Below are 55,940 nucleotides of genomic sequence, written 5' to 3' on the forward strand. Positions count from 1 at the left end.
GTGGGGACATGGCGGACCAGCTCAACCTCTTGAAGGCGCCGGTCGAAAGGATCGGCGGCGCCGGTTCCTTCCTGCTCGAGCACCGCAAGACCTTCCTCGCCGGCGCCGGTGTCGCTTTGGGATTGCTGATTGCGCGGCCGAAGCGCACGCTGGCCCTGGCGGCTGCCGGAGCCTCGGTGTGGAAGATGGCGCAGGCCGCGCTACCGAGCGTGATGCCGGTGGTGCAGCGGGTGTGGCCGATTCTGCAGGCGCGCATGGGTGGGCCGTTTCGCTGATCGGCTTCGGTTGGCGTTAGCGGGCGATTGATCGTCTTGCGCTGGCCTGGCTTCATGTGCGTACCGCGTGGGCACGGGGTGCCCACCCTACTGGACACGCATCAGCGATCAAAACGTATTCGCTTCGCTTAACACCGCTGCTGTCGAGTAAGAGTCCGCACTACAGGAATTGCAGGCGCTGGCCGTAGGGTGGGCACCTGTGCCCACGCGGTACAGCGCCAATGACGGCCAGCGGCTGCGAATCAGTCGCCCCGAAACGCCGACACTTTCCGCCCGAGCGGATCAATCCTTACCCAGCTCATCCCCCAGCTCGCGCCCACGCGCCGCCGCCGCCTTCATCGCTTCGATAATCGCCGGCTTCACCCCGCTTGCCTCCATGCTGGTGATCGCCGCATACGTGGTGCCGCCCTTCGAGGTCACGCGCTGGCGCAGCACCTCGAGCGACTCGGACGACTGCGCCGCCAGTTCGGCCGCGCCGGCAAAGGTGGCCAGCGCCAGTTCCTTGCCCTGCTCCGGGTTCAAACCCATCTCCACGGCCGCGGCCTGCATCGCTTCCAGGAAGTAGAACACATAGGCCGGCCCGCTGCCCGACACCGCCGTCACCGGATCGATCAGGTCTTCTTCTTCGAGCCACACGGTCTTGCCGACCGCGCGCATCACGCTGTCGGCGGCCGCGCGTTGCGCCTCGCTCACGCAGCTGGTGGCCACCATGCCGGTAATGCCCATGCCGATCAGGGCCGGCGTGTTCGGCATGGTGCGCACGATGGAACGGTAGCCGCCCAGCCAGCGCGACAGGTCGGCGCTGCGGATGCCTGCGGCGATCGACAGCACCAGCGGCGCGCCGCCCAGGTGCGGCGCCAGCGCGGCGGCCACGTCGCGCATCTGCTGCGGCTTCACGGCCAGCACGATGACCTCGCAGCTTGCTACGGCCGCGTCGATGGCGTGTGTGGTCGTCGCGCCGTATTGCGCGGCAAGCTTCGCCAGCGCCTCCGCATTCGGGTCGACCACGTGCACCTGCACGCCCGCGCCCAGTTCCTTCGCCAGCCCGGCGATCAGCGCCGTGGCCATGTTCCCGCCGCCGATGAAAGCGATCTTCATTCAGATTCCTTGTCGTAGTTACGTGCGCCAAAAATCGCACTGCCGACGCGCACGATGGTCGCGCCTTCGAGAATCGCCGCGGCCATGTCGCCCGACATGCCCATCGACAGGGTGTCGACCAGGATGCCGTCCGCGCGCAGGGCTTCGCCGAGCTTGCGCAGCTTCGCGAAGGCCGCGCGCTGCAGCGCCGGGTCGGTCTGCGGCTCGGGGATCGCCATCAGGCCGCGCAGGCGCAAATTCGGCAGGGCCGCGACCTGGCGCGCCAGCTCGGGCAATTCGGCTGACGTGGCGCCGCTCTTGGTCGCCTCGCCGCTGATGTTCACCTGCAGGCAGATGTGCAGGGGCCCCAGCTCGGGCGGGCGCTGCTCCGACAGGCGCTGCGCGATCTTCAGGCGGTCCACGGTGTGCACCCAGGCGAAGTTGGTCGCGATCGGCCGCGTCTTGTTGCTCTGGATCGGGCCAATGAAATGCCATTCGACCGGCACATCCGGTTGCGCGCGCGCCACGGCCGCGATTTTTTCGACGCCTTCCTGCAGGTAGTTTTCGCCAAAGGCGCGCTGTCCGGCGGCGATGGCTTCGAGCACCGCTTCCGCTGGAAAGGTCTTCGAAACGGCCAGCAACTGGACCATCGAACGCGCCCTTCCCGCCTGCTGGACGGCGGCGGCGATTGTCGCTTCAACAGCTTGCAAGTTGTCGGCGATTGTGGACATAATTGTTTTCTATGGGCAATATTCGAGTCGATGCGAGAGCGCAGGCCGAAGCCGCGCCCTTCACGGCACAGGGATTATAAATGGACATCTCCGAATTACTCGCCTTCTCGGTCAAGAACAAGGCCTCCGACCTTCACCTCTCCGCCGGCCTGCCACCGATGATCCGCGTCCATGGCGACGTGCGCCGCATTAACCTGCCGCCGCTCGAACACAAGGACGTGCACGCCATGATCTATGACATCATGAACGACGGCCAGCGCAAGCAGTACGAAGAGGTGCTCGAATGCGACTTCTCCTTCGCCATTCCCGGCCTGGCGCGCTTTCGTGTCAACGCCTTCAACCAGGAGCGCGGCGCATCGGCCGTGCTGCGCACGATTCCCTCGAAGATCCTGACGCTGGAAGAACTCAACGCCCCGCGCATCTTCGGCGAGCTGGCCCTGAAGCCGCGCGGCCTGGTGCTGGTGACCGGTCCGACCGGTTCGGGCAAGTCGACCACGCTGGCCGCGATGGTGAACCACCTGAACGAGAACGAGTACGGTCACATCCTCACCATCGAGGACCCGATCGAATTCGTGCACGAGTCGAAGAAGTGCCTGATCAACCAGCGCGAAGTCGGCCCGCACACCCTGTCCTTCAACAACGCGCTGCGCTCGGCCCTGCGCGAAGACCCGGACGCCATCCTGGTCGGTGAGCTGCGCGACCTGGAGACCATCCGCCTGGCGCTGTCGGCCGCCGAAACCGGCCACCTCGTGTTCGGCACCCTGCACACCTCGTCGGCGGCGAAGACCATCGACCGTATCGTCGACGTGTTCCCGGCCGAAGAGAAGGAGATGGTGCGCGCGATGCTGTCGGAGTCGCTGCAGGCCGTGATCTCCCAGACCCTGCTCAAGACCAAGGACGGCTCGGGCCGCGTGGCGGCGCACGAGATCATGCTCGGCACGCCGGCGATCCGCAACCTGATCCGCGAAGCGAAGATCGCCCAGATGTATTCGGCGATCCAGACCGGCAGCAACGTCGGCATGCAGACCCTGGACCAGAACCTGACGGACCTGGTGCGCCGCAACGTCATCTCGAGCAGCACCGCCCGGGCCGCCGCGAAAATTCCAGAAAACTTCCCAGGTTAAGGAAAGCCATGGAACGCGACCAGGCTTCAAAATTCATGTTCGACCTGCTGCGCCTGATGGTCAGCAAGGGCGGCTCGGACCTCTTCATCACCGCCGGCTTCCCTCCGGCGATCAAGATCGACGGCAGGATGACGCCGGTCTCGAGCCAGCCGCTGACCGCGGCCCACACGGCGGACTTGGCGCGGGCCATCATGAACGACAAGCAGACCGCCGGCTTCGAGCTGACGAAGGAAGCCAACTTCGCGATCAGCCCGGGCGACCTGGGGCGCTTCCGCGTCTCCGCTTTTGTGCAGATGAGCAGCGTCGGCATGGTGCTGCGTACCATCACGACGCAAATCCCGAAGTTCGAGGATCTGGCCCTGCCCGAGGTGCTGAAGGACGTGATCATGTCCAAGCGCGGCCTCGTGATCATGGTCGGCGCCACCGGCTCCGGTAAATCGACGACGCTGGCGGCGATGGTCGGCTACCGCAACGAGAACAGCTACGGCCACATCATCACCATCGAGGACCCGGTCGAATTCGTTCATCCGCACAAGAACTGCGTGATCACGCAGCGCGAAGTGGGTGTGGACACCGACAGCTTCGAAGCGGCCCTGAAGAACTCCTTGCGCCAGGCACCGGACGTGATCCAGATTGGCGAAATCCGCGACCGCGAAACGATGGAACACGCGATCGCCTTTGCCGAGACCGGCCACCTGTGCCTGGCCACCCTGCACGCCAACAGCGCCAACCAGGCGCTGGACCGCATCATCAACTTCTTCCCGGAAGAGCGCCGCCAGCAACTGCTGATGGACTTGTCGCTGAACCTGCGTGGCCTGATCTCGCAGCGCCTGATTCCGAAGAAGGAGGAAAAGGGCCGCGTGGTGGCGATGGAGATCATGCTGAATTCGCCGCTGATCTCGGACCTGATCTTCAAGGGCGAAGTCCACGAGATCAAGGAAATCATGAAGAAGTCGCGCGAACTGGGCATGCAGACTTTCGACCAGGCGCTGTCCGATTTGTACGAGGCGGACAAGATCTCGTACGAAGACGCGCTGCGCAATGCGGACTCGGTGAACGACCTGCGCCTGACCATCAAGCTCAACAGCAAACACGCGAAGAACCGCGATTTTTCGGCCGGGACCGAGCACCTGGGGCTGGTCTGAACCACGCCGGCGTGCTGACCCTACGCCCTCCGGCATTTTGCGCAGTGATGCCAGCGGTCTTGGTATCATCCCCACATGAACGTTTTCGACTTCTCCGCCAATGCCATCGACGGCACGCCCGTGGACCTGTCGCGCTACCGCGGCAAGGTGCTCCTCATCGTCAACACGGCGAGCCAGTGCGGCTTCACGCCGCAGTACAAGGGGCTGGAGCAGCTCTACCGCGAATACCATGAACGCGGCCTCGAGGTACTCGGCTTTCCCTGCAATCAGTTCCGCCAGCAGGAACCGGGCAGCGAAGCCGAGATCGGCGCGTTCTGCGAAAAGAACTTCGGCGTTTCCTTTCCGCTGTTCGCCAAGATCGACGTCAACGGCGACGGGGCCCATCCCCTGTACCGCCACCTGAAGCAGGAAGCGCCGGGTGTGCTCGGCACGCAGTCGGTCAAGTGGAACTTCACCAAATTCCTGGTCGGCCGCGACGGCCGCGTTGTGAAGCGCTACGCGCCGACCACCAAGCCGGCGGACATCGCCGCCGATATCGCGCGCCTGCTGGGTACGTAAGCGCCGAAGGGCGTCAGGGCCGCTCGAACCAGGCCATGAAGGCGTCGTATTCCTTCTGGGTTTCCGGCATCGGCCTGCCCTCCGGCACCAGGCTGTGGCCCGCCAGCGGCACGCGGCTGAACGTCACGTCGCGGCCCTGGGCGCGCAGCTGGGCGTACATCGCCTCGGTCGACAGGATGGGCGAACTCTTGTCCTGCATGCCGCTCGCGAGGTAGACCCGCGCCTTCGCACGCGCCAGCTTGTCGAGCGTGGACTGGGCGAAGAAGCTGCTCTAGCGCAGGTAGGTGTGGCCCCAGGCGTATTTACTGGTGCTCTTCGGATCGGCGCGCCGTGCGCCGTACAGACGCAAAAAAGCCTGCGGCAAGCGCGTAATGCCGTTCAGTTAAGCCGTAGTCGTAGGGTGGGCGCCCCGTGCCTACGCGTTACGCACGTGACCGGCAGCCACATGCGGCGACATTTCGCCCGCAAAGTGTGCAATGGAAGCGGGCCAGGAGTGGCCTGAGCGGGCGAGAAGTTCCTGCCGGCAGACGAAGGAGGCGCACGTAACGCGTGGGCACGGAGTGCCCACCCTACGATGCCTGCACGAACCAAGCTATTTCCAGCTTAACTGAACGGCATGAGCGGCAAGCGCAGGCTGTTGCTCCTGCCTGGCAGGTTTTACTTGGTCTTGGCGGTGGCCGAGACGGCGGCGCCGTGGTTGTCGGCTTTCACATCGGTCGATGCCTTGGCATCCTTGGTTTCGGCCTTGGCTGCATTCCTGGCTTCCTTGGCGTCGGCCTTCACTTCCTTGTTTTCCACCAGCACGGCGGTTTTCGCGTCCTTGCCGTCGGCTTGCGCGACAGGCGAAGCCGGGGTGGCCGGGGTTTGTGCGAATGCGGCGGTGGCGAACAGACCGGCGATCAGGGTAGCGGTGACTTTTTTCATGCTGCAGCTCCTTGTTAGTTGATGGTGTCAGTGCACATTTCGCATGTCACTAAGCTAACAACGAAGCTCATCCGGGAACTGTTGACGGATTTAACAATTGCTTACATCGCTGGCATTTACTTACAAGCTCGGCAATAGCTGTTGTCGCGCCATGCAAGGGTTCGTGCCTCCTGATCGATTGGATCTTGTTGGCCAGAATGGAAAAAAGCCCGCGAGCAGCGGGCTTCGTTTGCAGCAAGCCTGGGCTTACTTGATGCTGCCCGTGGCCGGGGTCGGGGCTGCCTGCGAATCGATCGGCGTCGGGGTCGGAGCCGGGTTCTGGGCGGGCGCCGGGGTCAGGCCGGTATCCGATTGCATCGTGGTCGGGCTTGCCGGGCTAGCCGGGGTGGCAGGCGTTGCCGGGCTTGCCGACGTGCCGGCGTCACCTTGCGCCGTGGCCGACACCGCGCTCGAGCCGGTGCTGGTACTCGTGCCGGTCGAGGAGCCGGCGGCGCTGTCCGCGGTATCGGTCTTCGCCGCCGCCTTCGTTTCCTTGTGCTTGGACTTGGCGCTCTTCTCGGTCTTCGCGACTTTCTTGCTATCCGACTTGGCGCCGGCCTTGGCATCCTGGCCATCGCTCTTCAGCGTGGTTTTCACATCCTTGTTATCCACCAGCACGGCAGTTTTCGCGTCCATCTTCTCGGTATTGGCCTTGGCGACAGGCGTGGCCGGACCTTGTGCGAATGCGGCGCTTGCGAACAGACCTGCGATCAGGGTAGCGATGGTTTTTTTCATGGTGCGGCTCCTATTGGTTGTCAGCGTAGGTTTCGATGTCACCTGCTTCCAACGGGGGAGCGCTTCAGCTCGTTGACGAATTTAACATTCTCTTACAAGCCTGGCATTTGCTTACACCTACGGTAACGACTGTTGCCGCGAGGCCGCGCCGAACCTCAGCCCACGTTCAATCCCATCGCCCGCACCAGCTCGGCCGCCTGGCGCGGCGAGATCGTGGCGCCCGCAAACAGTTTGGCGTTGACGAGCTTCAGCCCGCCCAGGTCGACCTCGCGCAGGTCGGCGCCGTCGAAACGGGTGTCCTTGATGTGGGCGTCGCGCAGGCTGCCGCCTTCGAACACGGCTTCGCGGAAGTCGCAGCCGGACAGGTCGGCGTCGGCGAAGTCCAGCCCGACAAGCGTCATCTTGCGGAAGGACATGCGGCGCAGGTCGGCGCCGACGAGCAGCGTGTCCTCGAAGGACAGGCCGAGGTAGCTCACCTCCTCGAAACCCGCGCCGGTCAGCTTGCAACTGCGGTAGGTGCAGGAAGCCAGTTTCGCACGGCGCCAGCTTGTGTTGTTCAGGTCGCAGGATTCGAAGCGCGCATCGACCAGGTCGCTCGATTCGAAATCGGCGTGTCCCGCGCGGCAGCGCTGCCAGCGCGTGCGCGCCAAGTTGGCGGCATAAAAGGACGTCTCGGCCAGGCTGCAGTTGCGAAAGCCCGCGTCCTGCAGGTGCAGGCGCGACAGGTCCGCGCCCGAGAAATCGCATTCCTCGAAGACGAGGATCGCATCCTCCAGCAGGAGCTGTTCGACGCGGGTGCGTTCCAGCGTTTCGCCGGTGATGGTGATGGTTGGTCGCGGCATGGCGGCTCCACATGATGAGGCGAGCAGCATACACGCTGGCGCGCGCCGGCGATACGGTGCTTGAAGCGGTGCCCTGCAGCGGTCAGCGCGTCTCGATCTGGGCCGTGCCGTGGGTGACGCAGGCGCGGTTCACGTCCTCGAGGAAGCGGATCGCCTCTCCCATCGGCAGGCTGGGCGGCAACAGGCGGCCGAGCGCGGCCTCCTCGCTGATGCGGTCAAGGCCATAGGCGATGCTGCGCGAGACTTCGCGCGCCGGCTTGCCATCGCTGTTGTACAGCGCGTCGTAGACGCCGACTTCTTCCCACAAGGGAACATAACCCGGGCTGGTCGAATCCTCGAACACGACGACAGGGGCGGCGCCGCCCTCTTCGCGCACGAGGCGAAATACAAAACTCATGACTGATTCTGGTGGTTCACGGATGGGACGGATGCTAACACGGCCCCAGCACACGCGCTTTCCGCCTGCCGCGGCGCAAGGCTGGCCGAACCGCTCAGCCTGCCGACCTGCCCTTGACCAGCATCCTGTCCACCAGTTCGATCCAGTGCGTCACCGGCGTGTCGGTCCCCGACTGCAGGTGGGTCACGCAGCCGATGTTGGCCGAGACGATCTCGTTCGCCCCGGTCGCCTCCAGGTTGGCCAGCTTGCGGTCGCGCAGCTCGTGCGCGATCTCCGGGTGCAGCACGGAATAGGTGCCGGCCGAGCCGCAGCACAGGTGGCTGTCGGCGCACAGGACCACGTCGACGCCGACCGCGCGCAGCACGTGCTCGACCTTGCCGCGGATCTGCTGGCCGTGCTGCAGCGTGCAGGGCGGGTGGAAGGCCACGCGTTGCGTGTTCTTTCCTTCCAGGCGCAGGGCCAGCTGGGCCTCGAACTCGGGCAGGATCTCGGACAGGTCGCGCGTGAGCATCGAGATGCGCGCCGCCCTGGCCGCGTACTGGGGATCGTGGGCCAGCAGGTGGCCGTAGTCCTTGACCGTGACGCCGCAGCCGGACGCCGTCATCACGATCGCCTCCACCTGTTCCACATAGGGCCACCAGGCGTCGACGTTGCGGCGCATGTCATCAAGCCCGCCGTCCTGGTCGTTCATGTGGAAGCGCACGGCGCCGCAGCAGCCCGCCTTCGGCGCAACCAGGAGCTGGACGCCGGCAGCGTCGAGCACGCGCGCGGTGGCGGCGTTGATGTTGGGCGCCATCGCCGGCTGCACGCAGCCCTCCAGCACCAGCATCTTGCGCGCATGGGTGCGCGTCGGCCAGTGGCCAGGATCGCGCGCCGGCTGCAGCTTTTCCCGCAGGCCCTTCGGCAGCAGCCCACGCATCGCGGTGCCCGCGCGGAAGGCCGGCTTGAACAGGCTGGTCCGCGGCAGGAATTCCTTGAGCGTGCTGCGCTTGATCCGGTTCTTCAGGGTGCGCGGCACGCGCTCCTCGACCACGCGGCGGCCGATGTCGGCCAGGCGGCCGTACTTCACGCCCGAGGGACAGGTCGACTCGCAGTTGCGGCAGGTGAGGCAGCGGTCCAGGTGCAGCTGGGTCTTGCGGGTGGGCTCGACGCCTTCGAGCACCTGCTTGATCAGGTAGATGCGCCCGCGCGGGCCATCGAGCTCGTCGCCCAGCAACTGGTAGGTCGGACAGGTCGCGGTGCAGAAGCCGCAGTGCACGCAGGCGCGCAGGATCGCGTCGGCCTCGGCGCCCTCGGGCGTATCCTTGATGAAATCGGCAAGATTGGTTTGCATGTCAGTCCGTCCGGGTCAAAAGCGCGGAAGCTCGGGGAAAGGCAGCGCGCCGCCGCTCACGTGCATGCGGCCAAATTCGGCGCAGCGGTGCGGGGTCGGAATCGCCTTGTCCGGGTTCAGGAGCATGTGGGGGTCGAAGGCGCGCTTCACCGCGAAAAAGGCATCCAGCTCCGGACGCGAGAACTGCACGCACATCGAATTGATCTTCTCCATACCGACCCCGTGCTCGCCGGTGATGGTGCCGCCGACTTCCACGCACAGGGCCAGGATGGCGGCGCCGAATTCCTCGGCGCGCTCGAATTCGCCCGGCTTGTTCGCATCGAACAGGATCAGCGGATGCATGTTGCCGTCGCCGGCATGGAACACGTTGGCGCAGCGCAGGCCGTAGATGGTTTCCATCTGCTCGATGCTGGTCAGCACATGGGCGAGATGCTTGCGCGGGATGGTGCCGTCCATGCAGTAGTAGTCGGGCGAAATCCGGCCGGCGGCCGGGAAGGCGTTCTTGCGCCCCGACCAGAAGCGCAGGCGCTCGGCCTCGTTCTGCGACACGGCGATGGCGCTGGCGCCGGCCGCCTGCAGCACCTCGGACATGCGCTCGATTTCCTCGGCCACTTCGAGGGCCGTGCCGTCGGCCTCGCACAGCAGGATGGCGGCCGCATCGGTGTCGTAGCCGGCCTTCACGAAAGGCTCGACCATGCGCGAGGAGGTGCGGTCCATCATCTCCAGGCCGGCCGGGATGATGCCGGCCGCGATCACGCTGGCGACTGCGTTGCCGCCGGTGACCACGTCGTCGAAGGAGGCCATGATCACCTGGGCCGCTGCCGGTTTCGGCACCAGCTTGACGGTCACTTCGGTGACCACGCCCAGCATCCCTTCTGAGCCGATGAACAGCGCCAGCAGGTCCAGGCCCGGCGCGTCCGGGGCTTCGCTGCCCAGCTCGACGACATCGCCGTCGATGGTGACGACGCGCACGCGCAGCACGTTATGCACGGTCAGGCCGTATTTGAGGCAGTGCACGCCGCCCGAGTTCTCGGCCACGTTGCCGCCGATGGTGCAGGCGATCTGCGAGGACGGATCGGGCGCGTAGTAGAGGCCGTGGGGCGCGGCCGCCTCGGAGATGGCGAGATTGCGCACGCCCGGCTGCACGACGGCGGTGCGCGCATACGCGTCCAGCTTGAGGATGCGGTTCAGGCGCGCGGTCGAGATCACGACCCCGTCGTGGATCGGCAGCGCCCCGCCCGACAGGCCCGTGCCGGCGCCGCGCGGCACGATCGGCACCGCGAGTTCGCGGCACACGTTCAGGATCGTCAGCACCTCGGCTTCGTTCCGGGGCAGCGTGACGATCATCGGCAACTGGCGGTAGGCTGCCAGGCCGTCGCATTCGTAGGGACGGGTGTCCTCGGGATCGTGCAGGACCACGCCGTGCGGCAATTGCGCGCTCAGGGCGGCAGCCACCTGCTGGCGGCGCTCGGCGGGAACGCCGACGGGAGCTTGGAGGGAGGCGGACATGCGGACGATTGTAAGCACAATTGCATCGTTTTGTCGTATCCTCGGGCTATCTTTTTTTATGGGCTGGACATCATCATGGGCAATCGACTTTCAAAAATCGCCACACGTACCGGCGACGACGGCAGCACCGGTCTCGGCGACGGCAGCCGCACCGGCAAGGACAGCGCGCGCATCCATGCGCTGGGCGAGGTCGACGAGCTCAACTCCTTCGTGGGCCTGCTGCTGTGCGAGGACATGCCGCCCGAGATGCGCGAGGAACTGGTTTCGATCCAGCATGACCTGTTCGACCTGGGCGGCGAGCTGTGCATCCCGGGCTACCAGATGATCAAGGACGAGCACGTGGCGCGCCTGGACGGCCTGCTCGAAAAATACAACGCCGACCTGCCGATCCTGAAGGAGTTCATCCTGCCTGCCGGCTCGCGCGCGGCCTCCACCGCCCACGTCTGCCGCACCGTATGCCGCCGCGCCGAGCGCGCCATCGTCGCGCTGTCGAAGGAAGACACGATCCACCCGCAGCCGCGCCAGTACGTGAACCGCCTGTCGGACCTGATGTTCGTGCTCGCACGCGTGCTGAACCGCTTTGCCGGCGGCAGCGACGTGCTGTGGAACCACGAACGCAAGCGCGGCTGAGGACCTTGCATGGCGGGTGCCCACGTTTTTGGAGTTCGCTTCTACATGGCCGGTTCCAACTGGCCGACCAATCCCTTCCAGTTCCGCGGCAAAGGCACGATCGAGATCGGCGCCGACTTCCTGACCCTGCGCGGCAGCCGCCACCGCTCGTTCCGGCTGCCCCAGCGCCAGGAACAGCGCCTGCGCATGGTCGACATCGTCAACGCCTACGCCAGCGGCAGCGATGTCTGGTTCGAGGTACTCGGCGTGAAGGAAGACCTGACGATCGGCTTCAGCGCGATCGATGCCGCCGCCGCCGACGCGATCGTCGCCCTGCTGCCCAGGCGCCAGACCGCAGCCTTCGCCCAGGCGCATGCCGAGAACGAGGTCTTCCACGACCGGATCGATTACTGGAGCCCGTCCACGCCGGTGATCTGGGGCCTGCTGGCGGCAAACATCGGCATCTTCTTCCTGATGTGGCTGGCGCGCGAGCGCTACCAGGCGGCCCTCGAGGGCCCGCTGCGCCAGCTGTTCGACATGCGCCCGAACGCGGCCTCGATCCTGCAGTCGCAGCAGCTGGTGGAATGGGGCTCGAACTTCGGCCGGCGCACCCTGCGCGGCGAATGGTGGCGCCTGTTCACCTCGATGTTCCTGCACGGCGGCATCCTGCACCTGGGCTTCAACATGCTGGCGCTGTGGCAGGTCGGGCGCCTGACCGAACGCATCTTCGGCAGCGTGCGCTTCGCCGGCCTGTACCTGCTGTCGGGCCTGGCCGGCAGCCTGGCCAGCGTGCTGTGGAACCCGCAGGTGAACAGCGTCGGCGCCTCGGGCGCGATCTTCGGCATCATCGGCGGCCTGCTGGCCTTCCTCGGCCGCGAGAACACCGGCGTGCCGCCCACGGTGGTGAAGGAACTACGCGCCTCGCTGCTGCCCTTCCTGCTGTTCAGCCTGTGGATGGGTTTTATTTATCCGCACACCGACAACGCGGCCCACATCGGCGGCCTGGTCGGCGGCTGGCTGGCGGGGCACCTGCTGGCGCGCTCGATCCACGTGCCGGAACAGCGCCCGGGCTGAGGAAGCTAGCCTTGCCTACGACAGGCTCCTGACGTTCCTCTTCAGGAAGAACCAGGCCGCGGCGACCGAGGTCAGGAACAGGGCGACGCCGGCCGGGTCAACGCGTACGTCGACGGTCACTTTCACGTCTACATTCTTCATGGCTTCCTCGTCGATATGATTTTAGAAATTAGTAAAATTATATCGAAGTCGGCGTGTCGCTATCCTGCTCATGCGTGCGCATGCCGCAGCCGGCCGCATCCGGGACGCCATCAGGCGCCCAGCGTCTCGAGCAGATAACCGATGAACACCCTCACCTTTGGCGGCAGGAAGCGGTGTTCACCCGTTCGCGCTAGCGTCTATCAAGGGTCTCGCCGGGTTACACTGGCGGGCGCATACCGACTCGACGGAAAGGGACTGGCTTGGACGACTTCATCGGCATCTACGACGGCGCGCTGACGCCGCAGCAATGCGACGCGATCCGCGCGCGCTTCGACGCCAGCGACAAGGTGGTGCGCGGTCGCACCGGCCAGGGCGTGGATGTGAAGAAGAAGGACAGCTACGACCTGACGATCGCCCAGCACCGCGAGTGGGACGACGTCAACGCGCTGCTGGCGCGCACCGTCGCGCGCCACCTGTGTGACTACATCGACCGCTACCGGGCGCTGGTCACCGGCTCGCTGGCGCCGACCCTGGCGCACCCGGAAACAGGCGCGCCGACGCCGCTGACGCTGGAGAACTTCGACGAACTCGCCGCCTCGCGCCTCGAGGCCCTGCTGCAGGCGCTCTACCGCTGCGGCCCCATCAACCTGCAGAAGTACCTGCGCGGCAGCGGCGGCTACCACCACTGGCATTCCGAGATCTATCCGCAGAACGCGAGCTGCGAGACCCTGCACCGGGTGCTGCTGTTCCAGTTCTACCTGAACGACGTGGAGGAAGGCGGCGAAACCGAATTCCTCTACCAGGGACGCAGAATCGAGGCGCGCCAGGGACGACTGATCATTGCGCCGGCCGGGTTCACGCACACGCACAAGGGGCATGTGCCGGTCAGCGGGGACAAGTACATCGCCACGTCCTGGATCCTGTTCCAGCGGGCGGAGGCGTTGTTTGGGCAGGGATAGCTGGAGAGGGAGTCCGAAAGGAGCGCGCGGCACGCACAGGCTCCATACAGCGTGGACACAGGTGTCCACCCTACGCCCTTTCCTGAGTCCGTGACTTCGGGTTGTAGGGTGGACGCGGCCGGCGTAGGCACCTGTGTCCACGCTGTCGTACCGATGCGTACCGCACCGTGTACAAAAAAGCGGCGCCCAGGGCGCCGCTTCTTCATCGAGCCTGATCTGCTCAGTTCTTGACCGCCACCAGCCGCGGTTCGTCCGCCACGCCGAAGCGCGCACGGATCGAGGCGGCGATGCCTTTGGCATCCAGGCCGACGGACGCCAGCAGTGCCGCCGGGTCGCCCTGGTCGATGAACTTGTCCGGCAGGCCGAGGATGAGCAGCGGTTTGACGATGCCCGCCTGCGCCATCGCTTCGGCCACGGCCGCGCCGGCGCCGCCCATGACGGCGCCCTCTTCCACCGTCACCAGGTAGTCGTGTTCGGCCGCCAGCTGCTTGACCAGCTCGACGTCGAGCGGCTTCACGAAGCGCATGTTGGCCACCGTGGCATCGAGTTCGGCGGCCGCGCCCAGGCTCGGCGTGACCATCGAGCCGAAGGCCAGGATCGCGATCTTCTCGCCCTTGCGCTTGATCTCGCCCTTGCCGATCGCGATCGAGGTCAGCTCTTCCTGGATCGCGGCGCCGACGCCGGCGCCGCGCGGATAGCGCACCGCGGCCGGGCCCGGGTAGTGGTAGGCCGTGGTCAGCATCTGCCGGCACTCGTTCTCGTCCGACGGCGCCATCACCACCATGTTCGGGATGCAGCGCAGGTAGGACAGGTCGTAGTTGCCGGCGTGGGTCGCGCCATCGGCGCCGACCAGGCCCGCGCGGTCGAGCGCGAAGGTCACGTCCAGGTTCTGCAGGGCCACGTCGTGGATCAGCTGGTCGTAGGCGCGCTGCAGGAAGGTCGAATAAATCGCCACCACCGGCTTCATGCCTTCGGTTGCCAGGCCCGCGCCGAAGGTCACCGAGTGCTGCTCGGCGATGCCGACGTCGAAATAGCGCTCCGGGTACTGCGCGTGGAAGCGCACCATGCCCGAGCCCTCGCGCATCGCCGGCGTGATGCCGACCAGGCGGCTGTCGATCGCGGCCATGTCGCACAGCCAGTTGCCGAACACCTCGGTATAGGTGATCTTGGCCGGCGCGCTGGCGGGTTTGATGCCCTCGGCTGGATTGAACTTGCCGGTGCCGTGGTACAGGATGGGCTCGGCCTCGGCCAGCTTGTAGCCCTGGCCCTTCTTGGTCACCACGTGCAGGAACTGCGGGCCCTTGAGCTTCTTGATGTTTTCCAGCGTCGGGATCAGGGAATCGAGGTCATGGCCGTCGATCGGGCCGATGTAGTTGAAGCCGAATTCCTCGAACATCGTGGCCGGGACCACCATGCCCTTCGCGTGCTCTTCCAGGCGGCTGGCCAGCTCGCGCAGCGGAGCCGGCAGCACGGTCTTGCCGACGTTCTTCGCCGCGGCGTAGAACTGGCCGCTCATCAAACGGGCCAGGTAGCGGTTCAGCGCGCCGACCGGCGGCGAGATCGACATGTCGTTGTCGTTCAGGATCACCAGCAGGTTGCAGTCTTCCTCGACGCCGGCGTTGTTCAGGGCCTCGAAGGCCATGCCGGCGGTCATCGAGCCGTCGCCGATGACGGCGATCGCGTGGCGGTTCTCGCCCTTCAGCTTCGCGGCCGCGGCCATGCCCAGGGCCGCCGAGATCGAGGTCGACGAATGGGCGGTGCCGAAGGTGTCGTAGATGCTTTCGTCGCGCTTCGGGAAGCCCGACAGGCCGTTCAGCTGGCGCAGCGTCGGCATGCGTTCACGGCGGCCGGTCAGGATCTTGTGCGAATAGGTCTGGTGGCCGACATCCCACACGATGCGGTCGTGCGGGGTCTCGAACACGTAGTGCAGCGCGATGGTGAGCTCGACGGTGCCGAGGTTCGACGACAGGTGTCCACCCGTCTTGGCGACCGACTCGAGCAGGAACTGGCGCAGCTCGTGCGCCAGCGGCGTGAGCTGGGTGCGCGGCAGCTTGCGCAGGTCGGACGGGTCGTTGATGGTTTCTAACAGGTTCATTTAGGCCTTCCGCTGCACGATCAGGTCCGCGAGTTCGCGCAGCCGCAGTGCTTGTTCTCCGAATGGCGCCAGCGCGTCATGCGCGTCGCGCCGCAATTGTTCGGCCAGCGCCTTCGAGGGCTCCAGGCCGAGAATCGACACATAAGTCGGCTTGTTGTCGGCGGCATCCTTGCCGGCGGTCTTGCCGAGGGTGGCCGAGTCCGCGGTCGCGTCGAGCACGTCGTCGACGACCTGGAAGGCCAGCCCTACTGCCTTCGAGTAGGCATCCAGGGCGGCGAGTTCCTTCTCATCGAGGTCCTTGCCGCACAGCGCGCCGAGCAGGACCGAGGCGCGTAGCAGTGCGCCGGTCTTCAGCCGGTGCATGCGCTCGAGCTGTTCCAGGGTGAGCGCCAGGCCCACGCTGTCGAGGTCGATGGCCTGGCCGCCGCACATGCCGGCGGAGCCAGCCGCTTCGGCCAGCAGGCGCAGCATGCCGACCAGCCGCGCGGGCGGCAGGGTATCGGCGCCGGCCAGCACTTCGAAGGCGCGGGCCTGCAGGGTGTCGCCGACCAGCAGCGCGGTCGCTTCGTCGTAGGCGACGTGCACGGTCGGCTTGCCGCGGCGCAGGGCGTCGTCGTCCATGCAGGGCATGTCGTCGTGCACCAGCGAATAGACGTGGATCATCTCCAGGGCGCAGGCAGCGCGCGCCAGCGCGGCCGGGTCGGCGCCGAACAGCGCGCCGCTGGCGTAGACCAGCAGCGGACGCACGCGCTTGCCGCCGCCCAGCGCCGTGTAGCGCATGGCCTCGTGCAGCTTGGCCGGCTCGCTGCCGGCGGCCGGCAGGAAGTTCGACAGCGCTTCCTCGATTTCGGCCTGGACGCCACCCATCCAGCAGGCGAAGGGCGCGCTCATTGGCTTGCCTCGCCCGCGCCGTCGACGCTGAAGGGCTTGAGCATGTCGCCTTCGAGTACTTTCACCTGGGATTCCACCTTGTCGAGCTGGGCAGCGCAATACTTTACCAGCTCGGAACCGCGCGCATAGGCGGCGACCGAGGCTTCCAGCGGCAGCTGGCCGGCTTCCATCTGGGAGACGAGCTGGGCTAGTTCGGCCATTGCCGCCTCGAAGGATTCCGGCGCAGTCGCCTGCGCGTTTGAATTGTTTGCCATAGTTACTTGTTGTGTTGGGGCAGCGACCCCGCAGAATGTCGCAACCTGTGCGCCATGGGGGAGTCTAATCGCGTATTTTAGAACAATCCTTACCCTTGGGGTGGCTACGCAAGTGTTGAGCCTCGCGAAGGGCGACTCACGGCCCTTTGATAAAAGCACCACATTTTAGCGCAAGCACCCTTAAACCGATGAAAACGATGCCTTTCCGGCAATTCCTTTGCCTCTGCGCGCCACAGCCGCGCGCCGGTCCGAGACTGTAGAGCTCGTTCCACGGTATAATCTCCGGTTCTGTCCGAAATACCGTATTTCCAAATCCAAAATACTGGTCTTTGGATTCTTTCTCTTCTTTGGGGTCCTCGAAAAGCGGGTTTTTCGGGGTGCCCTTGGCTCGGTGCTTTTATAAAAGGGGGGTTGGGATGTCCGATCTGGCTACCCACGCCAAGCTGGCGCGCTCGTGCGCTCAGCTTCCGGTAAATGTTTACTTTGACAATGCGCTGCTGCAGCGTGAGATCCAGCAATTGTTTCAGAAGGGCCCGCGCTACGTCGGCCATGAGCTGATGGTGCCGGAAGTGGGCGACTTCGCCACGCTGGCATCGGAAAACGAAGGCCGCATGCTCGTGCGCAATGCCACCGGCATCGAGGTGCTCTCCAACGTCTGCCGTCACCGCCAGGCGCTGATGTTCAATGGCCGCGGCAACGCCAAGAACATCGTCTGTCCGTTGCACCGCTGGACCTACGACCTGAAGGGCGAACTGATCGGCGCGCCGCATTTCGCGGAAACGCCCTGCCTGAACCTGTCGAAGTCGCCGCTGCAAAGCTGGAACGGCCTGCTGTTCGAGCAGAACGGCTACAACGTGATGGAAAAGCTCAAGGGGCTCTCGGTCACGAAGGACCTGGACTTCTCGGGCTACCTGTTCGACCACGTCGAGATCCACGACTGCGACTACAACTGGAAGACCTTCATCGAGGTCTACCTCGAGGACTACCACGTCGAGCCCTTCCACCCCGGCCTGGGCAACTTCGTCAGCTGCGACGACCTGAAGTGGGAATTCGGCCGCGACTACAGCGTGCAGACCGTCGGCGTGAACCGCGGCCTGCAGAAGGCCGGCTCGCCCACCTACAAGAAGTGGCAGGAAGCGGTCCTGAAGTTCAACGGCGGCAAGGAGCCGAAGCACGGCGCGATCTGGCTCACGCTCTACCCGAACATCATGGTCGAGTGGTATCCGAACGTGCTGGTGGTCTCGACCCTGTTCCCGCTGGGCCCGCAGAAGACCCGCAACGTGGTCGAGTTCTACTATCCGGAAGAGATTGCCCTGTTCGAACGCGAACTGGTCGAGGCCGAACGCGCGGCCTACATGGAAACCTGCGTCGAGGACGACGAGATCGCCCAGCGCATGGATGCCGGCCGCAAGATTTTGCTGGATCGCGGCGTCAATGAAGTGGGACCCTACCAGTCGCCGATGGAAGACGGCATGCAGCACTTCCATGAGTGGTACCGCAGCAAGATCGAGCTGTAACAAACCAGGAATTTGATGCCTTCACTCTGGATGTTGTTCGCCAGCTTCGCGTTTGCCGCCATGGGCGCGGGCGTGAAGCTGGCTTCCGAGTTCTACACCACCTCCGAACTCCTCTTCTACCGCGGCCTCATCGGCTCCGTGATCCTGCTGGCCATCGTGCGCCAGCAGGGCGGGACCTTCCGCACACCCTTCCCGAAAGCCCACCTGTGGCGCAGCGCGGTCGGTGTGACCTCGCTCTGGCTCTGGTTCTTCGCCATCTCGAAACTGCCGCTGGCAACCGCCATGACCCTGAACTACATGGCGCCGATCTGGATCGCCGCCTGGATGTTCCTGCTCGGCTGGTGGACGAAAACGAAACATGCCGAGTGGCCGCTGGTGCTGGCGGTCGGCGCCAGCTTCTTCGGCGTGACCCTGGTGCTGCAGCCGGCGATCGAATCGAACCAGTGGCTGGGCGGCCTGGCGGGCCTGTGCTCGTCGGTGATCTCGGCCATGGCCTACATGCAGGTGCGAAAGCTCGGCCAGATGGGCGAGCCGGAGTACCGCGTGGTCTTCTATTTTTCGCTGACCACGGCGCTGGCCGGCATGGCGGGCGTGATCGGCGGCGACGGCGCGGAAAGCGGCTTCCCCTTCCACGGCCACACCTTGTACGGCGGCCTGCTGCTGCTCGGGATCGGCTTTGCCGCCCTGATGGCGCAGATGGCGATGACGCGCGCCTACCGCGTCGGCAAGGTGCTGGTGGTGGCGAATCTGCAGTACACCGGCATCGTCTTCTCCAGCCTGTGGGGCCTGATGCTGTGGGGCGACCGCTTCGACTGGCACGTGTGGCTGGGTATCGGCGTGATCCTGGCATCGGGCATCGCGGCGACGTTCTACAATACGAGGAGCACGGCGCGTGGCGCCGTCACCGAGAAAACGGACCCCATCGCCAGCGAACTGTGAGGACGCCATGTACACGACCCTGATTTCCGCCGCCGACCTCGCCGCCAATATCGACAACCCAAACTGGGTCGTCGTCGACTGCCGGCACGACCTCGTCAACCTGTCTTTCGGGCGCGAAGCCTATGCGGCCGGCCACCTGCCGGGCGCGGTATTCGCCGATATGGAAACCGAACTGTCGGGCGCCAAGCGCGGACCGGACGGCGTGTTCCGCGGCCGCCATCCGCTGCCGGAAAAAGAGGCGCTGGTCGAGACCCTGCGTTCCTGGGGCGTGAACGACGGCACCCAGGTCGTCGCCTACGACGCCCATGGCGGCATGTACGCGGCGCGCCTGTGGTGGCTGCTGCGCTGGATTGGCCACGAGGCCTCCGCGGTGCTCGACGGCGGCCTGCCGGCCTGGCAGGCGCTCGGGCAGCCTGTGGTCACCGAGGTTCCCGCCAAGCCGCGCGGGTCGATCGAGGCGCGTGCGCCTTTCGTGCCGACGGTGACGGTGGCCGAAGTGCTGGAAAATATTGAGAGCGCGAAGCGCACCGTGGTCGATGCACGCGCGTCGGATCGTTTTCGCGGCGAGAACGAGACGGTCGATCCGGTCGGCGGCCACATCCCGGGCGCGAAGAACCGCTTCTTCAAGGACAACCTGCAGGGTGACGGACGTTTCAAGGCGCCCGAGCAGCTGCGCGAGGAATTCAGCGCCGTGATTGGCGATCCGAAGGACGCGATCATGCAGTGCGGCTCGGGTGTGACGGCTTGCCACAACCTGCTGGCGCTGGAAGTGGCCGGCATGCCGGGGGCGGCGCTGTATCCGGGCTCGTGGAGCGAGTGGAGCGCGGATCCGTCGCGGCCGGTGGCGATCGGCGCCGATTGATCGTCGTTTCGCCTTCGTAGGGCGGACACCTGTGTCCACGCGGTCGTGCCTTCGCACACCTAACTGCTTCGCGAAGCCTCCGGTCAGGTTTCGAACGATCAGACCTTGTACAGCGTGGACTCGGGAGTCCACCCTACAAAACCCGCTTGAACAGCCCGGGATACTGAAGCACCACTCTCTCGTCATCGACCTGCAGGTCCGCCTGGAAGTCACGCCCCACGCTCTCGAAACGGTAGCTGTCCGCGGCAAGCCGCGTATAGGCCTGCCGCGCCTTCTCCACCTTCAGTTCCGGAATCCACACCCACGCGACGTCGATCTCCTGCCGCAGGTCGAGCACGCCGTGCATGCGCCGGATCGGCAGGGTATTGGTAAAACAGCTCGCGGTAAGGTCGATGTCGATGCAGCCATCGAGCGCCTCGACCGGCGCTCCCTCGCTGTCCTGCCAGTGGCCTTCGCCATCGGCGTAGAGTTCCAGCCGCCCTCCCCCTGCCACCTCGATGCGCGCATGGCGCACGCGCCAGGCGGCGTCGCAGCGGATGCTGTAGAAGGCGCCGTAGTCTTCGCCATGGCGGCCGCCGACCACCGCGCCCTGCGCGAGAACGAGCTCGCCTTCCTGGCGCAGCGCCAGGTGCTCCATTCCCTCACCGTCTTCCGGTGTCCAGCGATAGCTTTTCATGACAGGTTCCCAGCCGATATGGCCGGGCCCGATCAAATCAGCGCCCGGTCAGGAACAGGACGATGATAACGCCAAGGGAAATGAGAAGCACCTGCGGGATCGATTCCTTCACCGTCGCGCGGCGCTGCATCTGCGGCATCAGGTCGCTGACCGCGATGTAGATGAAGCCGGACGAGGCGAACACCAGCACGTAGGGAATCAGGCCGCTGGCGCGGTCCAGGGTGAAGTAGCCGAGCAGGCCGCCCGCCACGGCCAGCAGGCTGCACAGCAGGTTGAAGATGTAGGCGCGCAGGCGCGAGAAGCCGGCGTTGAGCAGTACGATGAAGTCGCCGATCTCGGTCGGGATCTCGTGCGCGACGATCGCCAGCGCGGTGACGATGCCCAGTTCCGGGTTGGCCAGGAAGGCGGCCGCGATCAGGATGCCGTCGGTGAAGTTGTGCATGCCGTCGCCGATCAGGATCATCCAGCCCGATTTACCCGCCGCGTGCCTGTCGTGGCCGTGCGCATGGTGATGACCGTCACCCTCGTGGTGGTGCGAGTGGCGCAGCAGCGCCACTTTCTCGAGCAGGAAGAAGGTCAGCAGGCCGGCCAGCAGGGTCGCGAACAGCTTGTGCGGGCTGGCGCCGGAATCGAAGGCCTCGGGCAGCGCGTGCAGCAGCGAGGTCGACAGCATGATGCCGACGGACAGGCTCACCAGCCGCTCCACCATTTTGGAAAGCAGCGTGAACGAGAATAAAGCCGCGGCCGAGATGCTGACGACGCCGGCGACGATGGTCGCCAGCAGGATGGAGATTAGGATCGGGTCGATTTGAAGCCTCTTGTTCTGGACGTGCTTTGCGTGGCGAGCCGGGCATTGTACCCCTCCCGGCCCCCAAACGTGCAGCTACGCTTGCGCTCAGGCCACGCCGTGCTTGGCGAACCAGTTCAGCGCGCGCTTCCAGCCGTCCTTCGCATCGGCTTCGTTGAAACTCGGGCGGTAGTCCGCGTGGAAGGCGTGGCCCGAATTCGGGTAGACCACGAACTCGGAGCGGCTGTTGCCCTTCCCCAGCTCAAGCTTCATGCGCTCCACCGACTCCAGCGGAATGCCGGTGTCCTTGGCGCCGTACAGGCCGAGCACCGGCACCTTCAGGTTCTGCGCGATGTCGACCGGATGCTTCGGCGAGTTCGCGGTGGTGTCGCCCGTGAGGCGGCCGTACCAGGCCACGCCGGCCTTGACGTTCGGATTGTGGGCGCTGTACAGCCAGGTGATGCGGCCGCCCCAGCAGAAACCGGTGATACCCAGACGCGCGGTATCGCCGCCGCGCTGTTTGGCCCAGCGCACGACCGTGTCGAGGTCGGACATGACCTGGGCGTCCGGGGTCTTGGCCACGATGTCCTTCATCAGGTCGGCGATGTTGGACACTTTGGTGGCGTCGCCCTGGCGCACGAACAGGTCGGGAGCGATGGCCAGGTAGCCGGCCTTGGCGAAACGGCGCGCCACATCCTTGATGTGCTCGTGCACGCCGAAGATTTCGGAGATCACGAGGATGACCGGCAGGTTGGTCCTGCCCTCGGGCTGGGCGCGGTAGACGGGCACGTCCTGGCCGTCGATGACGATGATGTGGTCGCCCGCGGACAGGCCGGCGGTGTCGGTCTGGACGACGGACTGCGCCATGACCGGCAGGGTGGCGGCCGCAAAACCGCTGCCTACTGCCGCTTTCAGGAAAACGCGGCGATCGACGCCGTCTTCGAACGCCGTGCTGGCGACCAGGCTGTCGCCGTCTTGTACGAGATCTTTCATGTGCATCCCTCCGGTCATGTTGAACAGGCTTGCTATCTTAGCAGCGAGTTCGGGACGCGCGCATCCTGCTGTTCAGCATAAATTTTGCTGAGTGGGGTTGATGCAGGAAGAACCGGGGCGAAAAACCTGGGAAGGTTCGGGATGAGGCCGAATGCGCGCCGGCGGGGATGCCGGCGCGCGGGAGTGAGGTCGTCAGGGCGACCCCTGGTACGAGGAAGCGCTGGTGCGCTAGCCTTAGTGGGCTTCCTCCCAGTTGCGCCCCACCCCGGTCTCGGCCACCAGCGGCACCTTCAGCTGGGCCACGCCCGCCATCAGTTCCGGCAGCTTCTGCTTGACCAGCTCCAGTTCGCCTTCCGGCACCTCGAGCACCAGTTCGTCGTGCACCTGCATGACCATGCGCGTGCCCAGCTTCTCGGCTTCCAGCCAGCCCTGCACCGCAATCATCGCCAGCTTGATCAGGTCGGCCGCCGTGCCCTGCATCGGCGCGTTGATCGCCGCGCGTTCGGCGCCGGCGCGGCGCGGGCCGTTGCCGGAATTGATCTCGGGGAGCCAGAGGCGGCGGCCGAACACGGTCTCGACATAGCCGCGCGCCTTGGCGGCCAGGCGGGTCTCGTCCATGTACTGCTTCACGCCCGAGAAGCGCGCAAAATAACGGTCGATGTAGTTGGCCGCCGCCGCGCGTTCGATCTGCAGGTTCTGGGCCAAGCCAAAAGCGCTCATGCCGTAGATCAGGCCGAAGTTGATGACCTTGGCGTAGCGGCGCTGCTCGGACTGCACCTCGTCGGGCGCCACGCCGAAGATCTCGGCGGCGGTCGCGCGGTGGATGTCCTCGCCTTCCGCGAAGGCCTTCAGCATCGCCTCGTCGCCCGAGATGTGGGCCATGATGCGCAGCTCGATCTGCGAGTAGTCGGCCGAGACGATCACGCTGCCCGGCGGCGCAACAAAGGCTTCGCGGATGCGGCGGCCTTCGGCGGTACGGACGGGGATGTTCTGCAGGTTCGGATCATTCGAGGCCAGGCGGCCGGTAATGGCCACGGCCTGGGCGTAGTTGGTGTGCACCCGGCCGGTGTTCGGATTGACCATCTTCGGCAGCTTGTCGGTATAGGTCGACTTCAGCTTGGCCAGGCCGCGGTGCTCGAGCAGCACTTTCGGCAGCGGATAATCCTCGGCCAGCTTCTGCAGCACCTCTTCGTCGGTCGAGGGCGCGCCGGTGGCGGTCTTCTTGATCACCGGGAGCTGAAGCTTGCCGAAGAAGATCTCGCCGATCTGCTTGGGCGAGCCGAGGTTGAACTGGCCGCCGGCGAGTTCATAGGCCTGCGCCTCCAGTTCCATGAGGCGCGCGCCGATCTCGCGCGACTGGGCATCGAGCTTGGCGGTGTCGATCAGCACGCCGTTGCGTTCGATCTTTTGAAGCACGATCTGGGTCGGCAACTCGACCTTCTCGTAGATGTAGGTCAGGCCGGGGTCCTTCAGCACGTGCGGCAGCATGGTCTGGTGCAGGCGCAGGGTGATGTCGGAATCCTCGGCCGCGTATTCCTTGGCGCGCTCGAGCTCCACCTGGTCGAAGCAGATCATGCTGGCGCCCTTGCCGCACACGTCCACAAAGGGAATCGTGGTGTAGCCGAGGTGGCGCATCGCCATCGTGTCCATGTCGTGCGGCTTGTGCGATTCGAAGACATACGACTGCAGCAGCGTGTCGTGGACGATGCCGCGCAGCGTCACGCCATGGTTGTTAAAGATGTGCATGTCGTACTTCAGGTTCTGGCCGAGCTTGGGCTTGTCCGGATTTTCCAGCCACCCGCGCATGCGCTCCAGCACCTCTTCGCGCGGCAACTGCTCCGGCACGCCGGCGTAGCGGTGGGCCACCGGGATGTAGGCGCCCTTGCCCGCTTCCACCGACAGCGAAATGCCGACCATCTGCGCCGTCATCGGATCCAGCGACGTGGTTTCGGTGTCGACCGAGGTCAGCTCGGCCGCATCGGCCAGGGCCAGCCATTTATCAAGCTGTTCCCAGGTGGTGACCAGTTCGTACTCGCCCTTGATGATGGGCATGCCAGGCAGCGTCTCCTGCGCGCCTTCCGGGGAATTCAGCGCCGGTGCGCCCACGCCGGGACCCTGCGACAGCTCGCGCAGCATGGTCTTGAAGCCGTAGCGCTGGAAGAACTCGCGCAGCGCTTCCTTGTCTTCCGGACGGCCGACCAGGCTTTCCTCGATCGACACCACGTGGTTGACCAGGTCGCAGTCGGTCTTCACCGTGATCAGTTCGCGGCCCTTCGGCAGCCACTCCAGCGCCGAGCGCAGGTTCTCGCCGACCGCGCCGCCAATGCTGTGCGCGTTCTCGATCACGCCGTCGAGCGAGCCGTGCAGGGTCAGCCACTTCAGGGCCGTCTTCGGGCCGCACTTGTTCACGCCCGGCACGTTGTCGACGGTGTCGCCGATCAGGGTCAGGTAGTCGATGATGCGGTTCGGCGGCACGCCGAACTTGGCCAGCACGCCGGCTTCGTCCAGCTTTTCGTTGCTCATCGTGTTGATCAGGGTGACCTTGTCGTTCACCAGTTGGGCCAGGTCCTTGTCGCCGGTCGAGACGATGGTGTTCATGCCCTTGGCGGCCGCCTGCACGGCCAGCGTGCCGATCACGTCGTCCGCCTCCACGCCCTCGACCATCAGGATCGGCCAGCCCAGGTGGCGCACCGCCTCATGGATCGGACCGATCTGCTTGCCCAGGTCTTCCGGCATCGACGCGCGGGTCGCCTTGTACTCGGGGTACATGTCGTCGCGGAAGGTCTTGCCTTTGGCATCGAACACGCAGGCAATGTAGGCGGCCGGATAGTCGGCGCGCAGGCGGCGCAGCATGTTGACCATGCCATGCATCGCCCCGGTCGGGAAGCCGTCGGGGCTGCGCAGGTCGGGCAGCGCGTGGTAGGCGCGGTAGAGGTAGCTGGAGCCGTCAACGAGCAGCAGGGTATTTTGCATAATGGGAATGAATAGTGGAGCTGGCCGGGTGGCCGAAAGTGACTGGCATTATCGCAGAATCCGGGCTGGACCAAGAGCGGCTGAGGGCCCCCGATTTGCCACCGGAACAACATGTGCGCCCCCGGGGCGGATGTTCACACACACCGAAAACGACACCGCAATGCCCACGCCCCGGCAAAGCCTGCTTTACAAGGCACTGTTGACGGCGTCCCGGAGCGCAGGTGAAACGTGCGCGGCGTAAGTGGCCGTGATGTGATTGCTGTCTCTATAGATGACCACGCCGTCCTTGACCGCCCAGCACTTGCTGGTGTCGCAGAAATGTTCAGTCAAATCGGACAAGTGGACGCCTGCAGGAATTCTTCCTCGTGACCGGGCGAAAGCGGCATCATTCAGTACGTTGCGGCGAAGGTCACCGCAACTGTTCTTGTCCTCGACAATGGGGGAGTAGACGCAGACTGGTACATCCCTGTGCATCCAGGGATTGTCTCTCAAGGCAAGAACGCGAATTCCGCTGGCGCCCAACTGCTTGAAGCGGGAGACATAACCATCCGGTATGTATTCGGTGCGGCTGGTCCCGGTTTCGCTGCGCCGTGTGGCAAGGGTGACGACCAGATCTGGCTGGATTGCTTTGATTTCTTCAAGCGCCGCATTGTTCCAGGATGCGCACGAAGGCGGCAAGGTCCGAAACAGGGCTTCGTCGGCGGGATCGGCGAACAGACAGCCGGATTTCGTCATCGATATGACGCGCCAATTTTCTTTTTCTGCATGCTTCGTGAGGGCCGGAAGCCATTGAACGGAGTGCGAACCGCCAACAAGCACGATGGTTTTCCCGGCATCGGGCCTGCCGAAGGAACACGTCCTGGCTTCGATCGAGGCGCCCGTCTGATGGCATCCGCTTTTATAAGCCGAAGGATTGTCGCTGCGAACGCTGAATGGGCCGGGTGCGATGAAGCCGGGAAGGCGCGCATTCTCGCGGTCCCAACTGCGTCCCATCGCCGCTATTTCCCTACGCGCATACTCGCTGGAAACGGAAATCATCAATAACAAGGCCAGGCAAGCCAGCGGCACCAGTTTCGTGCTCGACGATATGCGTTCGCGGGAGAACCACCAATCGACCAGACGTTTGGACAGCATGGCGAGGCCGAACGATAGCGCCAGCAAGGTCAAGCCGGCCGGCAACGTCACCGCGCTCGTATCGCTCATGCTTTCGTAGACCACAAAAAGCGGCCAATGCCAGAGATAAACGCCAAAGGACACAGCGCCAAGACGCGCCAGGCCCGGCCGCGCCAGCGCCCAGCCGGCATTGGCCGGGTCGCTGGCGCGGCCATAACGAATCAGCAGTGCCGCTGCCGCAACCGGCCAAAGCGAAGCATAGCCAGGAAAGGCAAGTTCAGTTCCGATAACGAACCCGCAGCTTACCAGGAGGCTCAGCCCAAGCCAGGACAACACCGCCGCCCATCCTCGTCCAGCGTTCGTCCGCACAGCCCCCTGCAATCCCAGTAGCACGCCGCAACCAAATTCCCAGAAACGGGAGAAGAAGTCGAAATAGGCGCTGGCGGGAGTGGTCAGCGTGAAATACAGCGACCAGCACAGCGATGCAGCCGAGAGTGCGGCAACCAGCATGCCGAGTGCGGCGCCGGGGGCCCTGTTGGTCACAGGCCGCACGAGCTTTCCCAACCGCAGTATGAATGGCCATACAAAATAAGTCTGGCCAATCAGCGAAACGGCCCAGAAGTGCTGGACCAGGGTGAGCGCTTCGCTTCTGGCGAGGTAATCCTGCCCTCTGCTGATGAGCCGCCAGTTTTCCAGATACAGGGCGCTGGCCATGATGTCCCGCAGATTCGTGGACCACACCATGGGCGAAGTGAAGAGGAAAAGAAGGACAAGAATGCCGCAAAGCGCGACGATTGCCTGGGGCGCCACGCGCAGCAGGAAGTTGCGGTAAAACGACAACAGCGGCATGGGCTTTTCCAGCTCTCCGCGCTTGACCGCATTTTTCGCCATGAAATAACCGGAGACAACGAAAAAGACGTCCACGCCTCCGGACACGCCCGAGAAGAACACATGAAATGAAAATACCAGCAAAGCGCCGATGACGCGGATGCCCTGGATATCGTCGCGATGGTCGCGTAACGATGGATGTGCTGCTTGCCCCATAAGTGTTTTCAAAGAACTATCTAAAATAAACGCGTCAGATTGTATCTTTGATAAAAAAATAGGCGAGCACGGCTGAATTGTTGCTATTTATGTACTCTGTCGTGCTCACGGCATCGTCATGCCCTGGCCTCCATCGTGTCGCTTCAGTCCCGCCCGCCCCCCGGCAAAAGAAGGAACATCACACTTTTCACAGGGAACGGTGTCGGTTTGTTACAATGGTCTAATCAATACAAGGTGATCATCATGCCGCGCACATTTCTCCGCCTGAGCGTCCTTCCCTTTGCCCTGCTGACCGGCTTTGCCTGGGCCCAGCAGGCGGCGACGACGACCCAGCAGCAACCGCCGACGGAACGCATCGAACCGGGCAGCGATGTGCCGACGACCAATATTCCGCCGCGCCGCGGCACGCAGATCAAGGAAAAGCGCGCCAACGACGGCACGGTCACGGAGATCGAAGTTCAAAGCGGCAAGAGCCACTACATCATGCGTCCGAACAACCCGGCCGGCAACGCCCAGGCAGGCGATGCCCAGAGCAGCGCCTTCCGTGCGCCGCAATGGCAAGTGATGGAATTCGACATCGGTCCGAAGAAGCAGGCCGCGGGCGAAGACGCCTCTGCCGCTCCGGCGGCCGCGGCAGGCTCGCGCGGCACCGCTGGCGCCGCAGCAGCAGGTGCGCCGGCAGGCAAGCCAGCCGGCAAAGTCCCGCCGGCAACCGTGCCGATGACGACACCGGCCGAGGTGCCGCCGCCGCCGCCGCTGCCGACCACCCAGCGCTGACCCGACCACCGCGGGGCAACCGCCCCGCCGCTCCACTTTTTCATTCTTGCTCCCACGATGGCAGTTTTCACCGCGGTCACACTGGATGACCTCACCCAGTGGATCAAGCAGTTCCCCCTTGGCCAGGCACTCGCCCTCGACGGCATTGCCTCCGGCATCGAAAACAGTAACTTCTTCCTGACCGTCGAACGAGGCGAGTATGTGCTCACCATCTTCGAGAACCTGGATTTCGAGCAGTTGCCCTTCTATATAGGCCTGATGCGCCACCTGGCCGAGCGCGGCATTCCGGTGCCGGCGCCGGTCGCCAACCACGATGGCGAACTGGTGGTGCCCTTGCAGGGCAAGCCGGCCGTGATCGTCACCAAGCTGGCCGGCAGCTCGCAGATGGATCCGCAGCCTGTGCACTGTGCAGAAGTCGGCACCATGCTGGCGCGCATGCACCTGGCGGCCCAGGACTTCCCGCTGAGCCAGCCCAACCTGCGCGGCCTGGCGTGGTGGCAGGCGACGGCGCCGACCGTGCTGCCCTTCCTGTCGCCCGACAACGCGCGCCTGCTGCGCGAAGAAGTTGCGCTCCAGGAAGCGTTCGCCGCGCTTGATACCTATGCGCGCCTGCCGCGCGGGCCCGTGCATGCCGACCTGTTCCGCAACAACGTGATGTTCGTTGGCGAAAAGCTGACGGGCTGCTTCGATTTCTATTTCGCCGGCGTCGACACCTGGCTGTTCGACCTGGCGGTGACTGTCAACGACTGGTGCATCGACTTCGCCAGCGGCAAACTGATTGATGCACGTGTGCGCGCACTGGTGGACGCCTACCGCGCCGTGCGGCCGTTCACCGCCGAGGAAGTGTCCGCCTGGCAAACAATGCTGCGCGCGGCCGCACTGCGCTTCTGGCTGTCGCGCCTGTACGACCTGCACGTGCCGCGCGCTGCGGAAATGCTGACGCCGCACGATCCGACCCATTTCGAGCGCATCCTGCGCGACCGCATTGCCAGCCCGGCGCCGGGCCTGGCCGCTTGACACGATGAACAACATGCCTGCAATGACCGGCTGGACCTGGCTCAAGGAAGGAGCCGGCCTGTTCCGCAAACAACCCGCCGCGCTAACCACCCTGCTCTTTGCGAACATCCTGGTCAGCCTGCTGATCAGCGCTTTCGACCTGGTCGGCGCCATGCTCGCGGTGGTGCTGATTCCTTCGCTCTCGATGGCCTTCATGAAGGCCTGCCTGATGATCGATAGCGGCGAGCGCGTCTCGCCCGCCGTCCTGCTGACGGGCTTCCGCAAGCCGGTGCTGCTGCAACTGTGCAAGGTCGGGCTGATCTACCTGGCGGTGTCGCTGCTGTTGACGCTGCTGGCGCGTTTCGCGATCGATACCGGCTTCTGGCAGCAGTTCTCGCAGCCGGTCGACCCGAAGAACCCGCCGCTGGTGACGGGCTGGGACATGTTCAAGATCTTCGCCATCTTCGTGCTGAACGTGAGCGTGCTGATCGCGCTCTCGTTTGCCGCGCCCCTGGTCTACTGGCAGCAGATGGGGCCAGGCAAGGCGGCCTTCTACAGTTTCTTCGCGGTCTGGAAGAGCGCGCGCGTGTTCGTGGTGCTCCTGATGGCCTGGTTCGCAATCCTGTTCGGCCTGTGCATCGTGTTCACGCTGCTGCTGGGCGGCTCGAACGTGGCGCGCGTGGCGATCATGTGGCTGATCTTCCTGTTCATCCTGCTGCTGCAGTGTTCCCTGTATGCAGCTTACCGCCGCATCTTCGGCAAGCCGGTCGAAGCCGGCGCCGCCCGGGTCAATCTCGAGAAGTAAGACTTTACGGATGTGAGCAGGCCGCCGATGCATCGGCGGCCTGCTCGAACGCCGAAGACACTTAACGCGACACGCGCTCCAGCTTGGCCACCGACAGGTCGAGCACCTTGATGCCGGACGGGCCGAAGTTGATCTGGGCCCGCGCCGCGCCCGCCCCACCCTCGATGTTCACGATCACGCCCTCGCCGAACTTGGCGTGCGCGACCGTTTCGCCGACACGCCAGCCCGAGCCGCCGCCCGACTTCTGGGTGATCTGCTGGGCGATCTTGTTGTCGCTGCCGGCATTGCGGAAGGCCGCGTCGTCCCAGGCGGTCGCTGCCTTTTTATTCGCGAACCAGTGGCTCTGCACGCGCGGCGACAGCCACTTCAGCGCTTCTTCCGGCAGTTCGTCGAAGAAGCGCGACTTCATGTTGAAGCGGGTCTGGCCGTGCAGCATGCGCTGCTGGGTAAAGCTCATGTAAAGGCGCTTCCTCGCGCGCGTGATCGCCACGTACATCAGGCGCCGCTCCTCATCGACGCCATCCATCTCGCGCGAACTGCTTTCGTGCGGGAACAGGCCTTCTTCCAGGCCGGTGATGAAGACCGCGTCGAATTCCAGGCCTTTGGCCGAGTGCACGGTCATCAGCTGCATCGCGTCCTGGCCGGCCTGCGCCTGGGCGTCGCCGGCTTCCAGCGACGCGTGGGCGAGGAAGGCCGCCAGCGGCGACATGACGGACGGCAGCGGCGCGTCGGCGTCGAGGATCTCGAGGCCGTCCTGGTTCAGGATCGCGTCGCCGGCCTGGGCCTGCGCGGGCGGGCCGAGGTGGGCCGGCGCCTGCTGCCCGAAACCTTCTTCCTGCACGAACTGGGTGGCGGCGTTGACCATCTGCTCGAGGTTCTCGATGCGGTCGGCGCCTTCCTTTTCGTTGGCGTAATGGGTCAAGAGGCCACTGCGCTCCAGCACCACGCGCACCATTTCCGGCAGCGGCAATTGCTGGGTCTCGAAACGCGCGCCTTCGATCAGCTTGACGAAGGCGCCGAGCGAGCTGCCGGCCTTGCCGGTCATGTAGGGAACGGCCGCGTACAGCGAGACGCCATAGGTATCGGCCGCCATCTGCAACTGCTCGATCGAGCGCACGCCGATGCCGCGCGTCGGGAAGTTCACCACGCGCAGGAAGGCGGAGTCGTTGTGCGGATTGTCCATCAGCTGCAAATAGGCGATGGCGTGCTTGACCTCGGCGCGCTGGAAGTAGCGCAGGCCGCCGTAGACCGTATAGGGCAGGCCGGCCGCGAACAGCGCGTGCTCGATGACGCGGCTTTGCGCGTTCGAACGGTAGAGGATGGCGATTTCGCTGCGCGGCATGCCGTCGGCCATCAGGCTCTTGGCTTCCTCGATGATCCACTGGGCTTCTTCCAGGTCGGAAGAGGCTTCGTAGATGCGCACCGGCTCGCCCTGCCCCGCATCGGTACGCAGGTTCTTGCCGAGACGCTTGGTGTTGTTGGCGATCAGGTAGTTGGCGCTGTCGAGGATGTGGCCGTGCGAGCGGTAGTTCTGCTCGAGCTTGATCAGGTTCTGGACCTGGAAGTCGCGCTCGAAGGCGGTCATGTTGCCGACGTTCGCGCCGCGGAAGGCGTAGATGCTCTGGTCGTCGTCGCCGACGGCGAAGATGGCGCCGCCGCTGCCCTCGCCGTGGCCGGCCAGCAGTTTCAGCAGGTTGTATTGCAGGTCGTTGGTATCCTGGAACTCGTCCACCAGCACGTGCTTGAAGCGCATCTGGTAGTGCTGGCGCAGCGGCGCATTGCGCGACAGCAGTTCGTACGAGCGCAGCAGCAGCTCGGCGAAGTCGACCACGCCTTCGCGCTGGCATTGCTGGTCGTAGAGCTCGTACAGCTCGACCATCTTGCGCTCGATCGGGTCGTAGGCCTCGACCTGGCTGGCGCGCAGTCCCTGTTCCTTGGCATTGTTGATGAAGTACATCAGGTTCTTCGCCGGGTACTTCTCGTCGTCGACGTTCGCCGCTTTCAACAGGCGCTTGATCATCGACAGCTGGTCCTGCGAATCGAGGATCTGGAAAGACTGCGGCAGCACGGCGTCCTTGTAGTGGGTGCGCAGCAGGCGGTTGCACAGGCCGTGGAAGGTGCCGATCCACATGCCGCGCGTGTTCACGGGCAGCATGGCGGACAGGCGCGTCAGCATCTCCTTCGCCGCCTTGTTGGTGAACGTGACGGCCATGATGCCGGCCGGGCCGACCTGTCCGGTCTGGATCAGCCAGGCGATGCGCGTGGTCAGCACGCGGGTCTTGCCCGAGCCGGCCCCCGCCAGGATCAGCGCGCTCTGCGGCGGCAGGGTCACGGCCGCAAGTTGTTCGGGATTGAGGTTGTGAAGGAGATTCTGCATGCGCCCATTATACCGCCGGGATCTACTGTATGCCCATCCAGTCAGGGCGGTATTATCGGTCCGGCACTGAAATAATATTTCAAATTTATAAGTTTAATGAAATATTATTTCATGCCTAAGCATTCCCACCTCGACCTGCTGTCAACTTTTTTTCTTGACGAAAAAATTCTTCGCGCATCTATCTTTCTGCAACTGCATTTAACTCATCAGTATCAGCGCGCAATTCTAGCGCGCGCCCCTTGTTCCAGAATTCGCTTAACTTAACAACAAAGACGCGAACACATTCGCGTGGCCCACTACGACCCAACCATTTTCAAGCCGCAAGGCCGTGCACGCGTTTTCGGGTCGGGCTGAACTTCGTCACCGCGTGCAGGCCGGCTTACTGTCAAAAGGAGAGTCACATGCTTAATCGAGTGGTTACTGTTGCCGCCCTCGCTGTCGGCGGGATGATGCTGTCGAAGCAAATGAAGAAAAACCGTGGTTCGAACATGGATTCCTCCATCATCGAATCGATCGAGGTGAACGTGCCGCTGCGTACTGCCTACAACCAGTTCACGCAGTTCGAGGACTTTCCGCAGTTCATGAAGAGCGTCCACTCCATCCGCCAGCTCGACGACAAGCGCCTGCACTGGAAGGCCAATGTCGCCGGCGAAGAGAAGGAATGGGATGCGGAGATCACCGAGCAGATCCCGGACAAGCGCATCGCCTGGCGCAGCATCAGCGGCGTGCCGAACGGCGGTGTCGTCACTTTCCACAAGATCTCGGATAACGTGACCCGCGTCACCCTGCAGATGGACTACCAGCCGGAAGGCGTGCTGGAAACCCTGGGCGACGCCCTGGGCGCGGTGCGTATGGAAGCGCGCAGCAACCTGTCGAACTTCAAGGAAATGCTCGAGAAGCGCGGCTCGGAAACGGGCGCATGGCGCGGCAAGATCAACCAGCACTAAGCTGGTGCGCTGAGTAGCCCATGAATGAAAGCGCCACCTCACGGTGGCGTTTTTTATTGCGTCGCTTGATGCCGTGGACATCCGTTCCACGGTGACGACATAGCGCGCGCCGTTATCACCTCCGATATCGGCGCGGTACCGTAGGGTGGGCACCCCGTGCCCACGCGTTACGTGCGCATCCTGTTGCTCGCTGCTGTGAGATATCGCTCGCTACGCCGAGCAAAGCCCAGGCTGCCGTTCAATGCGTACTTTGCGGGCGACGCGTCACTGCCAACGACTGCGGAACTGCGCGTAATGCGTGGGCACGGAGTGCCCACCCTACTGGTATCGCCGCGGACCAAGATCAAGGTTTCGTCCGCGCATCCGGTTTCCGATCACCACACCCGGCAACGCTTCGCCGCCACCATCGGCTGGCCCGGCTTGCAGTTGAAGGCCTTCTCGAATTCCGGCATGTTGATGACCACGCCGTTGACCCGGTACTTGCCCGGCGAGTGAGGATCGGTCGCCGCCGAGACGCGCAGGTTTTCCGGGCGGTCGTTCTCGCAGGCCCATTGTGCATAGCCGACGAAAAAGCGCTGCTCCGGCGTGAGGCCGTCGCGCAGGGGCTGGGCCTGCTGCGGCATGCGGGCCATCTGGTTCTTCCAGGCCATCCAGCCCAGGATCAGGCCACCGAGGTCCGCCACGTCCTCGCCCAGGGTCAACTTGCTGTTGATCTTGATGTCGTCCACCACCGTGTACTTGCCGTATTGCTCGACGATGCATGCGGCGCGCTCCTCGAAGACCTTGCCGTCCTTCCTGGTCCACCAGTCCTTCAGGTTGCCCTGGGCGTCGAACTGGCGGCCCTCGTCGTCGAAGGCGTGGGTCAGTTCGTGGCCGATGGTGCCGCCGGTGTTGCCGTAGTTCGGCGCGTCATCCATCTTCGGGTCGAACAGCGGCGGCTGCAGCACGCCGGCCGGGAAGTTGATGTCGTTCATCTGCGGGTTGAAATAGGCGTTCACCGTCGGCGGCGTCATCAGCCATTCGGCGCGGTCGAGGGGCTTGCCGATCTTGGCCAGCTGGCGGCGGTTCTCGAAGGCCTTGCCGCGCACCACGTTGCCGGCGAAGTCATCGGCGCGCACCTCGTAGCTTGAATAATCGCGCCAGGTGTCCGGGTAACCGATCTTGTTGACGATGGCGTCGAGCTTCTCTTGCGCGCGCTTCTTGGTGTCGGCACTCATCCACTCGAGCGACTCGATGTCCTTGGCCATCGCTTCCTCGATCTGGCGCGTCATGTGCAAGGCCTTGGCCTTCAGTTCCGGCGAGAAGGCGCGCGCGACGAATTCCTGGCCCAGCGCTTCGCCCAGCTGGCGGTCGACCAGTTGCACGCAGCGCTTCCAGCGCGGCTGCTGGCGCTCGACGCCGCGCAGGGTCTGCATGAAGAAGGCGAAGTGGGGCTCGTCGAACTGCGGCGACAGCGCCGGCGACAGCGCCTCCAGCACATGCCAGCGCAGATAGGTCTTGATCGCGGCCAGGTTGTCCTTGCGCAGTTGACCGTTGAAGGCCTTGAAGAAGGCCGGCTCGGTGACGTTGAAGCTGGTCACGCCCGGCTGGTCGAGCGCGGCCAGGTAGGCTTTCCAGTCGAAGTCCGGCGTCATCCTCTGCAGGGCCTTCAGGTCCATCTTGTGGAACAGTTTATAGGGGTCGCGCTTCTCGACACGGGTCAGCGAGGCCTTGGCCAGCGCGGTCTCGATGCGCATCACGGTCGCGGCCGAGCGCTTCGCCACCTCGGGCGCTTCGCCGGCCAGGCCGAACATGGTGGCCAGGTGGGCCTGGTACTTGGCGCGGATCTCCTTCGAGCGCGCGTCGGTTTTGACGTAATAGTCGCGGTCCGGCAGGCCCAGGCCGCCGCCGCTGGCAAACGCGATCACGCGGCTCGAATCGCCGAAGTCCTGGTTCGAGCTGAAGCCGAAGAAGAAGTCGTCGTCCGACAGCGCCAGTTGCAGCGCGGCCAGCACCTGCGGCAGGTCGCGGGTCGACTGCATGGCATCGATCCGGTCGAACCAGGGCGTCAAGGGCGCCGCGCCGCGTTTGGCGATCGCGCCCTCGTCCATGCAGGCGCCGAAATAGTCGCCGATCTTCTGCTGCGCGCTATTCCTGCCCTCGCGCTGCTTCGCCAGGCCGTCGAGGATGCCCCAGAGGTAGCGCTGGTTGTCCTGCGCCAGCTTGCTGTAGACCGACCAGCGCGCCTGGTCGGCCGGGACCGGGTTGTTCTTCATCCAGCCGCCGCAGGCATACTGGTAGAAATCGACGCAGGGGTCGGCGCCCTTGTCCATCGAGTTGACGTCCAGGCCGGGCGTGTAGGGGAAGGTGGTCGCCGGACGCTCGGGCTGGGCACCCGAGGCAGTCTGGGCGGAAGCGATGGCGGCGGTCGCGGCAAGCGACACGGCCAATACGATGCGGGTGAGGTGCGCCATGAGAAAAATCCCGGAAAAGTGATCGCTCATGCTGACACAGAAATATTGCCTAAGCAACATTAAGAGATTGCCAAGGTGGCAGGACCGTAGCATACTCAGGCGCAAGCTTGTCCGCTCCAGGCAACTTCGATACCGCGAGATCACGCCCCATGAGTCCAACCCAAAAGCAGGCATTCGTATCGATGTTGCTTGTCGCCGCCTTGACCGGCCCCTTGTATTACCTGATCGCGGTTTTCACGATACCGATCGGCGCCGGGCTCCTCATGCTGGTGTTCGACAAACCGGTCCTGGCGATGTATCCGCTCCTGTTCGCGGGGCAGGAATATTCCAGGGACGTCGTCAGGTATGCCCTGACGACCCGCTTGAGTTTTCCGCTCACGCTGCTTCAATGGGTGCTGATCGCGTGGCTCTACAGCCGCAAAGCGCCGGATGTCAGCCTCCCGATGCAGGTGGGTATGGCCCTGCTCGTGGCCCTGCTCGTCGGCCTTGCCTTCTTCGTCCTGTTTTACGCGACAGGCATCCAGATCGTCTCGCCGATGCGCTGGCATATGTAACGCGCTCCAGCGTACCCAGCACAAAAGACAAAAGGCCGCTGCCCGGCAAGCAGCGGCCTTTTCAGCAGCCAACCCGTTAGACGCTCCTAGGCCGGCCGGCTGAACATCAGGCCAGCGGATCAATCACGAAAGCCGGCATCGCCCCGTTGCCGCGGGCGGTTTCGAGGAATTTGTCCGAGGTGATCAGCGCCTCGTTGATGGTGACGTCCATGTCCAGGTAGCGGTAGGTGCCCAGGCGGCCGACGAAGGTGACGTTGGTTTCGCCCTGCGCCAGCTTGATGTAGCGCTCGAGCTGCTGCTTGTCGCGCGCCATGCGGATCGGATAGTAAGGAATGTCGTCCTCGCCGCACTGGCGGCTGTATTCCTTGTAGAGCACCGTGCCCTCGTGCTGTTCCCACGGCGAGAAGTGCTTGTGCTCGGTGATGCGGGTGTAGGGCTGTTCGTCATCGCAGTAGTTGACGACGGCGTTGCCCTGGTAGTCGCCCTTGTCGCGGAACATTTCGAAGTCGAGGGTGCGGTAAGGCAGGCGGCCTTCGACGTGCTTGAACCAGGCGTCGATCGGACCGCTGTAGAACACATGGTCGTACTGCGACTTCTGGTCCGGATCGAAGCGGGTGTTCAGGTGGACGGTGACGCCGTCGACCTTCAGGATGTTCTCGACCAGCGCGGTGTAGCCTTCGGCCGGCATGCCCTGGTACTTGTGGTTGAAGTAATTGTCGTCGTAGTTGAAGCGCACCGGCAGGCGTTTCAAAATGCTCGCCGGCAGTTCCGACGGCTCCATGCCCCACTGCTTGACGGTGTAGGTCTTGAAGAAGGCTTCGTAGAGCTCGCGACCAACGAAGCGCAGGGCCTGCTCCTCGAAGGTTTGCGGATTCTCGATCGACTTGTCGCCCAGCTCGGCCAGGAAGGCCTGGGCCTCGGCCGGACGCATGGTCTTGCCGAAGAACTGGTTGATGGTCAGCAGGTTGATCGGCAGCGTGAAGACACGCTTGCCGGTGATGGCCTTGACGCGGTTCACGTAAGGCTTGAACTCGGCGTAGCGGTTGACGAACTCCCAGGCACGCTCGTTATCGGTGTGGAAGATGTGCGGTCCGTAGATGTGCACCATGACGCCGGTCTCGGCGTCACGTTCGGAATGGCAGTTGCCCGCGATATGCGGACGCGATTCAAATACTTCGACCTTGTGGCCGGCCTGTGCGAGCTGGTTTGCAATGACAGCTCCGGAAAACCCAGCGCCTACAATGGCGATATTCTTTGTCATTTGATCATCCTAACTATTTTAGTAGCCATCTCTTGCGGCGAAATTGGTCCAGCGTTCCTCCGTCGCGACGTGCGCATGTCGCGGGGGCGGCACGCGGGATTCACGGAGGCAGACGCGGCAAGAAAGCCCACGAACCGCACACCGTAATCGATCCGATTATACGGAGCTGGTCCGTTTTTCGTTGTTCGATAGACTACAGCAACATATTTGCAAAAAAAGCAATTTCTTATGTTTTTGAACATGCATATGAGCAACACCGCGTTCAAAAACGGGCATACTGGCGGTTGCATGAACAATGCTGTCCGGACCGCGTGGCGCCCCAGGCGCGGCGCGGCCCTCATTCGAGTCGATACGTAGAAAAGGAATGCAATGCTGCCTACCCGTCCCCTGGTCCGTACCCTCCTTGCCGGCCTGCTGGCCACCGCCCTCGCCGCCCCCGTCTTCGCCGCCGAGCCGGCCTGGGTCACCAAGAGCAACGAGAACGCCAAAGTCCTGCTGAACGTCCTGGCCAAGTATTCGCCGGAGAGGGCGAGCAACCTCGGCGTGAACGGCTACGACGAACAGATCACCGACTTCTCGCGCGACCAGTTCGAAGCCACCAACAAGGACCTGCGCGCGGCGATCGCCGAGTACCAGAAGCGCCTCAAGGTCGAGACCGATCCGAAGGTCAAGCAGGACCTGGAAATCCTGATCAACAAGGCCAACGACCAGATCCGCACCGCGGCGCTGGACCGCAAGTACTTCATGCCCTTCATCGACCTGACCGGCATGATGTTCGGCGTGATGCGCTCGACGCTCGACCCGCGCATCCCGAAGGAGCGCCAGCAGACCCTGCTGGTACGCCTGGAAAAGTACGCCGGCCTGGCCAAGGGCTACCGCCCGGTCACCGAGCTGGCGCACGAGCGCCTGCAGGAACGCCTGAAGGCGAACAAGAACCTGCTCGGCCCCTACAAGGGCGAGATCGAGCAGTCGCTGAACGACGCGCCGACCCTGCTCAAGGGCATGCGCGAACTGCTGGCCAAGAGCGGCCTGCAGGGATGGGAAAAGAGCTTCGACACGCTGGAAAAGCAGCTGCTCGCGTATAACGCGCGCCTGAAGACCGAACTGCTGCCGCGCGCGCGTACCGACCACCGCCTGCCGGCCGAGGTGTACGCCAACAACCTGCGCGAGTTCGGCGTCGACATCAGCCCGCAGGAGCTGATCGCCAAGTCGCTGACCTCGTTCGCCGAGATCCGCAACCAGATGCAGATCACGGCCAACCTGATCGCCAGGGAGCGCGGCTTCAAGAACGCCGACTACCGCGCCGTCATGCTCGAGCTCAAGAAGGACCAGATCCCGTTAGAGAAGGTCATGCCGATCTATGCCCAGCGCCTGGCCTCGCTCGAATCGGCGGCGCGCGAGCAGCGCATCGTCACCCTGCCCCAGCGCAAGGCCGTGATCCGCCTGGCGACGCCGGCCGAAAACGCCCAGCAGCCGGCCCCGCACATGAGCCCGCCGCGCCTGATCGGCAACACCGGCGAGTACGGCGAATTCGTGCTGACCACCGGCATGCCGCCTGACGCTTCCGGCAAGACCATGACCTTCGACGACTTCACGCATGAAGCCGGCACCTGGTCGATCACGGCGCACGAGGCACGCCCGGGCCACGAGCTGCAGTTCGCGAAGATGATCGAGACCGGCGTCTCGACCGCGCGCGCGGTGTTCGCCTTCAACAGCGTCAACGTCGAAGGCTGGGCCCTGTACGCGGAAGCGGAAATGCAGCCCTACGAACCGCTCGACGGCCAGCTGTTCGCCCTGCAGGCCCGCGCCATGCGCGCTGCGCGCGCCTTCCTTGACCCGATGGTCAACCTGGGCGAAATCACCCCGGACGGCGTGAAGCAGTTCCTGATGCATGACGTCGGCCTGTCCGAAGGCATGGCAACCCAGGAAATGCAGCGCTACACCTTCCGCGCACCGGGCCAGGCGACTTCCTACTTCTACGGCTACCAGCGCCTGATGGAAACCCGCCAGGCCGCCGAAGTCGCGCTGCGCGATAAATTCGACCGCCAGAAGTTCAACGACTTCGTGCTGGCCCAGGGCCTGGTGCCGCCCGCGCTGCTGCGCAAGGCGGTGATGGAAGAGTTCGTACCGGCGATGCGCAAGTAAGCGTAGCGACGACGTGATCCGAAAAGCCGAGATGCGCAGGCATCCCGGCTTTTTTTATTGTTTGCGGTAATCGTAGGGTGGGCACCCCGTGCCCACGTGTTACGTGCTGATCCGCAGTCGGCGGCATGCCGTTGTCACTCCGAAGCGCTGCCATGACTTGCGGCGCCAACGAAACGCTTTGACAAGCGCCGCCGAACTGCAGCTTCCTCGTCAGAACAACCGCTGCCACTGTTCGAGCGTTCGCGTGGGCACGGGGTGCCCACCCTACGGATGAGGCCGCGTGCCCAAACAAAAGGCCGGGGTGCGCAAGCATCCCGGCCTTCCCGTTCACGCGCTGGCTCTCAGCCGCGCACCGCGACCGGCCTGGCCGTCCCGTTCTGCAAGGACTCCCTGATCACGCCGCGCACGGTGCGCTCGGCGTTGCGCTGTTCCTGCTCCATCTTCTTGCCCAGCTCTTCCATCTTCTTGCCGCTCGCTTCCATCGGCTTGCCGGCTTCCTCCATCTGCTTGCCCAGCGCCTCCATCTTTTCCTCGTTGAAGGTGATCGCCGCCAGCGCCATCTTGGCGCCGAGCGCGCCCATGGAGGCGCCGTGGCGGCCCATTTCCGCGCCCTGCCCGCCCATCTGCGCCCCGATTTCTCCCATCGGGGCCCAGGCGTCGTTCACGCGCCTGAGGGTGGCGGGATCCTGCACGATGTATTCCTTGCCGTTGCTGCGGAACCAGAGGAAGTCGCCCTTCACGCTGCGCTTGAGTTCCTTGAAGCGCTTGCTGTCGGCGCTGTCGCCGGTGACCACGCTGCTGGCGCCGCGCGCCAGCGCGAACGGCTCGCCGCCATCGCTGACCTGCGTGTTGTAGTTGATGGTCCTGCCCTCGCCTGCCTGGACCGGCAGCAGGGGCAGCGCGCAGGCACAGGCCAGCACGGCCAGCAGCAGGGGCTGTTTCAGGGAGCGGGAGGCGAAGCGGGATTCAGGCATGATCTTTCTCCATGAGCGGGTGTCGATGGAGAAAGAATAGGACAGGCGGCTGGCGCCTGCCCGCGCCGTGCGACGAACGGTCGCTTTCGCGGAACAGGCGACAGAAAAGCGGAGGTTTTAGTACACGACGACCGAGCGGATCGACTCGCCCGACTTCATCAGGTCGAAACCTTCGTTGATGCGGTCCAGCGGCAGGTGGTGGGTGATCAGGTCGTCGATATTGATCTTGTTTTCCATGTACCAGTCGACGATCTTCGGCACGTCGGTGCGGCCGCGTGCGCCGCCGAAGGCCGAACCCTTCCACTCGCGGCCGGTCACCAGCTGGAACGGACGGGTCGAGATCTCGGCGCCGGCTTCCGCCACGCCGATGATGATCGACTGGCCCCAGCCCTTGTGGCAGCATTCCAGCGCCTGGCGCATCGTATTGACGTTGCCGATGCATTCGAACGAGTAATCGGCGCCGCCGTCGGTCAGCTGGACGATGGCGTCGACCACGTTGCCGACTTCTTTCGGATTGACGAAGTGGGTCATGCCGAACTTGCGCGCCATCTCTTCACGGGCCGGGTTGATGTCCACGCCGATGATCTTGTCGGCGCCGACCATCTTCGCCGCCTGGATCACGTTCAGGCCGATGCCGCCCAGGCCGAACACGACCACGTTGGCGCCAGCTTCCACTTTCGCCGTGAAGATCACGGCGCCGATGCCGGTCGTGACCCCGCAGCCGATGTAGCAGATCTTGTCGAAAGGCGCGTCGGAACGGACCTTGGCCAGGGCGATCTCAGGAACGACGATGTAGTTCGAGAACGTCGAAGTGCCCATGTAGTGGTAGATCGGCTTGCCGTCGAGCGAGAAGCGGGACGTCGCATCGGGCATCAGGCCACGGCCCTGGGTGGAGCGGATCGCCTGGCACAGGTTGGTCTTTTGCGAGAGGCAGAATTTGCACTGGCGGCATTCCGGCGTGTACAGCGGAATGACGTGGTCGTCCTTCCTGACGCTGGTGACGCCCGGGCCGACGTCGACCACCACGCCCGCGCCTTCATGGCCGAGGATGGCCGGGAACAGGCCTTCCGGGTCGGCGCCCGACAGGGTGTAGTAGTCGGTATGGCAGATGCCGGTCGCCTTGACTTCGACCAGTACCTCGCCCGCCTTCGGACCCTCGAGTTCGACTTCTTCGATCGTCAGCGGCTGACCCGCCTTCCATGCAATTGCTGCCTTGGTTTTCATGTGCTTTCCTCTACATGAGATGGATGAACGCGGACTGAAGATCAGCCGCACAATTTTGCCATCATACCAAGCCAGCACGATCCTTGCCGCGCTCCTCCCCGCCAGGATTGCTGCAAATGCACATCGGGGTGGGCCAAAAATATAGCACCGTTTATCGGTTTATATCATTTTCAATTGTGCCTTGACGCAACGTTGCAACAAAGGCTGCGCACGCTTTAGTTGGCAATTGCCATATACATACTTCCGTGCCTACACTGGCCGAACCGTCTTTACGGTAATCAACGTTTGTACCAAACGTGCACGCGACCATAGAGATCGCGGCATTCCTATAGGCTTTCATACGGAGAAGTCACATGGTTCAACGATTCACCCGCGCGTCAACCACCCTCAGCCTGTGCATGCTTGCGGCCGCCGCCGGGATGCTCTGCAATTCCGCCAGCGCCGCGCCAGCGGACACCACCCGCGTCATCGTTGCATTCAAGCCAGGCGCGAAAGCGGCCGTGAAAGGCGTCGTCGCCGCCGCCAAAGGCGCAGTGAAACACGAAATCTTCGGCGCCAACGCCATGGCCATCGAGGTGCCCGTCGCAGCCCTCAAGGGCCTGCAGAACAACCCGAACGTCGAGTACGTCGAGGAAGACGCGAGGCGCTATCCGCTGGCCCTGACCAGCCCGTCGACCGGCACGCCGTATGCCACCGGCCAGCTGGTGCCTTACGGCATCAAGATGGTCCAGGCCGACCAGTTGACCGACTCCGTTGCCGCCAACCGCAAGGTCTGCATCATCGACTCCGGCTACGACAACAGCCACGAAGACCTATCGGGCAATGCCGTCACCGGCGAATACGACAGCGGCACCGGCTGGTGGTACACCGACGAGAACCACCACGGCACCCACGTCGCCGGCACCATCGCTGCGATCAACAACAGCGGCACCGGCGTGGTCGGCGTGAACGCCAACAAGCAGCTCAAGCTGCACATCGTGAAGGTCTTCGGCAAGGACGCCTGGGCCTACTCGTCGACCCTGTCCTCGGCCGCCAACAAGTGCAAGGCCGCGGGCGCCAACGTCATCTCGATGTCGCTGGGCGGCTCGATGTCGAACAACACCGAGAAGAACACCTTTGCCTCGCTGGAAGCGGCCGGCATCCTGAGCATCGCCGCCGCCGGTAACGACGGCAACACCCGCGCATCCTACCCTGCCGGCTACGCCAGCGTGGTCTCGGTCGGTGCGGTCGACGAGAACAAGCAGTGGGCCACCTTCTCGCAGTACAACAGCAAGGTCGAGCTGGCAGGTCCCGGCGTCGGCGTGCTGTCGACCGTCCCGATGGGCGCCGGCCAGGAAGCCGTCCTGACGGTGGGCTCGACCACCTACGCGCCGGGCGCGATGGAAGGCTCGCCGGTCAAGACCGCGACCGCCCCATTGGCCGACTTCGGCATCGGCGACAAGGTCAACACCGCCGTGTCGGGCAAGGTCTGCCTGATCCAGCGCGGCACGGTGGACTTCTCGACCAAGGTCTCGAACTGCCAGGCCAGCGGCGGCGTCGGCGCCGTGGTGTACAACAACGTGGCGGGCTCCTTCGGCGGCACGCTGGGCACTACCGTGACCAACATCCCGTCGGTCACCGCCACCGATCTCGAGGGCGCGGCGATGAAGGGCCAGCTGGGCCAGACCGCCACCGTCGGCATCAAGACCTCGAACTACGCCTACTACGACGGCACCTCGATGGCCACGCCGCACGTGTCGGCCGTCGCGGCACTGGTCTGGAGCTACTTCCCGACCTGTACCGCCGTCCAGATCCGCAGCTCGCTCGGCAAGAGCGCGCAAGACCTGGGCGCCGCCGGCCGCGACACCAAGTATGGCTACGGCCTGGTGCAGGCGAAAGCCGCCTACGACCGCATCAAGTCGCTGGGCTGCGGCAAATAAGCCAGCCGCGCTGGCGCGAATGCCGTCCGGCGCAAGCCGAGCGGCATTTTTTTATCGGCTCAGTCCTTGGGACGCGGCTGCATCGTCAGCCCGATCAGGCGCGCCACCACCGTCGCCAGGTACATCACGCCGGCAAACATCTCGACGCTGGCCAGCGCGCGCGCCTGCACGGTGAGCGGAATGACGTCGCCGATCCCGGTGCTCGACAGCAGCGCAAAGCTCAGGTAATTCAGCTCGGTCCAGGTACGCGGCAGGTCGGAATTGATGGCGGAGGCGAAGGAGCCCGGCGACAGGGCCTGGACCACGATGTAGAGATGCGTAAAACCCCAGGCCAGCAGGGTGAAGGTGGCGCCGGCCGCGAACAGTTCGTCGCGCGTGACCTTGCGGTCTTCCATCATATAGGCGATCAGGCTGCCGGCCGCATAGAAGTAGAACAGCGCTTCCAGGCCCGAGGACCAGGGTTGCAGGTAAGACAGCCCGAACAGCATCTGCGCCGTCAGCAGCGCGATGATCGGCACGGCCATGGCCGCGCTGATCCAGGTATGGCCGGGCGTGCGCCGCACCATGTTGGTGGTGAAGGTGAGGATGACGATGCCGAAGGCATTGAAGGTCACGTGGCCGAACTGGGTCCGCTCCAGGAAGGGATACAGCAGCATGCCCAGCAACTGGGCCAGCAGCAGGATGGCGGACGGATGACGCCGGGTATGGACGATCAGGCGGAGCAGGCGCATCGGCTTCTCTTCGGTAAGCATGGAGACGCGCCTATTGTATGCAAACCCGGGCAAACCACTGCGCCGGCCGGGCACGATGCGTGCACGGCCGGCATGCCTTCAGGACTTGCCTTAGAACTTGTGGCTCAGCTTGACCGAGGCGAAGCGGCCGCGCGGATCGGTCTGGGTGTTGTCGAAGAACGCGCTCGACGAGGTCCACGACGGCTTCTCGTCGCCCAGGTTCAGCACCACGAAGTTGAGCGAAGTGGCCTCGCTGAGCTTGTAGCCGACGTTCAGGTCGAAGGTGCCGATCGAGGCCACGCGCTCGAAGTTACGCGTCGGCTGGGCGTAGCCGTCGACGTAGTTCCAGCTCAGGGTGTTGCTCCACGCGCCCAGCTCCCAGGTCGCCGAGGTCACGCCGCGCCACTTCGGGATCGAGCCGAACCAGTTGGTGCCGGCGCCGTTGGTCAGCGGCGCGCCCACGGACAGCGGCTCCGAGAACTTGAACACGCGGCTCAGCTGCGCATTCAGGTTCAGGCTGCCCCAGCCCGTGTTACGGATGCGGTGGCGCAGGTCGATGTCGATGCCGCTGGCCAGCCGGTCGCCCATGTTGGCGTACTGGCGGTACAGGGTCACGATGCGGCCGTCGGCGTCGCGCGCGACCTTTTCCGGCGCTGCCGCCTCATTGGCGAGGATGTTGTCCGCGCTTTCGGTGCCGATCACGCCGCTGGTGCGGATGCGGTAGTAATCGATGCCGATGCTGCTGTTGGCGTTGGGTGCGATCACGAAGCCGAGATTGATGTTCTTCGCGCGTTCCGGACGCAGGGCGTCGTTGGCGATCGTGATGTTGGTCACGCCGCGCGGCTGGGTCGGCGAGATCGGGTCGCGCGCGTCGACCACGGAACCGTAGCTCACCGCGGTCGAGTTGGTGATCTCGGGCAGCGAAGGCGCGCGGAAGCCGCGCGACACGGTACCGCGCAGCAGCAGCCAGGGCGCGGCCTGCCAGCGCACGCTGCCCTTGGGCGAGAAGGCGCTGCCGAAGTCGTCGTAGTGGTCGGCGCGGCCGGCCAGGTTGACGCTCAGGTCCTTCAGCACCGGGATGTTCAGCTCGCTGAACAGGGCGCCGACCTTGCGCTGGCCGTCGATGATGTTGATGGCCGGGCGCAGTTCGGTGCCGGTCAGGACCGCGGACGAGGTCTGCGAGTCCATCTTCTCCTGGCGCCACTGGGCGCCAACGGCGAAGCCGAGCGCGCCGGCCGGCAGTTCGGCCAGGGTGCGCGAGGCGGTGAAGTCGGCGACCAGCAGTTCGGCCTTGGCCGGGCGCAGCGTCGACAGGCGCAGCCGCTCGCGCACCGCCTCGCTGTTCTGCGACTGGTCGGCGAAGTTGTAGCTGCCATCAAGCAGCACCTTTTCGAACTCGTAGCGGTTGACGAAGTTCTGCACCGTTTCCTTCATCTTGCTGGCCGAGTGGCCGATCGATGCATCATAGTCCCAGCCCTGCCAGCTGCCGTTCACGCCGAACAGCACGCGGTGGAAGTCCACCTTGTCCTGCTTCATGCGCGGGCCGAGGTCGAACAGGGTGGCGTTGAAGGGCAGCGGCGTGCTGCCCGGGTTGTTCGGGTGGCCGACCGGCAGCACCACGGCGATGTCGTCCAGCGCCTGGCGCTCGTCGTTCCAGGCGCGCAGGCCGCTGCCGACCGTGAGCGGGGCACTGAAGGTCTGCTCGGCCTTGCTGTAGCCGTACAGCAGGTCGGCATAGGCTTCGGCGTTGTCGTTCAGCTTGAGCGTGCCGCGCAGCGACGTGTGCAGGCGCTCGACGCCGGGGACCAGGGTCTTGTAGGGGGCCGGGTTATACGCCAGCACCTGGCCGCTCTTGCCCGGGGTGATCTCGCCATAGGGCGTCAGCGCCAGCAGGCCCTGGACGCCGCCGAGCAGGCGGGTCGGGTCGGTGCCGAAGTAGTTGGTCGGGGTCCAGGCCAGCATGCCGTTCGGCTGGTCGCGGAAGTCCGAGCCGCGCATCCACGCCACGTCGCTCTGCTGCAGCTTGTCGCGCTTCGTGCCGTCCACCGAGAACACCACGCTCCAGCCCTTTTCCGCCAGGTCGCCGGCGCCGGTCTGCAGTGCGAAGCTGCGCTCGTCCTGGCCGGTGCCTTCAGTCGATTTACCGACCTGGACGCTGGCCTGGGTGCCGGTGAACTCCTTGTACAGGATGATGTTGACCACGCCGGCCACCGCGTCCGAACCGTAGACCGACGAGGCGCCGTCCTTCAACACTTCGATGCGCTGCACCGCCGCCATCGGCAGGCTGTTCAGGTCGACGAAGACTTCCTGCAGGTTCTGCGCCGTGGCATAGCTGCTGACGCGCTTGCCGTTGACCAGGACCAGGGTGTTCTTCTGGCCCAGGCCGCGCAGCGACAGGCCCGAGGTGCCGGCCGAGAAGCTGGCGGTGAACTGCTCGTTGTAGCTGTTGCCGCTATTGGCCGAGAGCGAGCGCAGGACGTCGGCGACGCTGGTCTTGCCGCTGGCGGCCAGGTCCCTGGCGCTGAGCACCTGCACGGCGCTGGCGCCCTCTTTCTGGGTGGTGCGGATGCTCGATCCGGTGACGACGACGCGTTCCATCTGCTGGGCGGCGGAGATGGCGGGGAAGGCCGAGGCGACAGCCAGGGCAATGGCGAGTGGTTTGAACATATTGTTTGATGAAGTAAGAAAACTGGATGCGAATACGGCGCCGCCGTCCCTGGCATGCAGCCGGGTCGGGTGAACAGCGCTGTTTAAAAGGCGGTGCGGGCGGTGCGAATCAGGAAGAGGTGCACATGCTCGGCCGCATCAAGGAGCGGCAGCATAGTGCGGGACAGCAGGGACAGGTGAAGCAGGAGTGAGGCATACGGCGTGTGTGTGTTGCATTGACAGGCGAACTATAGCCGCCCGGTGTTGCGGTTTGGAACGAATTAATTTGACTATGCTTATGCTCTTGGCAGGCGAGAGGATGCAGCATGGCCCTCGCCGCCGCTCCGCGAAGACCTGTAGGGTGGGCGCCCCGTGCCCACCGGGTTTGCTTTTGCCACGAGGCGGGATGCTTTCACCCTCGCAGGAGAACGCTCAGAACTCTTCCCAGTCGTTCCCCGCAGTGACCGGCTCCTTGCGCTGCGCGGCCGACTGTGGCCCGGTAGCGGCGGGCTGGCGCGGTGCAGGCTTTGCCACCACCGGCGCCAGGGCGCGGACCGGCGTCGCCGCAGTACGGGCCGGCACTGGCGCAGCTGCCGGCGCGCCCTGCCCTTCGGCCAGGCGGAACACCGCCACCAGCGCGTGCAGGCGGCCGGCCTGCTCCTGCATGGACTCGGCCGCCGCCGCGGCTTCCTCGACCAGGGCCGAATTCTGCTGGGTCACCTGGTCCATTTGTGCGATCGCGCCGTTGACCTGCTCGATGCCTTCGCTCTGCTCGGCGGTCGCGGCGCTGATCTCGGCCACCACGTCGCTCACGCGGCGCACGCTCTCGACCACTTCCTGCATCGTCGCGCCGGCCTGGGCCACCAGCGCGCTGCCGGCGTCGACCCGCTCGACCGAGTCGCCGATGAGCAGCTTGATTTCCTTGGCTGCCGCGGCCGAGCGCTGCGCCAGGTTGCGCACCTCCGAGGCCACGACCGCGAAGCCGCGCCCCTGCTCGCCGGCGCGCGCCGCCTCGACCGCCGCGTTGAGCGCGAGGATATTCGTTTGGAAGGCGATGCCGTCGATGACGCCGATGATGTCGACCACGCGGCGCGAGGAGACGTTGATCGCGCCCATGGTCTCGACCACCTGGGCCACGACCTCGCCACCGCGCAGCGCCACGCCCGACGCCGCGGCCGTCAACTGATGGGCCTGGCGCGCATTGTCGGCGTTCTGGCGCACGGTGGAAGTCAGTTCTTCCATCGACGAGGCGGTTTCCTCGAGCGAGGAGGCCTGCTGTTCGGTGCGGCTCGACAGGTCCTGGTTGCCGGCGTTGATCTCGCCCGAGGCAAGGGCGATGGCGTCGGTGCCGCTGCGCACCTGGCTGACGATGCCGGCCAGGCTGTCGCGCATGCCGCGGATCGCGTACAGCAGGCTGGAGCGGTCGTTGGCACGCGTCTCGATCGCGACCGCCAGGTTACCGGCCGCGATTTCGCCGGCCACCTGCGCCGCATAGCCCGGCTCGCCGCCGAGCTGGCGCAGCAGGGAGCGCGTGATCAGGGTGCCCGCTACGGCGCCGCCCAGCAGGGCCAGGGCGCCGAGCACCAGCATGGCGTTGCGGCCGAGGGCATAGCTTGCTTCCGCCGCCTCGTAGGTGGCCTGCATGGTGTCGCCCTGGTGTTCGATCACTTCATTGGACGCAATGAACACGGCGCTTTGCAGCTTGCGCGCCGGGCCCAGCAGAAGCGCGACCGCCGCCTCGCGTTCGCCTGCGGCGTGCAGCCTGAGCACCTGGTCGACGGCGTCGATGTACTGCGCATACGCAGCCTTGTAGACGCGCAGTTTCTTCACGCCGTACTCGGAAACGATCTGCTTGTCGAGCTGGGCGAACATCTCGTCGGTTTCCTTGCGGCTGGTGGCCAGCGTCGCGAGGTTCTTCTTGTTCGCCGCCGGCTCGTCCAGCAACAGCAGGTCGCGCAGCGTGCGCGCGGTGCGGTTGACGCGGTCGGCCAGGTTCTGGGCCACCACCACCTTCGGATAGGCTTCCAGCGCCATCACCCTGGTGCCCTCGTTGAGCGCGCCGAGCTTGGCGATGCCGAACACGATCACCGCCAGCAGCATGGCCAGTACCAGGGCGAACCCCAGCCCGAGGCGGGTTCCTACCTTCAGTTGTTTCATCGTCGACTCCACTGGCGCGTCAGGCGGCGACGCTGTCGATGACGCCCATTTCCTCGGACGACATCAGGCGGTCGATGTCGACCAGGATGATCATGCGCTCGTCCACGGTACCCAGGCCGATCAGGTAGTCGGTATTCAGGGCGCCGCCCATGTCCGGGGCCGGCCTGACCTGCTCGGGGGTGAGCGAGATCACGTCCGAGACCGAGTCGACCACCATGCCCACCACACGGTCCTGGATGTTCAGGATGATCACGACGGTGAACTGGTTGTAGGTCGGCGTGCCGAGCTTGAACTTGATGCGCATGTCGACGATCGGCACGATGGTGCCGCGCAGGTTGACCACGCCCTTGACGTGTTCCGGCGCGCTCGCGATGCGCGTCACCGACTCGTAGCCGCGGATTTCCTGCACTTTCAAAATCTTGATACCGTATTCTTCGTTGCCAAGTTTGAAAGCCAGTGCCTCGAGCACGCCGTCGTTCATCAAGTTAGTGTCCATGTGCGTCCAGTACAAATGAGATAAGTCCCGGGCATTATATATTTTTGCCTTGCGGCAATAAACAGGGAATGCGCCGGACCTCTCTGCCTGTCTCGCTGCCGCAACTAAAGTGTCAACCGTTCCAGCGTGGCAAATCAGTCAACAATCTCGATATCGGCTTCGAGCCAAACGCTTGGCTTGGCGTTCAACATGGAAACAGGGTTCGCGTTCAAGCTGAACCTCATGGACCTGGGAGAACCGCTTACCCGAATTTCTGCTCGAGAATCGGCCAATGGTTGTGGCCCACATAAATCGGGACAGAGCCGGACCGCATCGGGCGGGACGACGCTCACGGTTGCAGTCGCATAGGAAACAAAGTCTTTCGATATCGCCTTTGCTCCCCATACCGATACAGCCAGATTCTCTCCATTCCTGGACATGCTGCAACCCGGAACCTTCCAACTATGAAAGGAAGCGGCATTGCCGTCATCGGCATAGACAGGAATCTTTCCGCTGACCTGACAGAGCCTGGTAACCCTGGTTACGCGTCCATTATCTGCTTCGATTAACTGAACCATCGCAGTCATCCTGGCTTCGCGCAGCAGAGGAGGTTTGTGCGGTGGCGGGGGGATTGCAAGTGCCGGCGAGGCACTTGCCAACAGCGATATCGCCAACAAGCGATTTCGGGACAAGCTTCGCCCCAACGCAGCCAACAGCTTGCCGTGCTGCCTTGACGATTGCATTTTGTATTCGTGCAAAGTTGTACCCCACTTCCCTGATCCATTGTCGACCACGCCAGTATAGAGCTTCGGCGCGGCCGGAAATCCGCGCTTTCCCACCGCTATGCGAACAGGCTGGCGAAGCGCCGCGCCGCCCCTTCCGGATCGGCGTCGCCGTACACGCTGGTGATCGCCGCCACCATGCTGGCTCCGCGCGCCACCAGCGGCGCGGCGTTCGCCGCCGTCATGCCGCCGATGACGACGATCGGCAGCGCCAGTTCGGCGCGCGCCTGGTCGAGCAGCGCGGGATCGGTGACGAAGTCGTACTTCTTCACCTGCGACGGATAGAAGCCGCCGAAGGCCGCATAGCTGGCCCCGGCCAATTGGGCCGCGCGCGCCAGCGCCATCTGGCCGTAGCAGGAAGCACCGACGATTTTTTCGGGCCCGAGCTGGCGTCGCGCCTGTTCGATGCCCAGGTCGGTGCCGCCCAGGTGCACGCCGTCGGCGTCGAGACGCACGCACAGGTCGAGGTGGTCATTCACCACCAAGGGGCGCCCGTAACGCCGGCACAGCGCCAGCAGCGCCTCCGCCTGCTCCAGGCGCAGGGCCGCGTCGGCCTCCTTGTGGCGGTACTGCACGAGCGCCGCGCCGCCGCGCAGCGCCGCTTCGGTGCTGGCGAGCAGGCGCTCGGTGTCGTTCCAGTTCGGGGTGACGAGATACAGTCCTCGCATGGTGTTCCTCATGGTGTTCCTTGAAGCGCGTTAGAAAGAAAAAAGCGGCGCGGGATGCGCTGGCCCGGTGCGATGACGAAGGCGCGCGCCAGCGCGTCGTGGCAGTAGGCCTGGGCGGCGGCCAGCGCCGCTTCCATCGGCTCGCCCAGCGCCAGCCGGCCCGCCACACTGGCCGCCAGGGTGCAGCCGCTGCCGTGAAACTCGCCGGGCAGGCGCGGCCAGCGCCAGCGCCGCACCAGGCGCCCGTGGGTGGTCCAGCGGTTCTCGACGAAGCGGCGCTCGCCGTGCCCGCCGGTGAGCAGCAGGTGCTCGCAGGGGAAGTCGCCGATGGCGCATGCCTCCGGCTCGTTCGGCAGGGCGATGGTCGCCAGCGCCAGCAATTCGCCCACGATGTCGAGCGGATCGTCTTCGGCCAGCGCGTCGCCATGGCCGCTGGCCAGCACCGGATCGAGCACGATCGGCAGGCCGGGGTCGCGCGCGCGCAGGGTACGCAGCAGGCCCGCGATCGCGCGCGCATTCGCGCGGCTGCCCGGGATGCCGAGCTTGACCGCGCGGATGTCGCAGGTAGCGACCAGGGCCTGGGCCTGGGCCAGCACGAAGCCGGCGTCGACCGGCTGGACGGCATGCACGCGGTTGTTGTCCTGCACGGTCAGCGCGGTGGCCACCGGCAGCGCATGCGCGCCCTGGGCGGCGATGGCCAGCACGTCGGCCGCCAGCCCCGCCCCGCCGCCGGGGTCGAGGCCGGCGAAGACCAGCACCGCCGGCACGGCGGGATGGCTCATGCGATGCGCCCTTCCTGCGGCGAGGATGGGGAAGCGGCGAAGCGCTTGGGCATGCGCCCGGCCAGCCAGGCCTCGCGCCCGGCCTGCACCGCCAGTTTCATCGCCCGCGCCATGCGCACCGGCTCGCGCGCCGCCGCGATCGCGGTGTTCATCAGCACGCCGTCGCAGCCCAGCTCCATGGCGATGGCCGCATCCGACGCCGTGCCGACGCCGGCGTCGACCAGCACCGGCACCGATGCCTGCTCGATGATCAATGACAGGTTCCAGGGATTCAGGATACCCATGCCCGAGCCGATCAGCGAGGCCAGCGGCATCACGGCGACACAGCCGATCTCCTGCAGGATCCTGGCCTGCACCGGGTCATCGCTGCAGTAGACCATGACGTCGAAGCCGTCGCGCACCAGGGTCTCGGCCGCCTTCAGGGTTTCCGGCATGTGCGGGAACAGGGTTTTTTCGTCGCCCAGCACCTCGAGCTTGACCAGCTTGTGGCCATTCAAGAGCTCGCGCGCCATCTGCAGCGTGTAGACCGCGTCCTTGGCGTTATAGCAGCCGGCCGTATTCGGCAGGATGGTGAAGTTCGACGGCGGCAGCACGTCCAGCAGGCTGGGCGCGTTCGGGTCCTGGCCGATGTTCACGCGGCGGATCGCCACGGTCACGATCTCGGCTTCGGCCGCCAGGGTAGCCTCGCGGGTCTCGATGAGGTCGCGGTACTTGCCGCTGCCGACCAGCAGGCGCGAGCGGTACTGCTTGCCCGCAATGGTGAGGAAGTCTTGGTTCATGATGTTCTCCTTTAGGACCTATCCCGGTAGGGAAGAGGAAGTTGATGACGATGGATGGCAAGCGCGGGCAAGGCGCGAGGAGGCCGCATGGCGAGCCATGCAACGACGAGCAACGCAGCCCCCGCTTGTCAGGCGCGTCAGCAACGACTCGTCCCTGCCGGGGTAGGTCCTCTAGCCGCCACCGATGGCGCGCACGATGTCCACACGGTCCCGCTGCACGAGCAGGCGTTCGTTCCACTGCTGGCGCGGCACCACCTGGCGGTTCACCGCCAGCGCCACTGCCTGCTTGCCGATGCCAAGCTCCTCGACGAGCTCGCCGAGCGAGCCGCCCGGCCGCACCTGATGGGGTTCTCCGTTCAGTTCGATCTCCAGCATGGTCAGACCTCGCGATAGAGCCTGGCGCCGCCGCGCACGAATTCGATCGCCTTTTCCTGCATGCCCTGGGCCAGCGCCTTTTCTTCGCCGACGCCGCTGGCGGCCGCGTACTCGCGCACCTCCTGGGTGATCTTCATCGAGCAGAAGTGCGGGCCGCACATCGAGCAGAAGTGGGCGACCTTGGCCGAATCTTTCGGCAGGGTCTCGTCGTGGAAGCTGCGCGCCTTGTCGGGGTCCAGGCCGAGGTTGAACTGGTCTTCCCAACGGAACTCGAAGCGTGCCTTCGAGAGCGCGTTGTCGCGGATCTGGGCGCCGGGATGGCCCTTGGCCAGGTCGGCCGCGTGGGCGGCGATCTTGTAGGTGATGATGCCGTCCTTGACGTCCTCCTTGTCGGGCAGGCCCAGGTGCTCTTTCGGCGTGACGTAGCACAGCATGGCGGTGCCGTACCAGCCGATGTGGGCGGCGCCGATGCCGGAGGTGATGTGGTCGTAGCCGGGCGCGATGTCGGTGGTGAGCGGGCCCAGGGTGTAGAACGGCGCCTCATGGCACTGTTCCAGTTGCAGGCTCATGTTCTCGCGAATCATGTGCAACGGCACGTGGCCCGGCCCTTCGATCATCACCTGCACGTCGTGCTTCCAGGCGATTTGCGTCAGTTCGCCGAGCGTCTTCAGCTCGGCCAGTTGCGCTTCGTCGTTGGCGTCGTAGATCGAGCCCGGACGCAGGCCGTCGCCCAGGCTGAAGGCGACGTCGTACCGCTTCATGATCGCGCAGATCTCCTCGAAATGCGTGTACAGGAAGGATTCCTTGTGGTGGGCCAGGCACCACTTGGCCATGATCGAGCCGCCGCGCGAGACTATGCCGGTCAGGCGCTTCGCCGTCATCGGCACGAAGGCCAGGCGCACGCCGGCGTGGATGGTGAAGTAGTCGACGCCCTGCTCGGCCTGTTCGATCAGGGTGTCGCGGTAGATCTCCCAGGTCAGGTCCTCGGCCTTGCCGTTGACCTTTTCCAGTGCCTGGTAGATCGGCACGGTGCCGATGGGGACCGGGCTGTTGCGGATGATCCATTCGCGCGTCTCGTGGATGTGCTTGCCGGTGGAAAGGTCCATCACGTTGTCGGCACCCCAGCGGATCGCCCAGGTCATCTTCTCGACCTCTTCGCCGATCGAGGAAGTGACGGCCGAGTTGCCGATGTTGGCGTTAATTTTGACCAGGAAGTTGCGGCCGATGATCATCGGTTCGCTTTCCGGATGGTTGATGTTGGCCGGGATGATGGCGCGTCCGCGCGCCACTTCCTCACGCACGAATTCCGGGGTGATTTCAGGCGGGATGGCCGCGCCGGAGGACTGGCCCGGATGCTGGCGCCCGAGCAGCTCGGCCGTGCGCCTGCCCATAGCCCCGGAGGCTTCCAGGGCGGCCAGGTACTCCTTGCGGCGCAGGTTCTCGCGCAGGGCGATGAACTCCATCTCGGGCGTGATGATGCCGCGCCGCGCGTAGTGCATCTGGGTGACGTTCGCGCCCTCCTTCGCGCGGCGCGGCTTGCGCGTCAGCTCGAAACGCAGCGCGTCCAGGCTGGCGTCCTGCAGGCGCTCCTGACCGTAGCGCGAGCTCGGTCCCGGCAGTTCCTCGGTGTCGCCGCGCTCGTCGATCCAGCCGCGGCGCAGGGCCGGCAGGCCGCGGCGGATGTCGATGCTGGCGGCGGGATCGGTGTAGGGACCGGAGGTATCGTAGACGAAGACCGGCGGGTTGGTCTCGCCGCCGAAGCTGGCCGGCGTGTCGCTCTGGGCGACGGCACGCATCGGCACGCGGATGTCGGGGCGGCTGCCCTCGATATAGACCTTGGTCGAATTCGGGAAGGGTTCGATGGCGGCGCTGTCCACCCGGGCGGTGGCGGCGTCGAACTTCAGCGGGGCATTCATGTGGCTCCTTTGCGTGAGGAGCCAGCAAAGGAGGCGGAGAGTGGTGCAGGCGCGTGCGTGCGCACGACCGCGTTATCTCGGAAGCTTCCCTTCGCTGGCATTATCCAGATCAGGTTCAGAGGGTATTTCTCACCCGCGTGGCGCTTGTCGCACCAGCAGGACCCCTAGCGTTTTGCTGCCAATTCGGCAACGGAAAGGATTATAGCCCATCCTTTCCGGCGTGGGTCACAACATCGGCGGCTCCCCGTCCATCGGCAGCAGTTGCAGCTCGCCGCTCACCAGGCGCACCTCGACGAAGGGAGTCTGGGCCGGCTGGATGTCCTGGACGGCGCGCGGCCCGTTCTCCACCGTCACTTCCAGTTGCACGCTAGCCCCGGCGGTCTTCACCTCCACCGAATCGGCCCGTGAAATCGTCCAGTCCGTGCTGACCCCGGCCTTGTGGAACACCTGCTCGCCGTTGACCCGCACGCTCACCGTATCGTTCTGAAAGCCCTCGCCCAGCCTTACACGTAATGTCATCATCGTCCTCGCATTCTCGGTTTTTGCGACAGGAACCCTGGACAGGCCGCGGGTATCGCAGG

50 protein-coding genes and 1 riboswitch (1 of these 51 cut by a window edge) are annotated in these 55,940 nt (G+C 64.8%); of the genes, 17 read left to right on the plus strand and 33 right to left on the minus strand.

Going from position 1 to position 55,940, the window contains the following annotated elements; translation table 11 throughout:
- Positions 1–275, plus strand: the 3' portion of a protein-coding gene (locus tag ACSUZJ_RS21060) for a YqjK family protein (protein WP_499411445.1). 67 nt of this gene lie to the left of the window's left edge; only the last 275 of its 342 coding nucleotides appear in the window; the start codon falls outside the window, past its left edge; it ends in the stop codon at positions 273–275.
- A 282-nt stretch (positions 276–557) separates the two neighbouring features.
- On the opposite strand, the gene proC is transcribed toward ACSUZJ_RS21060, so the two are convergent.
- Positions 558–1,373 carry a pyrroline-5-carboxylate reductase gene (gene proC, locus ACSUZJ_RS21065; RefSeq protein ID WP_499411447.1) on the minus strand — a complete coding sequence of 272 codons (816 nt, stop codon included), beginning with the start codon at positions 1,371–1,373 and terminating at the stop codon, positions 558–560.
- Complete coding sequence (locus tag ACSUZJ_RS21070; RefSeq protein WP_499411449.1) at positions 1,370–2,083, minus strand: YggS family pyridoxal phosphate-dependent enzyme; 714 nt, start codon at positions 2,081–2,083, stop codon at positions 1,370–1,372. The genes proC and ACSUZJ_RS21070 overlap by 4 nt, the downstream gene beginning before the upstream one ends.
- An 80-nt stretch (positions 2,084–2,163) precedes the next feature.
- Here ACSUZJ_RS21070 and ACSUZJ_RS21075 point away from each other — a divergent pair, with 80 nt between their 5' ends.
- The 3 genes from ACSUZJ_RS21075 (at position 2,164) to ACSUZJ_RS21085 (ending at position 4,910) form a co-directional block, all read left to right on the plus strand.
- Positions 2,164–3,207, plus strand: a complete 1,044-nt coding sequence (locus ACSUZJ_RS21075) for a type IV pilus twitching motility protein PilT (protein WP_499411451.1) — start codon at positions 2,164–2,166, stop codon at positions 3,205–3,207.
- Positions 3,208–3,215: 8 nt separating this feature from the next.
- Positions 3,216–4,352 (plus strand): PilT/PilU family type 4a pilus ATPase, encoded by a 1,137-nt coding sequence (locus ACSUZJ_RS21080; protein ID WP_499411452.1) that lies wholly within the window; start codon positions 3,216–3,218, stop codon positions 4,350–4,352.
- A gap of 75 nt (positions 4,353–4,427) precedes the next feature.
- The gene (locus ACSUZJ_RS21085) at positions 4,428–4,910 is read left to right on the plus strand and encodes a glutathione peroxidase (protein WP_499411453.1); all 483 of its coding nucleotides are present in this window, start codon (positions 4,428–4,430) and stop codon (positions 4,908–4,910) included.
- Positions 4,911–4,923: 13 nt separating this feature from the next.
- On the opposite strand, the gene ACSUZJ_RS21090 is transcribed toward ACSUZJ_RS21085, so the two are convergent.
- The 7 genes from ACSUZJ_RS21090 to ACSUZJ_RS21120 all read right to left on the minus strand — a co-directional run bounded on the left by ACSUZJ_RS21090 (position 4,924) and on the right by ACSUZJ_RS21120 (position 10,689).
- Positions 4,924–5,109 carry a hypothetical protein gene (locus tag ACSUZJ_RS21090; RefSeq protein ID WP_499411455.1) on the minus strand — a complete coding sequence of 62 codons (186 nt, stop codon included), beginning with the start codon at positions 5,107–5,109 and terminating at the stop codon, positions 4,924–4,926.
- 458 nt (positions 5,110–5,567) lie between these two features.
- On the minus strand, positions 5,568–5,834 hold the full coding sequence (locus ACSUZJ_RS21095; RefSeq protein WP_499411456.1) for a hypothetical protein: 267 nt from the start codon (positions 5,832–5,834) through the stop codon (positions 5,568–5,570).
- 246 nt (positions 5,835–6,080) lie between these two features.
- Positions 6,081–6,608, minus strand: coding sequence for a hypothetical protein (locus ACSUZJ_RS21100; protein WP_499411457.1), 528 nt, complete (start codon positions 6,606–6,608; stop codon positions 6,081–6,083).
- Positions 6,609–6,763: 155 nt separating this feature from the next.
- Positions 6,764–7,450 carry a pentapeptide repeat-containing protein gene (locus ACSUZJ_RS21105; protein WP_499411458.1) on the minus strand — a complete coding sequence of 229 codons (687 nt, stop codon included), beginning with the start codon at positions 7,448–7,450 and terminating at the stop codon, positions 6,764–6,766.
- Between the two features lie 82 nt (positions 7,451–7,532).
- Positions 7,533–7,847 carry a hypothetical protein gene (locus ACSUZJ_RS21110; RefSeq protein ID WP_499411460.1) on the minus strand — a complete coding sequence of 105 codons (315 nt, stop codon included), beginning with the start codon at positions 7,845–7,847 and terminating at the stop codon, positions 7,533–7,535.
- Between the two features lie 94 nt (positions 7,848–7,941).
- A complete protein-coding gene (glcF, locus tag ACSUZJ_RS21115; RefSeq protein WP_499411462.1) occupies positions 7,942–9,180 on the minus strand; it encodes a glycolate oxidase subunit GlcF in 1,239 nt (412 codons plus the stop codon).
- Positions 9,181–9,195: 15 nt separating this feature from the next.
- A complete protein-coding gene (locus tag ACSUZJ_RS21120) occupies positions 9,196–10,689 on the minus strand; it encodes an FAD-linked oxidase C-terminal domain-containing protein (protein WP_499411464.1) in 1,494 nt (497 codons plus the stop codon).
- Between the two features lie 75 nt (positions 10,690–10,764).
- Here ACSUZJ_RS21120 and ACSUZJ_RS21125 point away from each other — a divergent pair, with 75 nt between their 5' ends.
- Together ACSUZJ_RS21125 and ACSUZJ_RS21130 are read left to right on the plus strand one after the other, a co-directional pair.
- Positions 10,765–11,319, plus strand: coding sequence for a cob(I)yrinic acid a,c-diamide adenosyltransferase (locus ACSUZJ_RS21125; RefSeq protein ID WP_499411466.1), 555 nt, complete (start codon positions 10,765–10,767; stop codon positions 11,317–11,319).
- 45 nt (positions 11,320–11,364) lie between these two features.
- A complete protein-coding gene (locus tag ACSUZJ_RS21130) occupies positions 11,365–12,372 on the plus strand; it encodes a rhomboid family intramembrane serine protease (protein ID WP_499411468.1) in 1,008 nt (335 codons plus the stop codon).
- A 15-nt stretch (positions 12,373–12,387) separates the two neighbouring features.
- Here the strand turns inward: ACSUZJ_RS21130 and ACSUZJ_RS21135 are convergent, their stop codons facing one another.
- Positions 12,388–12,513 carry a hypothetical protein gene (locus ACSUZJ_RS21135; protein ID WP_499411470.1) on the minus strand — a complete coding sequence of 42 codons (126 nt, stop codon included), beginning with the start codon at positions 12,511–12,513 and terminating at the stop codon, positions 12,388–12,390.
- 260 nt (positions 12,514–12,773) lie between these two features.
- Between ACSUZJ_RS21135 and ACSUZJ_RS21140 the strand changes: the two genes are divergently transcribed.
- Positions 12,774–13,472, plus strand: a complete 699-nt coding sequence (locus tag ACSUZJ_RS21140; protein ID WP_499411472.1) for a 2OG-Fe(II) oxygenase — start codon at positions 12,774–12,776, stop codon at positions 13,470–13,472.
- Positions 13,473–13,692: 220 nt separating this feature from the next.
- Here ACSUZJ_RS21140 and dxs read toward each other — a convergent pair whose 3' ends face one another.
- Genes dxs through ACSUZJ_RS21155 form a run of 3 tightly spaced genes read right to left on the minus strand, consistent with a single transcriptional unit; the run spans position 13,693 to position 16,712 of the window.
- Complete coding sequence (dxs, locus tag ACSUZJ_RS21145; RefSeq protein ID WP_499411473.1) at positions 13,693–15,567, minus strand: 1-deoxy-D-xylulose-5-phosphate synthase; 1,875 nt, start codon at positions 15,565–15,567, stop codon at positions 13,693–13,695.
- Positions 15,568–16,458 (minus strand): polyprenyl synthetase family protein, encoded by an 891-nt coding sequence (locus ACSUZJ_RS21150; protein WP_499411475.1) that lies wholly within the window; start codon positions 16,456–16,458, stop codon positions 15,568–15,570.
- Positions 16,455–16,712: an exodeoxyribonuclease VII small subunit gene (locus tag ACSUZJ_RS21155; RefSeq protein WP_499411476.1), complete on the minus strand. Its 258-nt coding sequence runs from the start codon at positions 16,710–16,712 to the stop codon at positions 16,455–16,457. Before ACSUZJ_RS21155 ends, ACSUZJ_RS21150 begins: the two co-directional genes overlap by 4 nt.
- Before the next feature lie 416 nt (positions 16,713–17,128).
- Between ACSUZJ_RS21155 and ACSUZJ_RS21160 the strand changes: the two genes are divergently transcribed.
- The 3 genes from ACSUZJ_RS21160 to ACSUZJ_RS21170 are packed head-to-tail and all read left to right on the plus strand — an operon-like array spanning position 17,129 to position 20,030.
- Complete coding sequence (locus ACSUZJ_RS21160; protein WP_499411478.1) at positions 17,129–18,229, plus strand: aromatic ring-hydroxylating oxygenase subunit alpha; 1,101 nt, start codon at positions 17,129–17,131, stop codon at positions 18,227–18,229.
- A 15-nt stretch (positions 18,230–18,244) separates the two neighbouring features.
- Entirely contained in the window at positions 18,245–19,168 is a 924-nt protein-coding gene (locus ACSUZJ_RS21165; RefSeq protein WP_499411480.1) for a DMT family transporter, read from the plus strand.
- Positions 19,169–19,175: 7 nt separating this feature from the next.
- Complete coding sequence (locus ACSUZJ_RS21170) at positions 19,176–20,030, plus strand: sulfurtransferase (RefSeq protein ID WP_499411481.1); 855 nt, start codon at positions 19,176–19,178, stop codon at positions 20,028–20,030.
- 133 nt (positions 20,031–20,163) lie between these two features.
- Here the strand turns inward: ACSUZJ_RS21170 and ACSUZJ_RS21175 are convergent, their stop codons facing one another.
- From ACSUZJ_RS21175 to ACSUZJ_RS21195, 5 genes are all read right to left on the minus strand, one after another.
- Complete coding sequence (locus tag ACSUZJ_RS21175; RefSeq protein ID WP_499411483.1) at positions 20,164–20,706, minus strand: putative glycolipid-binding domain-containing protein; 543 nt, start codon at positions 20,704–20,706, stop codon at positions 20,164–20,166.
- Between the two features lie 37 nt (positions 20,707–20,743).
- The gene (locus tag ACSUZJ_RS21180; RefSeq protein ID WP_499411485.1) at positions 20,744–21,415 is read right to left on the minus strand and encodes a ZIP family metal transporter; all 672 of its coding nucleotides are present in this window, start codon (positions 21,413–21,415) and stop codon (positions 20,744–20,746) included.
- 186 nt (positions 21,416–21,601) lie between these two features.
- Complete coding sequence (locus ACSUZJ_RS21185) at positions 21,602–22,486, minus strand: dienelactone hydrolase family protein (protein WP_499411486.1); 885 nt, start codon at positions 22,484–22,486, stop codon at positions 21,602–21,604.
- 234 nt (positions 22,487–22,720) lie between these two features.
- Positions 22,721–25,459, minus strand: a complete 2,739-nt coding sequence (polA, locus tag ACSUZJ_RS21190) for a DNA polymerase I (RefSeq protein WP_499411487.1) — start codon at positions 25,457–25,459, stop codon at positions 22,721–22,723.
- Between the two features lie 186 nt (positions 25,460–25,645).
- Positions 25,646–27,616 (minus strand): acyltransferase family protein, encoded by a 1,971-nt coding sequence (locus ACSUZJ_RS21195; protein ID WP_499411488.1) that lies wholly within the window; start codon positions 27,614–27,616, stop codon positions 25,646–25,648.
- Positions 27,617–27,859: 243 nt separating this feature from the next.
- Here ACSUZJ_RS21195 and ACSUZJ_RS21200 point away from each other — a divergent pair, with 243 nt between their 5' ends.
- From ACSUZJ_RS21200 to ACSUZJ_RS21210, 3 genes are read left to right on the plus strand one after another with little or no spacing between them, the layout of a single operon-like run.
- A complete protein-coding gene (locus ACSUZJ_RS21200; protein ID WP_499411490.1) occupies positions 27,860–28,393 on the plus strand; it encodes a hypothetical protein in 534 nt (177 codons plus the stop codon).
- A 57-nt stretch (positions 28,394–28,450) separates the two neighbouring features.
- Positions 28,451–29,410, plus strand: coding sequence for a homoserine kinase (locus ACSUZJ_RS21205; protein ID WP_499411492.1), 960 nt, complete (start codon positions 28,451–28,453; stop codon positions 29,408–29,410).
- A 13-nt stretch (positions 29,411–29,423) separates the two neighbouring features.
- Positions 29,424–30,194: a BPSS1780 family membrane protein gene (locus tag ACSUZJ_RS21210; RefSeq protein ID WP_499411494.1), complete on the plus strand. Its 771-nt coding sequence runs from the start codon at positions 29,424–29,426 to the stop codon at positions 30,192–30,194.
- A 61-nt stretch (positions 30,195–30,255) separates the two neighbouring features.
- Here ACSUZJ_RS21210 and ACSUZJ_RS21215 read toward each other — a convergent pair whose 3' ends face one another.
- Positions 30,256–32,571, minus strand: a complete 2,316-nt coding sequence (locus tag ACSUZJ_RS21215) for a UvrD-helicase domain-containing protein (RefSeq protein WP_499411496.1) — start codon at positions 32,569–32,571, stop codon at positions 30,256–30,258.
- A gap of 401 nt (positions 32,572–32,972) precedes the next feature.
- On the opposite strand from ACSUZJ_RS21215, the gene ACSUZJ_RS21220 reads away from it, so the two are divergent.
- Complete coding sequence (locus ACSUZJ_RS21220) at positions 32,973–33,518, plus strand: SRPBCC family protein (protein WP_499411497.1); 546 nt, start codon at positions 32,973–32,975, stop codon at positions 33,516–33,518.
- A gap of 374 nt (positions 33,519–33,892) precedes the next feature.
- Here ACSUZJ_RS21220 and ACSUZJ_RS21225 read toward each other — a convergent pair whose 3' ends face one another.
- On the minus strand, positions 33,893–35,971 hold the full coding sequence (locus tag ACSUZJ_RS21225) for a M13 family metallopeptidase (protein ID WP_499411499.1): 2,079 nt from the start codon (positions 35,969–35,971) through the stop codon (positions 33,893–33,895).
- A gap of 149 nt (positions 35,972–36,120) precedes the next feature.
- Here ACSUZJ_RS21225 and ACSUZJ_RS21230 point away from each other — a divergent pair, with 149 nt between their 5' ends.
- Positions 36,121–36,525: a hypothetical protein gene (locus ACSUZJ_RS21230; RefSeq protein ID WP_499411500.1), complete on the plus strand. Its 405-nt coding sequence runs from the start codon at positions 36,121–36,123 to the stop codon at positions 36,523–36,525.
- Between the two features lie 106 nt (positions 36,526–36,631).
- Here the strand turns inward: ACSUZJ_RS21230 and glf are convergent, their stop codons facing one another.
- Positions 36,632–37,786: a UDP-galactopyranose mutase gene (glf, locus tag ACSUZJ_RS21235; protein WP_499411501.1), complete on the minus strand. Its 1,155-nt coding sequence runs from the start codon at positions 37,784–37,786 to the stop codon at positions 36,632–36,634.
- A gap of 369 nt (positions 37,787–38,155) precedes the next feature.
- Between glf and ACSUZJ_RS21240 the strand changes: the two genes are divergently transcribed.
- The gene (locus tag ACSUZJ_RS21240) at positions 38,156–39,931 is read left to right on the plus strand and encodes a DUF885 domain-containing protein (protein WP_499411502.1); all 1,776 of its coding nucleotides are present in this window, start codon (positions 38,156–38,158) and stop codon (positions 39,929–39,931) included.
- 341 nt (positions 39,932–40,272) lie between these two features.
- Here the strand turns inward: ACSUZJ_RS21240 and ACSUZJ_RS21245 are convergent, their stop codons facing one another.
- Together ACSUZJ_RS21245 and ACSUZJ_RS21250 are read right to left on the minus strand one after the other, a co-directional pair.
- Complete coding sequence (locus ACSUZJ_RS21245) at positions 40,273–40,905, minus strand: hypothetical protein (protein ID WP_499411504.1); 633 nt, start codon at positions 40,903–40,905, stop codon at positions 40,273–40,275.
- A gap of 117 nt (positions 40,906–41,022) precedes the next feature.
- Entirely contained in the window at positions 41,023–42,129 is a 1,107-nt protein-coding gene (locus tag ACSUZJ_RS21250) for an S-(hydroxymethyl)glutathione dehydrogenase/class III alcohol dehydrogenase (protein ID WP_499411505.1), read from the minus strand.
- A 353-nt stretch (positions 42,130–42,482) separates the two neighbouring features.
- Here ACSUZJ_RS21250 and ACSUZJ_RS21255 point away from each other — a divergent pair, with 353 nt between their 5' ends.
- Positions 42,483–44,048, plus strand: a complete 1,566-nt coding sequence (locus tag ACSUZJ_RS21255; RefSeq protein WP_499411507.1) for a S8 family serine peptidase — start codon at positions 42,483–42,485, stop codon at positions 44,046–44,048.
- A 59-nt stretch (positions 44,049–44,107) separates the two neighbouring features.
- Here ACSUZJ_RS21255 and ACSUZJ_RS21260 read toward each other — a convergent pair whose 3' ends face one another.
- The 10 genes from ACSUZJ_RS21260 to ACSUZJ_RS21305 all read right to left on the minus strand — a co-directional run bounded on the left by ACSUZJ_RS21260 (position 44,108) and on the right by ACSUZJ_RS21305 (position 55,881).
- Positions 44,108–44,800 (minus strand): ion channel, encoded by a 693-nt coding sequence (locus ACSUZJ_RS21260; RefSeq protein WP_499411509.1) that lies wholly within the window; start codon positions 44,798–44,800, stop codon positions 44,108–44,110.
- A 90-nt stretch (positions 44,801–44,890) separates the two neighbouring features.
- Positions 44,891–47,446 carry a TonB-dependent receptor plug domain-containing protein gene (locus ACSUZJ_RS21265; RefSeq protein ID WP_499411510.1) on the minus strand — a complete coding sequence of 852 codons (2,556 nt, stop codon included), beginning with the start codon at positions 47,444–47,446 and terminating at the stop codon, positions 44,891–44,893.
- A gap of 411 nt (positions 47,447–47,857) precedes the next feature.
- The gene (locus tag ACSUZJ_RS21270) at positions 47,858–49,582 is read right to left on the minus strand and encodes a methyl-accepting chemotaxis protein (protein ID WP_499411512.1); all 1,725 of its coding nucleotides are present in this window, start codon (positions 49,580–49,582) and stop codon (positions 47,858–47,860) included.
- Between the two features lie 19 nt (positions 49,583–49,601).
- A complete protein-coding gene (locus ACSUZJ_RS21275; RefSeq protein ID WP_499411513.1) occupies positions 49,602–50,078 on the minus strand; it encodes a chemotaxis protein CheW in 477 nt (158 codons plus the stop codon).
- A gap of 820 nt (positions 50,079–50,898) precedes the next feature.
- Positions 50,899–51,507 carry a thiamine phosphate synthase gene (thiE, locus tag ACSUZJ_RS21280; protein WP_499411515.1) on the minus strand — a complete coding sequence of 203 codons (609 nt, stop codon included), beginning with the start codon at positions 51,505–51,507 and terminating at the stop codon, positions 50,899–50,901.
- 8 nt (positions 51,508–51,515) lie between these two features.
- The gene (gene thiD / locus ACSUZJ_RS21285; protein WP_499411516.1) at positions 51,516–52,289 is read right to left on the minus strand and encodes a bifunctional hydroxymethylpyrimidine kinase/phosphomethylpyrimidine kinase; all 774 of its coding nucleotides are present in this window, start codon (positions 52,287–52,289) and stop codon (positions 51,516–51,518) included.
- The gene (locus tag ACSUZJ_RS21290; RefSeq protein WP_499411518.1) at positions 52,286–53,068 is read right to left on the minus strand and encodes a thiazole synthase; all 783 of its coding nucleotides are present in this window, start codon (positions 53,066–53,068) and stop codon (positions 52,286–52,288) included. Before ACSUZJ_RS21290 ends, thiD begins: the two co-directional genes overlap by 4 nt.
- A gap of 171 nt (positions 53,069–53,239) precedes the next feature.
- Positions 53,240–53,443: a sulfur carrier protein ThiS gene (thiS, locus tag ACSUZJ_RS21295; protein WP_499411519.1), complete on the minus strand. Its 204-nt coding sequence runs from the start codon at positions 53,441–53,443 to the stop codon at positions 53,240–53,242.
- A gap of 2 nt (positions 53,444–53,445) precedes the next feature.
- A complete protein-coding gene (gene thiC, locus ACSUZJ_RS21300; RefSeq protein WP_499411521.1) occupies positions 53,446–55,359 on the minus strand; it encodes a phosphomethylpyrimidine synthase ThiC in 1,914 nt (637 codons plus the stop codon).
- Between the two features lie 69 nt (positions 55,360–55,428).
- A riboswitch (TPP riboswitch) is annotated at positions 55,429–55,535 on the minus strand.
- 49 nt (positions 55,536–55,584) lie between these two features.
- The gene (locus tag ACSUZJ_RS21305; protein ID WP_499411522.1) at positions 55,585–55,881 is read right to left on the minus strand and encodes a hypothetical protein; all 297 of its coding nucleotides are present in this window, start codon (positions 55,879–55,881) and stop codon (positions 55,585–55,587) included.
- Between the last annotated feature and the right edge of the window lie 59 nt (positions 55,882–55,940).

The organism is Telluria sp. B2 (assembly GCF_051789535.1).
In the GTDB taxonomy this organism is placed as follows: Bacteria; Pseudomonadota; Gammaproteobacteria; order Burkholderiales; family Burkholderiaceae_D; genus Telluria.

Bases quoted from the DNA above. Each gene is read 5' to 3' on its own strand.
- proC (WP_499411447.1), bottom strand. From the start codon at position 1,373: ATGAAGATCGCTTTCATCGGCGGCGGGAACATGGCCACGGCGCTGATC.
- thiD (WP_499411516.1), bottom strand. From the start codon at position 52,289: ATGAGCCATCCCGCCGTGCCGGCGGTGCTGGTCTTCGCCGGCCTCGAC.
- ACSUZJ_RS21220 (WP_499411497.1), top strand. From the start codon at position 32,973: ATGCTTAATCGAGTGGTTACTGTTGCCGCCCTCGCTGTCGGCGGGATG.
- ACSUZJ_RS21255 (WP_499411507.1), top strand. From the start codon at position 42,483: ATGGTTCAACGATTCACCCGCGCGTCAACCACCCTCAGCCTGTGCATG.
- ACSUZJ_RS21195 (WP_499411488.1), bottom strand. From the start codon at position 27,616: ATGGGGCAAGCAGCACATCCATCGTTACGCGACCATCGCGACGATATC.
- ACSUZJ_RS21085 (WP_499411453.1), top strand. From the start codon at position 4,428: ATGAACGTTTTCGACTTCTCCGCCAATGCCATCGACGGCACGCCCGTG.
- ACSUZJ_RS21205 (WP_499411492.1), top strand. From the start codon at position 28,451: ATGGCAGTTTTCACCGCGGTCACACTGGATGACCTCACCCAGTGGATC.
- ACSUZJ_RS21155 (WP_499411476.1), bottom strand. From the start codon at position 16,712: ATGGCAAACAATTCAAACGCGCAGGCGACTGCGCCGGAATCCTTCGAG.
- ACSUZJ_RS21090 (WP_499411455.1), bottom strand. From the start codon at position 5,109: ATGCAGGACAAGAGTTCGCCCATCCTGTCGACCGAGGCGATGTACGCC.
- ACSUZJ_RS21095 (WP_499411456.1), bottom strand. From the start codon at position 5,834: ATGAAAAAAGTCACCGCTACCCTGATCGCCGGTCTGTTCGCCACCGCC.
- thiE (WP_499411515.1), bottom strand. From the start codon at position 51,507: ATGCGAGGACTGTATCTCGTCACCCCGAACTGGAACGACACCGAGCGC.
- ACSUZJ_RS21200 (WP_499411490.1), top strand. From the start codon at position 27,860: ATGCCGCGCACATTTCTCCGCCTGAGCGTCCTTCCCTTTGCCCTGCTG.
- ACSUZJ_RS21245 (WP_499411504.1), bottom strand. From the start codon at position 40,905: ATGCCTGAATCCCGCTTCGCCTCCCGCTCCCTGAAACAGCCCCTGCTG.
- ACSUZJ_RS21180 (WP_499411485.1), bottom strand. From the start codon at position 21,415: ATGGTGGAGCGGCTGGTGAGCCTGTCCGTCGGCATCATGCTGTCGACC.
- ACSUZJ_RS21080 (WP_499411452.1), top strand. From the start codon at position 3,216: ATGGAACGCGACCAGGCTTCAAAATTCATGTTCGACCTGCTGCGCCTG.
- ACSUZJ_RS21070 (WP_499411449.1), bottom strand. From the start codon at position 2,083: ATGTCCACAATCGCCGACAACTTGCAAGCTGTTGAAGCGACAATCGCC.
- ACSUZJ_RS21305 (WP_499411522.1), bottom strand. From the start codon at position 55,881: ATGATGACATTACGTGTAAGGCTGGGCGAGGGCTTTCAGAACGATACG.
- ACSUZJ_RS21130 (WP_499411468.1), top strand. From the start codon at position 11,365: ATGGCCGGTTCCAACTGGCCGACCAATCCCTTCCAGTTCCGCGGCAAA.
- ACSUZJ_RS21170 (WP_499411481.1), top strand. From the start codon at position 19,176: ATGTACACGACCCTGATTTCCGCCGCCGACCTCGCCGCCAATATCGAC.
- ACSUZJ_RS21165 (WP_499411480.1), top strand. From the start codon at position 18,245: ATGCCTTCACTCTGGATGTTGTTCGCCAGCTTCGCGTTTGCCGCCATG.
- ACSUZJ_RS21215 (WP_499411496.1), bottom strand. From the start codon at position 32,571: ATGCAGAATCTCCTTCACAACCTCAATCCCGAACAACTTGCGGCCGTG.
- ACSUZJ_RS21225 (WP_499411499.1), bottom strand. From the start codon at position 35,971: ATGGCGCACCTCACCCGCATCGTATTGGCCGTGTCGCTTGCCGCGACC.
- ACSUZJ_RS21150 (WP_499411475.1), bottom strand. From the start codon at position 16,458: ATGAGCGCGCCCTTCGCCTGCTGGATGGGTGGCGTCCAGGCCGAAATC.
- ACSUZJ_RS21135 (WP_499411470.1), bottom strand. From the start codon at position 12,513: ATGAAGAATGTAGACGTGAAAGTGACCGTCGACGTACGCGTTGACCCG.
- ACSUZJ_RS21240 (WP_499411502.1), top strand. From the start codon at position 38,156: ATGCTGCCTACCCGTCCCCTGGTCCGTACCCTCCTTGCCGGCCTGCTG.
- ACSUZJ_RS21265 (WP_499411510.1), bottom strand. From the start codon at position 47,446: ATGTTCAAACCACTCGCCATTGCCCTGGCTGTCGCCTCGGCCTTCCCC.
- ACSUZJ_RS21175 (WP_499411483.1), bottom strand. From the start codon at position 20,706: ATGAAAAGCTATCGCTGGACACCGGAAGACGGTGAGGGAATGGAGCAC.
- ACSUZJ_RS21275 (WP_499411513.1), bottom strand. From the start codon at position 50,078: ATGGACACTAACTTGATGAACGACGGCGTGCTCGAGGCACTGGCTTTC.
- thiS (WP_499411519.1), bottom strand. From the start codon at position 53,443: ATGCTGGAGATCGAACTGAACGGAGAACCCCATCAGGTGCGGCCGGGC.
- ACSUZJ_RS21075 (WP_499411451.1), top strand. From the start codon at position 2,164: ATGGACATCTCCGAATTACTCGCCTTCTCGGTCAAGAACAAGGCCTCC.
- glf (WP_499411501.1), bottom strand. From the start codon at position 37,786: ATGACAAAGAATATCGCCATTGTAGGCGCTGGGTTTTCCGGAGCTGTC.
- glcF (WP_499411462.1), bottom strand. From the start codon at position 9,180: ATGCAAACCAATCTTGCCGATTTCATCAAGGATACGCCCGAGGGCGCC.
- ACSUZJ_RS21250 (WP_499411505.1), bottom strand. From the start codon at position 42,129: ATGAAAACCAAGGCAGCAATTGCATGGAAGGCGGGTCAGCCGCTGACG.
- ACSUZJ_RS21120 (WP_499411464.1), bottom strand. From the start codon at position 10,689: ATGTCCGCCTCCCTCCAAGCTCCCGTCGGCGTTCCCGCCGAGCGCCGC.
- ACSUZJ_RS21100 (WP_499411457.1), bottom strand. From the start codon at position 6,608: ATGAAAAAAACCATCGCTACCCTGATCGCAGGTCTGTTCGCAAGCGCC.
- ACSUZJ_RS21230 (WP_499411500.1), top strand. From the start codon at position 36,121: ATGAGTCCAACCCAAAAGCAGGCATTCGTATCGATGTTGCTTGTCGCC.
- ACSUZJ_RS21125 (WP_499411466.1), top strand. From the start codon at position 10,765: ATGGGCAATCGACTTTCAAAAATCGCCACACGTACCGGCGACGACGGC.
- ACSUZJ_RS21260 (WP_499411509.1), bottom strand. From the start codon at position 44,800: ATGCTTACCGAAGAGAAGCCGATGCGCCTGCTCCGCCTGATCGTCCAT.
- ACSUZJ_RS21210 (WP_499411494.1), top strand. From the start codon at position 29,424: ATGCCTGCAATGACCGGCTGGACCTGGCTCAAGGAAGGAGCCGGCCTG.
- ACSUZJ_RS21270 (WP_499411512.1), bottom strand. From the start codon at position 49,582: ATGAAACAACTGAAGGTAGGAACCCGCCTCGGGCTGGGGTTCGCCCTG.
- ACSUZJ_RS21290 (WP_499411518.1), bottom strand. From the start codon at position 53,068: ATGAACCAAGACTTCCTCACCATTGCGGGCAAGCAGTACCGCTCGCGC.
- ACSUZJ_RS21105 (WP_499411458.1), bottom strand. From the start codon at position 7,450: ATGCCGCGACCAACCATCACCATCACCGGCGAAACGCTGGAACGCACC.
- thiC (WP_499411521.1), bottom strand. From the start codon at position 55,359: ATGAATGCCCCGCTGAAGTTCGACGCCGCCACCGCCCGGGTGGACAGC.
- ACSUZJ_RS21160 (WP_499411478.1), top strand. From the start codon at position 17,129: ATGTCCGATCTGGCTACCCACGCCAAGCTGGCGCGCTCGTGCGCTCAG.
- dxs (WP_499411473.1), bottom strand. From the start codon at position 15,567: ATGAACCTGTTAGAAACCATCAACGACCCGTCCGACCTGCGCAAGCTG.
- ACSUZJ_RS21185 (WP_499411486.1), bottom strand. From the start codon at position 22,486: ATGAAAGATCTCGTACAAGACGGCGACAGCCTGGTCGCCAGCACGGCG.
- ACSUZJ_RS21110 (WP_499411460.1), bottom strand. From the start codon at position 7,847: ATGAGTTTTGTATTTCGCCTCGTGCGCGAAGAGGGCGGCGCCGCCCCT.
- polA (WP_499411487.1), bottom strand. From the start codon at position 25,459: ATGCAAAATACCCTGCTGCTCGTTGACGGCTCCAGCTACCTCTACCGC.